This is a genomic window from Aliiroseovarius marinus, assembly GCF_004360145.1.
GTDB classification, from domain to species: domain Bacteria; phylum Pseudomonadota; class Alphaproteobacteria; order Rhodobacterales; family Rhodobacteraceae; genus Aliiroseovarius; species Aliiroseovarius marinus.
The window spans coordinates 111,148-167,235 of sequence record NZ_ML178712.1 but is presented as its reverse complement, the minus strand read 5'-3'; the positions used below and the strand labels follow the sequence as shown (position 1 = coordinate 167,235).

The window sequence follows — 56,088 nt, the reverse complement described above, 5'->3', positions numbered from 1 at the left end:
TGGATCTGGTCGATGGCGCGGACAAGGTCCGCTTTCAGATCCATATAGTCACGCGACACAGTTTTTTCAGCGCGACCGATGAGCACATAGTCCCAGCCGGGCTTGCCCAAACCGGGCAGAACCTCGCGCGCGATGGCGCGCAGGCGGCGTTTGGCGCGGTTGCGGACCACGGCATTGCCGACTTTCTTCGAGCAGGTGAACCCGATGCGGGTTTGGTGGGGTGGGGCTTTCTCGCCCTCACGCCGTTTGCGGGCCTGTAACAAAAACGCAGGCGCGGGTGCGCGGCGCGCGCGGGCGGCGGCCAGAAAGTCGCGCCGCTCGGTCAGGGTGATCAGTTTGGGATCATCCACGCAAACGGAAACCGCCGCAGACCCATCGGCCTCGGCGGTTTTCGTTTTGTCAGCTTTGGGCGCAGACATGCCTGCGGCCCCAGCGCTTATGCGCTCAGCGACTTCCGGCCACGTACGCGGCGGGCGTTCAGGATCTTGCGACCGGCTTTGGTAGCCATGCGCGAGCGAAAGCCGTGGCGGCGTTTGCGAACCAGGTTCGAAGGTTGGTAAGTGCGTTTCATCGCCCGTCTCCGTTTAGGCCCCCAATCCCGGTGGATTCGGAGCGTGTGTCATTCGAAGCCCGGTCTATAGGGGGCAATTGGGGGCAAGTCAAATGCCTGATGAAATATTTTCGCCCCTTTTGTTACATCTCTATGCGATTTCTTCACCCCTGTTCAAGCAAGCGTGAGGTGGGTGGGCAAGTCGGGCGATTGCGCTCATGTTGCAGACAACCACCGCGGCACAGCTGCGACCCTGCTGCATTGACCGGAAAGACCGATGATGATGACCGACCCCGACACGAACATGTCGAAGCCTGAACAGAACGCGCTGCTACGCCGTTTGCCCTTGATTGCGATCCTCGCTGTGGCCGTGATCGGTGCCTTTACCCTGCGCGATTACCTCAGCTTCGAGACCTTGGCGCAGAATCGCGAGGCGCTGTTGGCGTTTCGGGATGCCAATTATCTGCTGACAGTCGGCGTTTTCATTGCCGCCTATGTGGTCATCGTCGGCTTTTCGCTGCCCGGTGCGACCATTGCGACCCTGACCGGGGGCTTTTTGTTCGCGACCTTCCCCGGCGTGCTGTTCAACGTGACGGCGGCCACGATCGGCGCCACGATCATCTTTCTGGCCGCCCGCTGGGGGCTGGGCGAAAAGCTCGCCGCTAAGATGGAAGGCAGCGAGGGCGCGGTGAAGAACATCAAGGACGGGATCGACGAAAACCAATGGTCCGTTCTGTTCCTGATCCGCTTGGTGCCCGCTGTGCCCTTTTTCGTGGCCAACCTGATTCCCGCGCTGGTCGGCGTTCCGCTGCACCGCTTTGTCATCTCGACCTTCCTGGGAATCATTCCCGGCGGGCTGGTCTACACCTCGGTCGGTGCAGGTCTGGGCGAGGTTTTTGCCCGCGGCGAAACCCCGGATCTGGGCATCATCTTTGAACCCCACATCCTGTTGCCCATGCTGGGACTGGCCGCGCTGGCCGCCCTGCCGATGGTGCTGAAACTTTTCAAGAAGGACGCCTGACATGGCAGAACGTATCAAGACGGATGTCTGCATCATCGGTGCAGGCTCGGGTGGGCTGTCGGTGGCGGCAGGGGCTGTGCAGATGGGGGCCTCGGTGGTGCTTCTGGAAGGCCACAAGATGGGCGGGGATTGCCTAAACTATGGTTGTGTTCCCTCAAAGGCTTTACTGCATGCAGGCAAGACCGCAATGGGGTGGGACGACGCGCATGACCACGTACGTCAAACCATCGCCACCATCGAACCCCACGATTCGGTCGAGCGGTTTGAGGGGCTGGGCGTGCGTGTCATCACCGAATACGGCCAATTCATCTCGCCCAAGGAAGTGCAGGCGGGGGAATACATCATCGAGGCACGGCGTTTTGTGATTTCAACCGGCTCCTCGCCCTTCGTGCCCCCCATTCCGGGCATCGAGAACGTGCCTTACGAGACAAACGAGACGATTTTCGAACTGAAAGACAAACCCGACCACCTGCTGATCATCGGCGGCGGCCCCATCGGGCTGGAAATGGCGCAGGCGCATCGCCGTCTGGGCTGCGAGGTCACCGTGATCGAAGGTGCCAAGGCGCTGGGCCGGGATGATCCCGAAATGGCCGCGCATGTATTAGAGGCACTCCGCGCGGAAGGCATTGCCATCGAAGAAGAGGCGCTCGCCGCCGAAATTCGTGGCGAAGCTGGCGCGATTGAGGTCGAGGTCAAGGATGGCCGCGTCTTCAAAGGCACCCATTTGCTGATGGCCGTCGGGCGCAAGCCGAACACTGATAAACTGAACCTAGAGGTCGCCGGGATCGAACCCACCCGCGCGGGCATCAAGGTCGATGCCAGCCTGCGCACCACCAACAAAAAGGTCTATGCGATCGGAGACGTAGCGGGCGGGCTGCAATTTACCCATGTTGCGGGCTACCATGCGGGCGTCATCATCCGCTCAATGCTATTTGGCCTACCTTCGAAACAACGCACCGACCACATTCCGTGGGCGACCTATACTGCGCCGGAACTCGCCCAGATCGGTCTGACCGAAGATGAAGCGCGCAAGACCCACGGCGACAAGCTGGAAGTGGCCCGCTTCGACTTTGCCGGAAATGACCGCGCCATCGCGACCCAGCAGGCCAAGGGGCTGATCAAGGTGATGATCGTGAAAGGCCGCCCGGTCGGCGTGTCCATCGTCGGCCCCGGCGCGGGCGAGATGATCACGCTCTGGGCGCTGGCCATCGCCAACCGTTTGAAAATGGGGCAGATCGCAGGCATGGTTGCCCCCTATCCCACCATGGCGGAAATCAGCAAGCGGGCGGCGGGGGCCTATTTCTCGCCTCGACTTTTTGATAATCCTACGGTCAAACGGGTGGTAGGCTTCGTTCAGAAATTCATCCCGTAACCGAACCGACGAGGGCGCGCAGGTGTTCAATACTCTTTCCGGCCGTTTCCTGATCCTGACGACCCTGTTCGTCATGCTGGCCGAGATTTTGATCTTCGTGCCCTCGGTCGCGCGCTTTCGGGCGGATTATCTGCAAGACCGTCTGGAACGCGCGCAGATCGCGTCGCTTGCGCTGCTTGCCGACGACATGATCGCGCCAGAGCTGGAAGCGGAACTTCTGGAGAATGCCGAGGTCTATAATGTCGTTCTGCGCCGTGACGAAATGCGCGAGCTGATGTTGTCCTCGACCCCGCCCGGTGCGGTCACTCACGACTATGATCTGCGCGACGCGTCAGCGATGACCCTGATCCGTGACGCGATGATGCGTCTGTTCAATCCCGAACCCGAGGTGATCCGCGTCATCGGTGACCCGGTGCGCGAGGGCGGTCTGGTGATCGAGGTCACCATGTGGACCGCCAAGCTGCGCGCCGCGATGATCGATTATGGGGTGAACATCCTTCTGCTGTCCGCCGTTATCTCGGTCATCACTGCGCTTTTGTTGTTCCTAGCGGTGCAGCGCGTGATCGTGCGCCCGATCAAGGGCGTCGTGGGCAACATGAAAGCCTATGCCGCTGATCCCGAAGACGCGCGGCGGATTATCTCGCCCGCCACCAGCGTGACCGAGCTGCGTGAAGCGGAAGTCACCCTGCGCAGTCTGCAAACCGATCTGACCGGCGCCCTGAAGCAGAAAGAGCGACTGGCGCAACTGGGTGGTGCCGTTGCCCGGATCAGCCATGACCTGCGCAACGTGTTGACCACCGCGCAGTTGTTTGCAGACCGGATGGAAAGCAGTGAAGACCCGATGGTGAAGCGCGTTGTGCCAAAGCTGGTGAACTCGATCACCCGCGCGGTCAGCCTGTGCGAAAACACGCTGGCCTTCGGCAAGGCGGAAGAGCCCGCGCCGACCATGAACCGTTTCAATCTGGCCGAGCTAACCGCCGACATCATCGAAAGCGAGCGCCTGTCGGCAGGTGATCACGACCTGTCCTTTGCCGAGGATATTCCCGCCGGTTTGACCCTGCGCGCCGATCCCGAGCAGCTCTATCGCGTGCTCTCAAACCTTGTGCGCAACGCGCGTCAGGCGATCGTGGCGTCGGGCAAACCCGGTGAGATTGCGTTGCAGGCTTCTGAGACCGAAACCGACTGGCAGATCCGCGTGGTGGATACCGGGCCGGGGCTGCCGAAATCCTCGCAAGATCATCTGTTCCAGCCGTTTGCGGGCACCAACCGAAAGGGCGGATCGGGGCTTGGCATGGCGATTTCCGCCGAGCTGGTGCGCGGGCATGGCGGGACCTTGGAACTGGAGCGCACCGACGACACCGGCACCGCCTTCCTGATCACCCTGCCGCGCGACATCGCGCAGTAAGCTGCGCGCAAGGAAAAGGGGCCGCATGACGCGACCCCTTACCTGCCGTGGAGTTTGGGGAAGTTAGCTTTAGCTTTCCGGCGGCAGGATCACAGCGTCGATCACATGGATCACACCATTCGAGGCTTCAATGTCGGCGGCGGTGACGTTCGCGCCCTGTACGGTCACGCCCGACATGGTGCCGATTTTGACCTCAGCACCTTGCACCGTGGCGGCCATCATGCCGTCCGACAGGTCGCCGGACATCACTTTGCCGGGGACCACGTGGTAGGTCAGGATCGACACCAGCTTGTCCTTGTTTTCCGGCATCAGCAGCGTTTCGACCGTGCCTTCGGGCAGGGCGGCAAACGCGTCATCGGTAGGGGCGAAGACGGTGAAGGGACCGTCGCCCTTCAGGGTGTCGACCAGACCCGCGACCTGCACGGCTGCGACCAGAGTGGTGAAACTGCCTGCGCCGACGGCGGTGTCGACGATGTCTTTGGAATGATCATCGGCAAAGGCCGGGGCAGCAAAGGCTGCGGCTGCGGTGACGGCGATGAAAGTACGACGAAGCATGTTGATCTCCTTGTTGTCAGATACAAGGAGTACGGGGGGCTTTTGGGTCCGGATCACCGGTTCAGATGACGTTTCTGTGAGGGGCGCGTGAGGTCACAAATCCAGCGCAATCTCTCCGTCCGCGTCTTTCGCCCGGCTTTGGCACAGGATCATCGCGCCCTCGCGCTGGGCGTTCGAGAGGACGAAGTCGCGGTGTTCAACATCGCCCGACAGCACACCACATTTACACACGCCGCAAATCCCGTCCGAGCATTTGACGTCCACATGGAACCCCGCCGCGTTCAACGCATCCGCCGCAGTCTGATCTTCCGAGACCGCGATCCTGCGACCATCTTTCAGGCGCAGGGTGAAGGGGTGGTTTTCATAATCCGGCTGCTCGGGCACGCTGAAATATTCCAGATGCCGCGCGTCCTCGGGGATGCCTTGGCGCTCCGCCGCCTGCATCACCGCATCCATGTAGCGATCCGCACCACAGGCGTAGATATGGGCACCGTCGGGGGCGTCTGCGAACACCGCATCGAAATCCGCGCGCGAGCCTTCGTCCGAGAAATGCAGATGCACCTTATCCGCCCACGGCATCGCCGCCAGATCGTCTAGATACCCCGCATCCTTCCGGCTGCTGGCCGAGTAGTGCAGTGCGAAATCGGCGCCAAGCGCGTGCAGGCGGTGCGCGAAAGCGATCATCGGGGTGATGCCGATCCCACCGCCCATCAGGAAGGTCTTGGGCGCATCCTCGACCAGTTCGAAATGGTTGATGGGTTTCGAGACGAAGACCTTCCGCCCCTCGGTGAAGATCCGATGCAGCAAGGCCGACCCGCCGCGCCCATCCTCTTCGCGCAGCACACCGATCTGATAGCGGCTGCGGTCTGCGGGATCACCAGACAGCGAATACTGCCGCAGAAAATCGGGCGAGACGAGCACATCCAGATGCGCCCCGGCGGTCCAAGCGGGCAGCTCGGACCCGTCCAGCGTGGATAGCTCGTATTTCGTAACGCCGGGCGTCATCTGCTCGACCTTCGACAGGGTCAGCTGCAGGACCGGGCTGTCATCCGGCACCACATAGCGGTGGACCATCGACAGGTCCCCCCGCGCTTTCCGCTCGCGGTACTCCTTGGCCGAGATCATCGCCTCATATGCCGCAATCCCCGCTTCGCGATCCATCGGGAACGGATAGGGATAGGGTGGCGGGGCCAGCGGCGCGGGGTAGGTCGCAAGCGTCTGATCCTCGGGCTTCAGATCAATCTCGCGCTGAAGGTCGCGGCGGTTCGTGGGCTGCTTGGGGGCGTGGTATCCACCATCCTCGCCAAGCTCCAAATCCCACCACCATTTCTTGACCTCGTTCAGACCGCCATTGCCGACGGCATCGTCGAGCTTCGCCAAGACAGGCGCCGCACCCGGCAGGTTCGAGGCCGCCCAGCGGAACGGCGTCTGGGCAAACAGCCCCTCAAGGTTCCACGGGCATGTCTTCATGCAACGTCCACACATCGCGCCGCCCGGCTGGGTCACGCGGTAGGTGGTGCATTTCTGGCTGTCGGATTTCCAAATCTCATAGCCGTTGAACATCTTCTTCGGCCCGGCGGTGATCGCGCCCGAGGGACACTCCCGCGCGCATTTATTGCAGCTTTCGCAGAAGCGCTGCAGGCCGAAATCAATCGGCCTATCATGGGCCAGCGGCATGTCCGTTGTCACCGCGCCGGATTTCAGACGCGGGCCAAGCAGCGGGTGCAGAATAACCTCGCCAATCCGGCTGATCTCGCCCAACCCGGCCAGCAGCAGAAGCGGCGGTTGCAGCACCGTGCCGTCCATCACCGTGTGCGCCTTGGCCGAGTAGCCGAGGTTGCGGATCTGCTGCGCGATCACCCCGCCGATCAAGGAAAACCGCAGATAGGCGCGCATGGATTGGCTGACCGCGATCCAGTCGTCGCCGGACGCGCCCTCCATCGTTTCAAAGCCCTGATCCACAATCATGGAAATCGCGTTGTGATGGGGCGGCACGATCTCGGCCCCCGTCGCGTCGTGGCTGTACCAGACCCAGTCGGGGCAGCGGCTGGTGCCCGCCGCGTCGATCCCAAGGAAATAGCTTGCGGCACGCAGCGCGGCAGCGTTCTTTTCCGCATCCGTCGGGCGCGTGCCCTCGGTCACAGGGCCGTCTTGCAGTGGTGTGAATACCCCAAGCGCGCGACGTTGGGCATAGCTGGGCGCAGCCTTGCGCACATACATCCCGCCAGAGGAGCTTTCGTGCAGATGCTTGCCCATATCGCCAAACTGCGCGCGGGCGAACATGTCGGATCGTTTCGGCACGCGGGCGACGTTTTCTTCGTCGATATAGGAGGTCGGCTGGTCGACACGCTTTAAGCGCTCGAAGGGCAGCGGGCCTTGGGCATAGTCGCGCCGCGCATAGGGATCGCGGTTCAGGCCGGATTTCGCACTGTCCACGCCCAGCGTCCAGCGTAGCCCGGTCAGGCTTGTCTGTTCTGCTTCGGGGGCAAGGGGGCGGTCGGGGGCAACCTCAAGATCGGTAGTGACAACGGCGAGGCCGAACTGGTCACCTAGCCACGGGGCGCGCGGACCCTTGGGCGTTGCCCATGCCAGCCCGGCCTGCACCGCAAGCCGCGACATCCAGACATCGCTGGCCGCCCCGGTATGGGCCTTCGCGCCATACCCCAGAAGCCGCAGATAATTCGCGATGACGATCGCGGTTTCCGAGGACAGAAGGCAGGCGCGGTGGTCCTGCGCGTCCATGATCCACTCCGCCCCCGGCTCGTCCGCACGGGGCGCGCGGTGGTGTTCATAGAGGAAGACAATCGCGTGGGTGTGGCCTGACACGGGGCGGATGCCAGCAGACAGGCTTTCCTTCAGCTCGGCCATCAACGTGTCGATGCCAGCGGCCAGCGTCCGAACCTCGCGCGTTTCTAACGCGGTGACGAGGTCCTGAATGCCGGGGTTCTCGGCGGGCGTGTCGCGCAGCGCGTCCGCGTCCAGCCGCGTGATGCCAACCATCGAGGCATCTGCGAAATAGCCAAAGGCTTTCAGATGTCGTGCGCGTTCATCCAGATCGTCAGGGATAGACGAGCGCGTCCGGTTGACCTCGCCATCCCGGATCGCGTCCAGGGCTGCCTGATAGGGGGCCATCGCGTTGACGATGCTTTCGGGCCGTTCGGGTCGTTCAAAGGACAGATGTGGATCGGGGGCAAGCTGATCTAACCCAGGTGCCGTATCGCAACGGCGTAGGCGTTCAAGCGGGTAAGGGCCCAGATCCACGGGCCGATTGCGGGTCGAAAACAAGCGCATGTCGGTCGTCCATTCTGCCGGGAAAGGCAGATGCTGCCTTCGGTCCGGTCAGGTCTTTCAGGTGTTAGACTACCCAAAGCATGGATGGAAAACAGACGCTAGGGAAAAATTGGATTCAATATCCGTTCCGGGCGCGAAAACGCCGGATCTCGCTGTCGGTCGGGGTTTGGCCGGTGAACAGCTCGACATAGCGGGGGACGCGGTCGATCCGGCCTGTGGGGTCCTCTTTGATCTCCATCGCGATATAGCCGACCTGCGTATAAAGGATGGTCATGGTCCGGACCTCGGCATCCGCGGGTGTAAAGCCGTAGCGTTCAAACATGGACTTGATGGCGGACTTGCGCTGGGCGTCGGCGGCGTCGACCCGTTGCTTCAGGTCCGCATCATGGTCGGCCCAGTTCCGGATGGCGCGGTCAAGCTGTGCGTCGAACAGATCTTTTTGGAACCAGCAATCCTGAAGATTGAACATCGCCTCGCAGATCGTCTCGGCATAAAGCGCGCATTGGGCGACCAGATTGCCGGTGTTCTTGTCCTCCCACCGCTTGATCATGGCGTCCAGCAACGCCTCGCGGTCGCGGAAGTGGTGGTAGAAGCCGGTGCGTGTCAGGCCCAGCCGTTTGGCCAGCGGCAGGATCTTCACGCCGTCCACTCCAGCCGTGACCAGAAGTTCAAGCGCTGCATCAAGCCACATGGTTTCGGAAGCGCGGGGGCGGGGGATGTCGTTTTTAGCCATAATCCCGGATCATAGGCGACTTGACACGTGTGTCAAATCAGTTGCCACTTATGTCAATTATGCGACTCATGACGAAGGAGGATGTGATGGGCGAGCTAAGCACAGGACGGCGGCGCAGCCGTGGCAAGCGGCAGGCACGTGATGGTGCGCCGGGGCAGAACCCGCATCTGGAGCGGCCCTATATCAAGCGCGGCATCCCCACCTATGACATTCTGGGGGAAGAGGCGCTGAGCCAGATCGAGGCGACCGCCGACCGCATCATGGCCGAGATCGGCATCGAGTTTCGCGATGATCCCGAGACCGTCGAGATGTTCCGTAAGGCAGGTGGCGAGGTCACGCAGCTTGACGATACCCGCTGGAACATCAAGTTCGCGCCGGGCATGATCCGTGAGATCCTGAAGACGGCGCCGGGCGTCTTCACACAGCACGCCCGCAACCCGGCCAACAATGTTCAGATCGGCGGCGACAATGTGGTCTTCGCGCCGTCCTATGGTAGCCCCTTCGTGATGGATCTGGACAAGGGTCGCCGCTATGGCACGCTTGAGGACTTCCAGAACTTCGTGAAGCTGGGACAGGCCAGCCCGTGGCTGCACCATTCCGGCGGCACCGTGTGCGAACCCACGGATGTGCCGGTAAACAAGCGCCATCTGGACATGGTCTACGCCCATATGCGCTATTCCGACCGGCCCTTCCTAGGCTCGATCACAGCACCCGAACGTGCCGCTGACAGTGTCGAGATGTGCCGCGTGTTGTTCGGCGCGGAATTCGTCGATCAAAACTGCGTCATCATGGGCAACTTCAACACCACCAGCCCTTTGGTGCTGGATGGGATCACCACGCAGGGCATTCGCGAATACGCCCGCGCGGGGCAGGGATCGATTCACCTACCGTTCCTACTGGGTGGCGCGGTGTCACCCCTGACGATGGCGGGGTCCATCGCGCAATGTCTGGCGGAAAGCATGGTGTCCTGCGCGGTGGCGCAGCTGGAACGTCCGGGCGCGCCGGTGGTGCTGGCGAGCTTCCTCAGCTCGATGTCGCTGCGCTCGGGCTCGCCCACATTCGGCACGGCAGAACCTGCGGTGGGCAGTCTGGTCTATGGCCAGCTGGCACGCCGCCTGAACCTGCCCCTGCGCTGTGCGGGGAACTTCTCGACCTCGAAACTGCCGGATGCGCAGGCAATGCAGCAGGCGATGATGTCGATGATGTCGGCGGTGCAGTGTGGCGCGAACTTCCTTTTGCACTCGGCCGGGTTCCTCGATGGGCTTCTGTCCATGTCCTACGAGAAATTCATGCTGGATCTGGACCTCTGTGGCGCGCTGCATTCTTATTACGATGGGGTTGTGGTGAACGAGGATACGCTGGGCTTTGATGCCTTGGCCGAACAAGGGCCGGGCGAGCACCTGTTTTCGACCGCACACACGATGCGCCACTATAAGACGGCCTATTACGACAGCGCGCTGGACGACAACCAGCCGTGGGAGACATGGGACGAGCAGGGCGAGATCGACATGGCGACCCGCGCTAACCAGCGTTGGAAAGCGCAGTTGGCGGCTTATGAGGCGCCGGCGATTGATGAAGCCACAGACGAGGCTTTGCAGGACTTTATCGCGCGCAAGAAAGCCTCGATGGAAGACGCTTGGTACTAAGAGGAAGATGATGTCAAACGATCCACTTTTGCAGCCGTATCAACTGGGGCATCTGACCCTGAGAAACCGGATCATGACCACCAGTCACGAGCCCGCCTATCCCGAGGATGGGATGCCAAAGGCGCGCTATGCCGCCTATCATGCCGAGCGCGCCAAGGCGGGTGTGGCGATGACCATGACGGCAGGCTCGGCGGCGGTGTCCAAGGACAGCCCGCCTGTGTTCAACAACATCCTCGCCTACAAGGACGAGGTTGTGCCGTGGATCAGGAACCTGACGGACGCGGTGCACGAACATGGTGCGGCCTGCATGATCCAGCTGACCCATCTGGGGCGGCGCACGGGCTGGAACAAGGGCGATTGGTTGCCGCCAGTGTGCTCGACCCCCCACCGCGAACCTGCCCACCGCGCCTTTCCGAAAATGGCCGAGGATTGGGACATCTCGCGGATCATCTCGGACTTCGCGGACGCGGCCGAGCGGATGAAAGAGGGCGGCATGGACGGGGTCGAGGTGATGACCCACGGGCATTTGCTGGACCAGTTCATTTCGCCTCTGACCAACCGGCTGGACGGCCCCTATGGCGGCGACCTTGCTGGGCGGATGAAACTAACGATGGATATCATTGAAGCCGTGCGCGACCGTGTGGGGCGTGAGTTCATCGTGGGCGTTCGCTTTGCGCCGGACGAAGTTGAAACCGGCGGGATTGATCCTGAAATGGGGCTGGAAATTGCCCGGATGCTGCGCGATTGCGGGCATGTGGATTATCTGAACATCAACCGGGGCCGCATTCATACGGATCCTGCGATGACGGATATGATCCCTATTCAGGGTGCGCCTGCGTCTCCGCATTTGGATTTCGCGGGGCGGGTCCGCAAAGAGGTTGGGATGCCCACCTTCCATGCCGCTCGTATTCCAGATGTCGCGACCGCGCGTCATGCGGTGTCCACTGGGCAGTTGGACATGGTTGGCATGACGCGCGCGCATATGGCCGATCCGCATATCGTGAAGAAAATCATCGAAGGGCGGGAAGAAGATATTCGCCCCTGTGTTGGCGCGACCTACTGTCTCGACCGGATTTATCAGGCGGGGGATGCGCTGTGCGTCCATAACGCCGCCACCGGGCGTGAGTTGACCATGCCGCACGAGATTGCCGCTGCAGAGACCCCGCGCAAGGTTGTGGTCGTGGGCGCTGGGCCTGCGGGGCTTGAAGCGGCCCGTGTGGCTGCCGAGCGTGGCCATGACGTGACCGTCTTTGAAGCACAGCCCGATCCCGGTGGACAGGTGCGCCTGACCGCGCAAACTCCGCGGCGGCGCGAGATGATCGGCATCATCGACTGGCGTATGGCGCAATGTGCGGCGCGGGACGTGACGTTCCATTTCAACACATGGGCCGAGGCCGATGACGTGACCGCTTTGAACCCCGACGTGGTGATCGTTGCCACCGGCGGTCTGCCGAACCTTGAACTGTTCGAAACCAAAGGCGAACAGGATCTGGCCGTCAGTGCCTGGGATGTGATTGCGGGGGATGTGAAATGTGCAGGCGATGTGCTGATCTATGACGAAAGCGGCGACCATCCGGCGTTGCAAGCGGCCGAGATCGCTGCCGAAGCTGGCGCGAATGTCGAGGTGATGACCCCCGATCGCATGTTCGCCCCGGACATCATGGCCATGAACCTAGTGCCCTATATGCGCTCGCTGCAGCCCAAGGGCGTGCGGTTCACCGTAACCGAACGCCTGAAGGATATCGCGCGCGACGGCAATCGCCTGACGGTCACGCTGGGGACGGATTATTCCGAGTTCACCCGCGAAGCCACTTACGATCAGGTGGTGGTGAACTATGGCACCATGCCGATGGATGAGCTGTATTTCGACCTGAAAGAGCTCTCATCCAACCGGGGTGAAATGGACCACAACGCGCTGATCGAGGGCCGTCCGCAAACCATCAACACCAATCCAGACGGGCAATTCCAGTTGTTCCGCATTGGCGACGCGGTGTCGGCACGCAATACGCATGCTGCCATCTATGACGCCCTTCGCTTGGTGAAAGACCTGTAAGATTAAGCCTGCTGCGTGCGTTCGATATACGCGCGCAGCTCTTCCGCCTCGTGGCGGGCATCGCGCAAACCGTCCATCGCGGCGCGCAGCTCGGCCTCAGTCTGATAGAGTTGGTTGGCCATCTCGGCCTCGCGCGATTGCAGATAGGTGATCGCCTCGTCGCGGGTTTCTTCCGCGTCGTGCAAGGCTTGCGCCATCTTATCCAGCTCGCTCATCTCGCTGCCAGGCACTTGCACGAAGCGGTGGATCAGCCAATGGGCAAACCATCCCAGTACGAAGGCCACGAAAAGAATAATGGCGGTGACGATGATAAACTCGGTTCTGTTCATCGGGGCTGTCCTTCCGTGTCAATCAGCGTTCCGGGCGCGGGGCCGGACGTGGGTCGTCTGCATCGGGGGCGAAGACTTCGGGGCCACTATAGGGCGGCGCGGCGGCGTCTTCAGGTGTTACTGTTTCGATCGCGTCCGGTGCGTCGGCTTCGGCCGTTTCGGAAACGGCGGGTGCGGTGTCGTCCGCAGCAGTGTCTTCAGCCGGCGCCTCTGCGGTTTCAGGAGCAGCTTCGGCCTCTGCAGGCGTATCTTCCACGTCCGATACACCTTCCAACAGGCGGAACTCGATCCGGCGGTTGGCTTCGCGGCCTTCCTCGGTTCCGTTGTCAGCGATCGGGTTTTCCTCGCCATAACCGACAGCCGACAGGTTCGAGGTCAGGATCCGGCGCGACAGAAGCGCTGACAGGACGGCCTGCGCACGGTTTTGCGACAGGGCAAGGTTCATTTCCTCGCGGCCTTGGCTATCGGTATAGCCAGCGATCTCCATCCGCACGTCCGAGCAGTCGCGCATGATCTCGGCGATCTTGTCGACGGTCTCGGCAGCTGAGGCTTCGATATTGGCCGAACTGGGCGCGAAGGTGATTTTCTTCTCGGCCAGAACGGCATTGATGTTCGCTGCGCATTCTTCCGGAGTGGGCAGGTTTAGGGTCGGGTTTAGGCTTTCTTCATAGGTAACATTGACCTGAAAGTTTTCCGACGCCCCAAGTTTCTCGCCCAACAGGCGCGAGATTTCCGACGCGACTTCCGGGTCCCCGGTGCGCCCACGAATGTCCACGATGTCGGGCTGTACGACGATCACGCCGCTGTGGACCAGCGACAGGGCCTCAAGCCCGGCCAAAACGCGGGTGGGCCAGTTGCTGGGCAGGTCGGGGTCAAGGCGGGTGGCTGGATAAACGGCGGTCGAGCCGAACTTGGCGCGGGCAAAGCTTTCTGCCGCGCTGCGCAAGGCTTCGTCCGACAGGCGGCCGCGCAGTTGCACCTGTCCTTCGGGGCTAAGGGTCGCGACGAACTCGGGCGTCGCCTCGCCTTCGCCGGTGCCGTCGATCTTGACGGGTTCTGGCAGGACCGAGTGCAGCGAATAGAGGTCCGGCAGGTTGCTTTCCAGCTCGCCCACCACGCGGTCGAAGGTGGCTTGCGGCGTGGTGTCCAGCGCGACCAGAGTGACATCGGCATCCGAGAAGGTAACCGAACCGCCGCCAAGGGCCGCGACCGCGTTGATCCCCATTTCGGCCGCATCGGCCCAATCTGGAGACGGTACGCCCAGCCCGATGATGCAGTTGGTCACCCCTTCAAGGCCTGCCTCGGTCGCGGCCGAGATAATCTTGGCGCGTCCTATGGCGTCATGCGCAGAACAGGCGTCAAACCGCGCGCCTTCGTCGTCGATCAGGAAGCGCAGCGTGAATGGCGTGATCACCGGGCGTGGGGCGGAAATATCAAGCGACAGAAGGATCGAGCGTGGCGCCTTGCGCTTCAGAAGGCGGGCCCAGTCTTGCTGCTCTTCTGCGCTGTCGGCCACGGCGGTGATCGACACTTTGTCCGCATCCATCGAGATTTTCGAGCGCGGCAGCTGTTTCAGCGCATAGAGCGCGAAGTCCAGCGTCGTGTCCCAGTTGGCGGGGATGGGATAGTCGGCGACCTCTAAAAGGTCCGTGACCTCGGCCTTGCCGGCAATGTTGCCCACTTCGTCCACCAGAGCTTCGCGGTCCGATTGCGTGGGGATCAGGCCGATCATCGAGATGCCCGAGTTGTTGCGCAGCACCTCGATCGAGAAACGGGGTGGGGCCACGATCTCGGCTTCCGGAATGGTCATGTTGTCGATCACGCGGGCCGCGTCGACCTCGCCCCCGGCGATGGACAGCGCGCGAAACCGCATGGCTTCGCTGGGCGCATTTCCTGACAGAACGACCTGCAGACCATCGGATTGAACCTGCGCCCATTCATGCCCGCGCAGGGTCAGCGCATCCTGCACGGCTTCTTCTGAAAAGCTTTCGATGGCATTGACCGAAAGGATGGCCGCAAACAGGGCCAGAAAAGCGCCAACAACAAGCGAGGCCGAGGCCATAAGAAATTGCGAGGGGCGCATACGTATTCAGGTCCGTGATTTCTTTGGTTTTTAGTTTATTATGGGGTCAGGGGGCAGGGTGCAATCATACGATTTGGCTTGCGGCAAGAAACAGCACAAGAATAAGCCCCGTATCACGGTTGGATCGGAACAGTTTTAGACAGTTTTCCGGGCTGTCCGTGTCCAGCGAGCGCAGTTGCCATGCCAGATGCCACCCCATGAACCACGCGCCACCCAGCGCGATGACCAGAGACAGCACGTTTGCGCTGGGGGGCAGTGCCAGAATGATCGCAAGGGCGGTCAGCGCGACGGTGGCAATCAGGAACAACCGCAGCCATGCGCGGCTGTTTTCGCCAAATAGGCGTGCGGTGGATTTCACGCCGATCAGCGCGTCGTCTTCCGTGTCCTGATAGGCATAGATCGTGTCATAAAACAGCGTCCACGCGATCCCAGCGGCATAAAGCGCGACAGGCGCGAAGCTGAGCGATCCGGTATGCGCAACCCACCCCACAAATGCGCCCCAGTTGAACGCGATGCCAAGGAAGACCTGCGGCCACCATGTGAAGCGCTTGGCAAATGGATAGATTGCCACGGGCAGCAGGGCCGCGACACCCAGCAGAATTGTGGTCCAGTTGAAGGTCAGAAGGATGGCGAAGGAAATCAGCGCCTGAACGCCCATCCACACCAACGCTTGTTTCACCGTGACCTGACCCGAGGGGATCGGGCGGCTTTTCGTGCGCTCGACCTTGCCGTCGAAATCACGGTCGGTGATGTCATTCCACGTACACCCCGCCCCACGCATCAGGAAAGCTCCGATCGCGCAGCCCAGCATGATCCATGCGTCATACCAGCCAAAGCGGCCGGTGCTTGCGGTGGCCAAAAGCAGGCTCCACCAGCAGGGGATCAGCAGAAGCCACGTGCCAATCGGACGATCCGCGCGGCTAAGGCGCAGATAGGGCCGCGACCACGCGGGCGCACGGTGATCCACCCAATTGCCCGTATAGGCATCAGAAACCTGTCCATTCTGGTCTGGCAAATCGGTGTTCGGGGTCATAGATTTCCCTCATGAAACAGGCAAAAGTCAGGCTCTATGTAGATCACCCCTTGGGTCAGGGGCAAACCGTTTCGCTGGATCGCGATCAGGCACATTACCTTTTTGGGGTGATGCGGCTGGGCGAAGGCGATCTTGTGGCGCTGTTCAACGGGCGAGACGGCGAATACCCCGCCCGCGTGATTGAGGCCGGCAAGCGCAAGGGTGTGCTGGAGTGTCTTGAACAATCCCGCCCGTTGCACATGCCTCCTGACCTGTGGCTGTGCTTTGCGCCGATCAAGAAAGCCCGCACCGATTTCATCGTCGAGAAAGCCGCCGAGATGGGCGCCGCCTTGATCCAGCCCATGTCAACCGAGTTCACCAACTCCGAACGCATCCGCCGCGACCGCTTGCAAGCCCACGCTGTCGAGGCGGCCGAGCAATGCGGCGGCACCTATGTGCCCGAGGTCGTGGACCTGATGCGTATGGACAAGCTTCTGGACGCATGGCCCGACGACCGCCAGATCATGTTCTGTGACGAGGCATTGGTCGGCGCTGCCGAGACACTTTCGGCCGCCAGCGGTCACCGCTGGGCCATCTTCATCGGCCCCGAAGGCGGCTTCTCCGACCGCGAACGCGCCCGCCTCCACGCAATGGAAAATGCCCACCCCGTCAGCCTCGGCCCCCGCATCCTGCGCGCCGACACCGCCGCCGTCGCCGCCATGACCATGTGGCAGCAAGTGCTTGGGGATTGGGGGTGACGACGCCCGCTCCTCCACCACGGGTTCACGCGATCCTCGCACGGGAGGCATCGTTGGCTGTTGTGTTTCGTCGCGGACCTTCGAAACAGGTGCAGATGCTGACTTGGGATCTGGAAACGAACAAGATCACGCAAGGGCAGTGGTTAAAGCATCGCGCCTACACAGAAGGTGCCGATCTGACGCCAGAAGGTCGATACCTGATTTACAACGCGGCGACACATGACCCAAATCTCGGGACAGCCCAATCATACGTTGCGATCTCGAAGCCACCATTTTTCACGGCCCTCGCGCTTTATCCCACGCCCGATCTTGACGAGGGCGGGGCGATGTTTCTGGACAATCACCGTTTCTGGGTTGGGGCGACGCGCGCTGTCCCCGGTGGTGAAGATTTGTTGAAAGAGCATGGGTTAAAACGCATACCAGCCTTTCCGCAGGACATGCAGGGCCTGTCGCCAGTAGATACGCCTTGGATGCGACGCGACGGTTGGGCGTTGGTCGATCAAAGAGAAGAGCAAGAGTTTGGCCGACTGGCCGCGCGTGTTTGGGTTTGGGAAAAGCCAGTGTCTGATGGGTGGTTGTTGCAGCGCACGCTGACCCGCGGGCTTTGCCAGCGTCGTTCAGGGCCAAATGGTAACTGGGTGTGGCTGTCACATGAACTGCACCATCCCGAAAGTGCGATCCCGTTAGAAACTGAATGGGCAGATGCATGGCGGGGTGATGTTATATTCTCTCGTGATGGATGCCTTTTACGCAAAACTCCTGATCATCCCGAACGCGTCGTCGCAGATCTGACAGCAAATAGATTTGAGGCGGTAAATGCCCCCTATGAGGGACTGTCACGTATGGACCGCGTGGCTCCCCAAGAACGCAGCGATACCCAATGGCATCCTTTGGACAGTGAGACCTTATGATCCGGCCAGAGTTGAAATCCCAAATCCACCGCTATCGCGAAGCCTTGATTGGTGCCGCCGTCGTCCTTCTCGGTCTCTGGTGGGCATGGGGCTCGCTGGGACTGATCACATGGATGGGGCTGGCCTTGGCGGCGTTCGGCGCGGTGATCCTGTGGTCCGGCCTGCGCCGTGCGCGTATTCGCTCGGCCCATGGGGGTGTTGGCGTGGTGCAGATTGACGAACGCCAAGTGACATATCTGGCGCCGGTCGGGGGCGGCTTTGCTTCGCTTGACGATGTGGTGCGGATCGAGATTGGGCGCGATTTGGCGGGGCTTCCGGTTTGGCGGTTTCAGCAGTTGGGCGCCGTCCTGACGATCCCCGCCCGCGCCGAAGGGGCCGAGGCGATCTTTGACGCGCTGACCGCGCTGTCTGGCGCCAATATCGACGCCGCGATCCGGGCGGTGAACACGCCCCCCACTACGCCCCCCAATGACACTGTCGTGATATGGACGCGCGGCGTCGCAAAGCTGCATTGACACTGGCCGCCGCTTGCCCCACGACTGGAGCCCCCAAAAGGGCGTATTCAACAGGAGCCGAACATGTCCATTCCTCAGTCCGGTGGTGGTCCGATCACCCATCACGATCAGCTGGCCCAGTTCCTGGAAGACGGCTGTAAACCGCGCGAGACTTGGAAGATCGGCACCGAGCACGAGAAGTTCGGCTATTGCAAGGACACGCTAAAGCCGCTGCCCTATGACGGCGATCGCTCGATCCTGAAAATGCTGGAAGGTCTGCGCGACCGCTATAACTGGACCGAGGTGCGCGAGGCAGGCAACCTGATCGGGTTGAAGCGCGAGGGCGCGAACATCTCGTTGGAACCCGGTGGGCAGTTCGAACTGTCCGGCGCGCCGTTGGACAACATCCACCAGACCTGTGACGAGGTGAACGAACACCTGCGTGAAGTGCACGAGATCGCGGACGAAATCGGTGCGCGTTTCATAGGTCTGGGTGCGGCGCCCGAGTGGACGCACGAGCAAATGCCGGTAATGCCCAAGGGGCGGTATAAGCTGATGACCGACTATATGGACAAGGTCGGCACGCACGGCAAACAGATGATGTACCGGACCTGCACCGTGCAGGTGAATCTCGACTTCGCGGACGAAGCTGACATGGTCCAGAAGTTCCGCGTGGCGCTGGCGCTGCAGCCGGTGGCGACGGCGCTCTTTGCGAACTCGCCCTTCTTTGAAGGCAAACCCAACGGGCACAAGTCGTGGCGTTCGCGCATCTGGCGCGATCTGGATGGCGCGCGCACCGGGATGCTGCCGTTTGTGTTTGAAGACGGTATGGGGTTCGAGCGCTACGTGCAATATGCGCTCGATGTGCCGATGTATTTCGTCTATCGCGATGGCGAATATATCGACGCGCTGGGCCAATCTTTCCGCGACTTCATGCAGGGCAAACTGCCTGCACTGCCGGGCGAGACGCCGACGCTGAGCGACTGGGCCGATCACCTGACCACGATCTTCCCCGAGGCACGGATCAAACAATATATGGAAATGCGCGGCGCCGATGGCGGCCCGTGGCGTCGCCTCTGCGCGCTGCCCGCTCTGTGGGTTGGCCTGATGTACGACCAATCCAGCCTTGATGCGGCATGGGATCTGGCCAAAGGCTGGGACGCAGAAACCCGCGAGGCGCTGCGCGTCGCGGCATCCGTCGAGGGTCTGCAAGCCGAGGTGAATGGCATCCGCATGATCGACCTTGCTCGTGACGTGGTGAAAATCGCCGAAACCGGCCTGAAAGCCCGCGCCCGTGTGGGCAGCGGCGGCATGGTACCCGACGAGACCCACTTCCTGAACGCGCTGCAAGAAAGCGTCGAAGAAGGCCGCTCGCCCGCCTGTGAACTTCTGGGCAAGTATCACGGCGAATGGGATGGGGATCTCAGCCGGATTTATGCGGAGTATAGTTACTGATCACCGGGCTGACAAAGCAAGCAATAGCAAGATGAACAGCCCCAGTATGAACAACGCCGAAGCGGTCATCGACCAATAACTCTTCGCCGCTTTGCGATCGGTTTCGGTTACACGCGTAATCAGGTCGATCGGCATAATTCCCAGATACGCGATCGCAACCGAGATTGTGACGGCAAAGAAGTCATACTGCTTGGACATTTCAGGCCTAAATCCGAGCACCAATACCAAAGCGCCTAACCCTAGGATCCATAGGACAAAGATCGTCTGTCGATTGTGTGCATCGATAGAACCATAGTCGCGTGTGTTTGACCTGTGGACGGTCAGTCGGCTTTCTTCAGTACGGATTAAGCGATCGGTGACAAAGGCTGCAATCAAGCCGAAAAGTCCAAGTATTGTTCCTACCAACCCTGTGTCGGGTTTGGTCATGTGGAAAGGCACCACAAGGACAATGAGCGTAGCGACGCAAAACATCAGCATCGCTCCGCGAAATGCCGTACTCATCGGAACCGGGGCCGTCAGGATGAAGTTTGCGGTAAGAACCAGCATCGCACCATAGAACACCATGCTGTGTGTACCCTCGACAAATCCGAAATAATTCAAAAGCAAGACAGCGATGAAGGGTTCGAAGTACAGCATCAAATTCACATTCGAGCTGTTCACCAAGTTGTTGGTTATGGTGCTAAGTGCCCCTCCGAAACCCATCGCGACGCCGCAAAGCACAACGAAAAGCAAGGGTGAGGCAGACTGATCAGGCGAGAAGCTCGCCACTTCTGACGGACCGAGCGTAAGCCAATACATCCCTACGCCGATCGTAGACATCCCACGCACAAGTATGCTTGCCGTTAACGCACTGATGACACGTTCGCTGGTGCGGTGATGAGAACGACTTGGAAGCCCGTATTCACTTCGGACACGATCAGTCAATTGAGTTTTGATATAGTGGCCGTTGCCGGTGTTGAACCAAGTCGACATAGCCATCAAAAGTGGAGAACAAATTGCTGCGACAAAGATCCACGGGCTCAAGTTGGCAGCGACTTCACCGGTTTGCCGAATGGCTTCGATATGACGCGAAGTTCCCAACAGGATCACACCAGCGGCACCAATCGTGAAGAACAAGACAGTGGTTCTGGAGCTTTGCATCTGGTTGAATTTACGAGGGTCGGTTGGATCTGAGGCTGCAATCCGCGCCCCGAAAACCATCGTCGCGATCAAATAGAAAGTCGCGAACAGTTCATACAAAACCGAAGCTTCGACGGCAGCACCACCTTGAATAGCAAAAAATAGGCAACCGAAAGCGCCTGTGTTTCCGACGGCGTTCAGAACGCCTGTCCGAAACATTTTTCCATTCAGGGTGGTCAGAAGAAGCTTGAAGGTAACGCGATTTGACGTGCCTGCAAACAAACCCAACATGATAACGCTGACAAGCAGCATCGAGGGCACAAGCGTCGCAACTCCAAGCGCAATAGTTAAAAACTGAGCTGTAGAGACAGCACCTTGTGGAATAAATGCGATCAGGGTGGGATAGGCTCCATAGAGCATCACGACGATCGCAAGAAGCAGAATTGCCACGGGGTTCATGCGCTAAATTCACCTTGTCATGAAGTTGTCAATGGAACTATGAGCCAAGGGAAGTGCATGAGGCAACACCTTCCCCGGGTTCATTGCCCTTTCAGATTCGATCAGGTGTTCGGTCCGGTGTCTCACTTCTAACGTTGTTGGAATTATGAGCAACTGACCCGCTCGACAAGCCAATGAGGCGTGACACACACGCGCCGGGATGTTAGCGGTATCTTCCAAACCGACCGGGAGGCCAGCATGACACATATTCTTGCCATTGATCAGGGCACCACATCTTCGCGCGCGATCCTGTTTGATGGGGATATGCGACCAACCACCGTGGCGCAGAAAGAGTTCACCCAGCATTTCCCGGCCTCGGGCTGGGTCGAGCATGACCCGGAAGAAATCTGGGAAAGCGTCTGTGCGACCTGTCTTGAGGCCGCCGAAGGGCAACAGATCACGGCCATTGGCATCACCAACCAACGGGAAACGACGTTGGTCTGGGACCGGGTCTCCGGGGCGCCGATCTATAACGCGATTGTCTGGCAGGATCGCCGGACCGCTGAAACCTGCGCCGATCTGAAAGCCGCCGGGCATGAAGCGCTGGTGACGGACCGGACGGGGCTTTTGCTGGACCCGTATTTCTCGGCCACGAAGCTGGCGTGGATCTTGGACAATGTGGACGGCGCGCGGGCGAAGGCGGAAGCCGGAGAGCTGGCCTTTGGCACTGTGGATACCTTTCTGATCTGGCGGCTGACCGACGGCGCGTCACATGTGACTGACGCTACCAATGCTGCGCGCACGATGCTCTACGACATCAAGCGCGGGGCGTGGGATGCGGATATCTGCGCGCTTTTGAACATCCCGATGGGCATGCTGCCCGAGGTGCGCGATTGTGCGTCCCAGTTTGGCGTAACCGACCTTTTAGGCGCGCCGGTGCCCATTCTGGGCGTCGCAGGCGACCAGCAAGCGGCAACCATCGGGCAGGCCTGTTTTCAGCCGGGGATGCTGAAGTCTACCTATGGCACCGGGTGTTTTGCGCTGCTGAACACCGGCGACGCGCCGGTGGCGTCAACGAACCGACTGCTGACTACGATTGCCTACCAGCTGGACGGCAAACCGACCTACGCGCTTGAGGGCTCGATCTTCATCGCAGGGGCTGCGGTGCAGTGGTTGCGCGATGGGATGGGGATCATCGACAACGCGGCCGAGACGACTGCGCTTGCCGATGCTGCCGATCCCGCGCAAGAGGTCATCCTTGTCCCCGCCTTCACCGGCATGGGTGCGCCCTACTGGGATGCAGAGTGTCGCGGTGCGGTGTTCGGTCTGACCCGTGGGTCTGGCCCCAAGGAATTCGCCCGTGCGGCGCTCGAGGCCGTGGGCTTCCAAACCCGCGACCTGCTTGAGGCGATGCAGGCCGATATGGGCGATGCCGGGGACACGGTGCTGCGCGTTGATGGCGGGATGGCGGCATCGGACTGGGCGATGCAGTTTCTGGCCGACATCAATGAGGCCGCCGTGGATCGCCCGACGGTTCTGGAGACCACCGCGCTGGGCGCGGCGTGGCTTGCGGGCATGAAGGCCGGGATCTATCCCGATCAAGCCGGATTTGCCGAGACTTGGGCGCTGGAGCGCAGCTTTGCGCCGCAGATGGACAACGACACCGCACCCGCCGCTATGCGGGCTGGAAAGATGCGGTGGCACGGACGCTTAGCCGCGCTTGATCTCGGACCGATAAATCCCTTCGGGCAGGTTCAGTGCGGCAGTCAAGTCGCGCAATTGCGCAGGCGACAAGGTGATCTTATGCACCTGATCGGTGCGCGGATCCCATTGCTCTAGCGTCACACATCCAGCAAAGGCATTGATGACCACATCTTCGTTCAAGTGCGGGGCTTCGGTATCCTCGCCCTCATCCACCAGAGTGACGACGGTCGAGTCAAATTCGTGTTCGATGGTAAACATGATCCAAGTCTATCCGCTTGGGCGGCAAAGGCCAGAGTGATCTGGCGAAGCGTTGGCGCCGCGGCTATACATTACCTATGGGCAAGACAGATATGCAGCAATTCAGCGGGTTTCTGACCGACCGAGGATCGAAATACGCGGTCTCGGGCGGGCCGGTGAGCAGCCGCGCGGATGTGAAGGCGTTTTTGAAAACCCTGACCCGCGACAAACGCTATGCCAAGGCCACGCACAACACCTGGGCGGCGATCCTGCCCGACGAGGGTGGTACGAAAGGTGACGATGGCGAGGCGGGCGCGGGCATGGTCATTCTTCGGATGCTGGAGCGCGAGGGCGTCACGGGCCATATCATCGTGGTGACCCGCTGGTTCGGCGGCACCAAGCTGGGCGGAGATCGCTATCGCCGGGTGCAGGACGCGGTGCAACATTATCTAGAGAATGCAACGCTGAAGGGGGACGCATGCTGAAGGCTTTCCTGCGTCGATTCTGGCAAAGATGCATCTGGTCTTGGGCCGGGTGGCGCGCCGCGTGGCGAACCGAGGCGTCGTTGTGGCAGTGGGCTATCGCCTGTGTGATTTCCTGTGCTGCGGCACTGTGGATGGATTTGACCCGCGGGGAAACCGCGCTGCTTCTGGCGCTGAGTGTGCTGGTCGTCGCCTCCGAGCTGATCAACACCGCGATTGAACGCACCGTGGATCTGGTCACCCGCGAACAACACGACCTTGCGCGCGAGGCCAAGGATACGGCCAGCGCCTTTGTCGCGCTGACGGCGATTGCCTGTGGCGTTGCGTGGGCAGTAATCCTGTTCGGATGATCAGGCAGACGTAATTAGGCTTGGCCGTTCCCAGCCTCTTCTTCCAGATGCAGCTTCATGTCGATCAGCACATGCTGAAGCGCCAGCGTCTCGCGCAGAAGGCGCTTGGCTTCGTTGATCGTAATGATGCCGTCTTCGATGGACTGCTGGTATTCAGCCATCAGCATGGCGAACCGCTGTGACAGGGCAATTACGTCGCTATTCACCCCACCTTCGGTCGAGTTCTTGCGCTCGGAATCGTAAGAGATGGTGATCCCCTGAAGCTCGGCCAGTGCGCTGGTGACATGCGGATAACGCGCGGCTTCTTCCAGCGCGGCGACGGCATCGATGGGCATGAAGCGGTCGGCGTGTTCTTCGCTATCGGAATAGTAACGTCCCAAAGTGGCCTTGGATTTACCCGTCGCAGAACAGGCTGCTTCCAGCCCGACGTCCTTCACCAGGGCCTCTGTATGTTTTTTCAGATAGCTTCCAACACCAGCCATACTCATATTCCCTTGTCGTCCCCACATGCGTGTGGGGAATTCCACACCTCTTTTCCCATTATTTTCACTATAATGGAATGGCTTATTTCAAAGGTGTACCGAGTTCTTTTTTGCTGTTTGCGAGTGAGAGAGTTTTCGTGACAAGTGCCCGGCGCGACCTGCGTTGGAAAGAAAGGCCCTGCGGTCAGTGTGCTGTGGGGGTGTGGGCGAGGCCCGCACGAGAAAGCGGGATGCAATTGTTTTCCCAGTGCAACGGTCATTTCCATCCCCGGGCTTTGCCCATCGACCTGATTTGTGTGCGCATCCGCTTTCTCCTTTTCGGCACGCCCGAGACGGGTTGAACCGTCTGTGCAGGCCGCGTAATTCAGGGGTATGGCAAAGCTCTATTTTCACTACTCGACCATGAACGCGGGGAAATCGACCCTGCTTCTACAGGCCAGCTATAACTATCACGAACGCGGGATGCAGACCTATCTGATCACCGCGCAATTCGATAATCGCGCGGGTGAGGCGCGGATCGGCAGCCGGATTGGGATCGGCGCGGACGCGGACACCTTTGGGGTGGGCGAGGATCTGTATGACAAGATCGCGCGGCGTCAGGCAGAGGGTCCGTGTGCATGTGTGTTCATTGACGAAGCGCAGTTCCTCAGCCGCGAGCAAGTCTGGCAACTGGCGCGTGCGGTGGATGATCTGGGCGTACCGGTGATGTGTTATGGGCTGCGGGTGGATTTTCAGGGCAATCTGTTCCCGGGATCTGCGGCACTGTTGGCGTTGGCCGACGAAATGCGAGAGGTGCGCACGATTTGTCACTGCGGAAAGAAGGCCACGATGGTGGTGCGGCAGGATGATCAGGGGCGTGTGTTGACCGACGGCGATCAGGTGCAGATTGGCGGGAACGAGACCTATGTGTCGCTCTGCCGTCGCCACTGGCGCGAGGCGACGGGTGGTTAGGTTTACCAATTGAGCGCCTGCGGCGCGCTTGATGGCCTGTCGCGGCGCGACAGGCGGTGCCTCCGGCGGAGGTATTTTCGGCAAGAGGAAGGGCCCCGTGGATCTTTTTCGCTGAAAACGGGCAGAGCCCCGGGCGAGAGGAAGGTCAGACCGGGGTTGGTAGCGGTGCTCCGTTGGCGAACGCCTCGATATTGTCCATCGCCAGCATGCCCATATCCGTCCGCACCTCGAGCGTGGCAGTACCCAGATGCGGGAGCAGTGTCACATCCTCGCGGTCGGTGAGCGCTTTGGGCACTTTGGGTTCGAACTCGTAGACGTCCAGACCGGCGCCTGCGATCTGGTCTTGTTCCAAGGCGTCGATCAGGGCGGCTTCGCGCACGACTTCTCCGCGCGCGATGTTGATCAGGAGCGCATGGGACGGCATAGCGTCGAACGTGTCTTTGTCGATCAAGTGGTGCGTTTCGGCCCCGCCTGGAACCGCGACGACAAGGATGTCCGCAGCGCGGGCGACGGCGTCGATGCTGGGAAGTTGCTTTGCCGGGAGGTCAGGCGTTTTCGGCGATCGGTTGTAGAACACCACATTCATGCCAAAACCGAAATGGCAGCGTTTGGCGATCGCCTCGCCAATGCGGCCCATGCCGATGATGCCGACCGTTTTGCCCGACACATGCATGCCCAGAAGCTGTGTAGGGTGCCAGCCGTCCCACGCGCCATTGCGCAGCATGCGTTCGCCTTCTCCGGCCCGGCGGGCGGTCATCAGGATCAAGGTCATGGCGGTGTCGGCGGTGGCGTCGGTGACCGCGCCGGGGGTGTTCGTCACCTGAAGGCCGTGCGCCTTGGCCGCAATCACGTCGATATGATTGTACCCCACGCCGAAATTCGCCAGCAGTTTGGCGCGGATGGGGCCTGCGTCTTCGAAAATGTCAGCCGTATAGAGGTCGCCCAGCGTCGGCAGGACGATGTCGTAGTCGCGCAGGCTTGCGATCATCTCGTCCTGCGTCATGGGGGTGGTGATGTCGCGCACGGTGGTGTCAAAGGACGCGTGTGCGCGGGTCAGGACGGCGTCGGGCAGAGGGCGCGAAATGAAAAGGCTTAGCACAAGCGTGCTCCGTCCGGGGTGTCTTTGTCTGGTGTGATCAGGCCGACATTCCCGTCAGCGTCGTAGAGGCCAAGGATCAGCACTTCCGACCGCATTGGCCCAATTTGGCGCGGCGGGAAATTCACCACGCCCAGCACGGATTTGCCCACCAAATCTTCGGGCGCGTAATGCTGCGTGATCTGGGCCGAGCTTTTGCGCTCGCCAATTTCCGGACCGAAATCGACCCACAGTTTGATGGCGGGTTTGCGCGCTTCGGGGAAGGGTTCTGCGCGCAGGACGGTTCCCTTGCGGATGTCGACTTTCATGAAGTCGTCGAAGGTGATTTCCGGGGTCATGTCAGCCATTGGCAAGCTCCTTGGAACGGTCAGCGGCGGCATTTACCGCGCGGGTCAGAAGGTCGGGAAAGCCGGTGTCCTTGTCCATCAGAACGGACAGCGCGGCGGCGGTGGTGCCGCCGGGACTGGTGACGTTCACGCGCAGTTGGGCCGGGTCGTCGTCAGCCTGTTCTGCCAATGCGCCCGCGCCGCCCACGGTGGCTTTGGCCAATTGCATGGCAAGCGCTTCGGACAGGCCCTGTTTGACGCCAGCCGCCGCCAGCGTTTCGATCAAATGGAACACATAGGCGGGGCCAGAGCCGGACACGGCGGTGACGGCGTCCATCTGGTGTTCCCCGTCCAGCCGGACAACCTGTCCGACAGCAGACAAGAGCGCCTGGGCCAGATCCATGTCGCCAGCGCTGGCATGATCATTGCCGCAGATCGCGGTGATCCCGCGCCCGATGGCGGCGGGGGTGTTGGGCATGGCGCGGATGATGGGGGTCTGGTCGCCCAGCATATCCTCATATGTCGAGATTGGCGTGCCCGCAGCGACCGAGAGGAACAGGGTGGTGCCATTGCCCAGCGCTTTCAAAGACGGCAGCGCTTCGGCCATCATTTGCGGCTTCACGGCGATCAGCACAATCGCAGGGTTCTCGGGTAGCGTCGTGTTCAGGTTCAACCCATCCAACGATTGCAGCCACTCCGACGGGTAGGGGTCGTTCACCCAGACCGAGCTGGTCGGAAGCCCATCCGACAGCCAACCTTCCAGCATGGCCGATCCCATCTTGCCGCAGCCCAACAGTACCAGCCCGCGCGATTTTACCTGATCCATCATGATGACGTCCCATCCCGTGTCTATTTGACGTGCGAGATTAGAGCGCAGTGCGAGCGGCGCAAGCTGAAACCGCGCCCGAAGGCGCGGCTGAGATAGTGAGTGGTGGTAAATGGTGGAGTTAAGCGCGCCCGTAGGCCTCGGCGATGGCGACCTGAAGCGCGTCTTCGACGCTGCGGTCGGTCCATGCGACCAGCTGGAACGCGGGGTAGAAACGTTCCGATGCGGACACGGCCGAGGCGATCAAGCGGTCGATCTGCTCGGGGCCAGCGAACTGTCCGCCCGTCAGGGGCAGGCCATAGCGCCAGACCATCAATCGCTGCTCTTCCCAGTAGGTGAAGGCGCCAGTCCAGCACTGGTCGTTGATGCGGTTCAAAGCATCATAGACGCGCGGCAGGCTGTCCTCGGGCGGCTCCATTTCGAAGGTGCAGATCAGGCGCAGGGTTTCGTCATAGGGCGACCAGGCCAAGGTGATCGAGTAGGTGCGCCACTGGCCCTCAACCGCCATGGCAATCTGATCCTCGGCGACGCGGTCGAACTCCCACGCGTGGTGTTCCGCGATGGTTTCGACAATGTCGATTGGGTGAAGATCTTCGCTTTCGATGTACTGCTCGGTTGCGGCCATGATATGCCCCCCATTGGTTTCAACATTTGTGACGGGGTCGTGGCAGCGACCGTTAATGGCCACAAATGCTTGATGCCTGTACAAGGTTCGGCGTTCTTTGCGCCTTGCCTTACTAGATATGGTGTCACTCAGATTTCTCTCTGTAAAGTGAAACTTTGCGCGTTAAGCGAGTTGTCCACAGAAAACTTATGTTTCTCCACAGGTTAACGGATTGTGGGTGGGGCGGCGGTTTCAGGCCGCATTCGGGTCTGGTGCTTGACCTTGCCGCCCAGAACCCCCAGTTTGGCGCAAATATTAATCCGTCAGGAGCCCCAGTTGCCCAAGCGAACAGCCCCGTTTTCCCGTTTCGAATGGCAGATCGCGTGGCGGTATCTGCGCGCGCGTCGTGCCGAGGGTGGCGTCAGCACCATGACGTGGATCAGCCTGATCGGGATCACCTTGGCGGTGGCCGCCCTGATCATCACGCTGGCGGTGCGGACCGGGTTCCGGGATGAATTTGTCGACACAATTCTGGGTGCCAATGCCCATGTCGAGGTTTTCGCCCACAGCCGTGTCACTGCGAATGGCGGCTTGGATCGCACGATCTCGAACTACGAGGAATGGGCAGACCGGATTATGACGGTTCCGGGGGTCGTCCGCGCAGCGCCCTTGGTCAAGGGGCAGGTCATGGCGAACCGGGGGCAATATAATGCGGGGGTCGAGGTCTTTGGGATCGCCTATGAAGACATCCTGACCATCCCGCGCATTGCCAAGCCCGAAAGCTCGGCCGGTGCATTGTCAGATTTCGAGCGCGGCGTGGCCATTGGCTCGGGCGTGGCGGCGGAATTGAATGTCGGGATCGGCGACAAGATCAAGATCATCTCGCCCAATGGCGTGAAGACCGCGTTCGGCACCAGCCCGCGGGTGAATGCCTACGAGGTCACCTATATCTTCACCGCTGGTCGCTGGGACATCGACCGCACCCGCGTTTATCTGCCCATCGCCGAGGCGCAGAGCTTCTTCAACCGCGAAGGGCTGGCGGATGAGATCGAGGTGATGGTCGAGGATCCGGAAGGGATCGACAAGCTGCTGATGCCCATCATGAACGCCGTTGAGGACCCCAGCGGCGTCTGGACATGGCGTGACCGTTCCGGCGCATTCCTGCGGGCCTTGGATATGGAAGACAACGTCATGTTCATCATCCTGTCCGTGCTGGTGCTGATCGCGTCCATGAACATCACCTCCGGCTTGATCATGCTGGTGAAGAACAAAGGGCGCGATATCGGCATTCTGCGCACGATGGGCCTGACCGAAGGGTCTATTTTGCGGGTGTTCTTCCTGTGTGGCTCTTTGACAGGGATCGTCGGCACGATTGCGGGCGTGATCCTCGGCTGTCTCTTCGCGCTCAATATCGACAGCGTGTTTTCGTTGGTGAATTACTTCTCGGGCGGAGGCGTCTGGGATCCGTCGATCCGCGGCATCTATCACCTGCCTGCAAAGTTGGAGTTCTGGGACGTGGCATCTGCGGTCGGCCTGTCTTTAACCCTGTCCTTCGTCGTGACCCTTTTCCCGGCGCGCAAAGCCGCACGGATGAACCCGGTGGAGGCCCTGCGCTATGAGTGACACGGTTCTGAGCCTCTCGGGCATCACCAAGACCTATAACGAGGGCACGCCGGGCGAAATTCGTGTGCTGCGTGGCGCAAACCTGTCGATTGCCAAGGGCGAGGTTGTGGCGCTGGTTGCGCCGTCTGGCTCGGGGAAATCGACGCTGCTGCATATCGCCGGACTGTTGGATGCCGCGGATGCAGGCGAGGTCTCGATCAACGGGCAGAAAATGGGCGCGCAGTCCGACCGTCGCCGCACCGCCACCCGCCGCAACGAGGTGGGCTTTGTCTATCAGTTCCACCACCTGCTTCCGGAATTCACCGCGCTGGAAAACATCGTGCTGCCGCAATTGGCGAACGGCGTGGGCGAGCGTGCCGCGCGCGATCACGCGATGGAGTTGATGGCCCGCGTCGGCGTCGACAGCCGCGCCACGCACCGCCCCGCCGAGCTGTCGGGGGGCGAGCAACAGCGTGTCGCCTTCTGTCGGGCGCTCGCCAACCGTCCCGCGCTTTTGCTGGCGGACGAACCGACGGGGAACTTGGACCCGGATACCTCGGACACCGTATTTGCCGCCCTGATGGAGCTGGTGCGCGACACCGGCCTGTCGGCGCTGATCGCGACGCACAACCTCGACCTTGCTGCGCGCATGGATCGGACCCTGCGGCTTGAGGGTGGCGAGATCCTCTGACCGCTCGCGCCCTCTGACAATCGTGTGAGGCCCGATTGCGCGTCCGCACAGGATCGGCAATCTGGCGGGTGTAACCCTTTGCCGGAGCTTCCGATGCGTATCCTGACCGCGATCCTTGCCCTGACCCTGTCGGCCTCGGTGGCCTTGGCGGGCCCCGTGAACTTCGACGCGTGGCGCACGCATTGGTTCGCCTTCTTCTCGAAAGTCACCTTCGCCCCGTCCGCGGGTGCGATTAGCGTGACGGCGGATGGTTCGGTCTCGATCACCTATGACCGCTTGGCGCCAGAAGATTGGGACGCACGCATGGCCAGTTGGGTCTGGGATGTGGACAGCTCGGTCCCTGCGACGGACCTGCGCCAGAAGGGCGGGGACGACCGCAATCTTGCGCTCTACTTCGCCTTCCTGCCCAAGGCCGAGGCCGAACGTCTGCAAGGCACCCGCAGCCTGCGCAAGCTTTTGAACCACCCGGAGGGGCGCGTGTTGGTCTATGTCTGGGGCGGCGACCACGCGCGCGGGGCGGTGCTGGGATCGCCTTATCTGGGGCCGCGCGGCAAGACCATCGTGCTGCGCCCGTCGGGCACTGGATCACATGCCGAGACCGTCGATCTGGCCGCAGATTACCGCCGCGCGTTCGGATCGACCCCCGAGGCACTGGTCGCGCTGGCCCTGTCGGCAGACAGCGACGATACGGATGTGATCATGCAGGGGCAGGTCAGCAATCTGCGCTTGCAGTGACCTAGGGTTGCATGCAAACACAGGCATGATAGAATCACCCCATAACAAGTCTTTGAAAGACAACAGGGTTTCCAAATGCGCCGCGCAGCACCCCTTCTTTTGATCCTACTGGCCGCCTGTCAGCCGCAGGATATCTTCCGCACTCAGGCCAAACCCAAGGTTCAGGACGTGTCCGACCTGACCGGGGCCGAGATCTATGCGGAAAACTGCGCCGCCTGCCACGGCGATGACGCCAAGGGCGGCGTCTATCCCAGCGCGCCGGGCCTGACCAAATTGACCGCCAAACACGGCGGCACCTTCCCGACCCGCTATGTCATGTCGACCATCGACGGCTATGCCAAAGGCACCCAACGCGGCCCCATGCCCGAGTTCGGCGCGCTTCTGGACAGCGAGATGGAGGTCTGGGTGGACGAAAAAGGTGTGATGACCCCGACGCCTGCTGCGCTGGTGCGTCTGGCGGAGTATTTGGAGTCGGTGCAGGACTGATCTGCGCGCGGCTTAGCCTCAACACGCAACCTTCCGCCCGGTCGATAGACCGGGCAGCGCCCGACCCTCCCCACGGGAGGGCGCTATTGTGACGTTTCAGATGTGCGGATTGGTTTCGGGTGTGGAGAGTGTGTTGCTCCACGAGAACGAAACGAGCGCCCACCCAGGGTCGGGCGCCGCTGCTGCTATTTCTGTTTGGACCTTGCGTGTTGGGTTACAACGCTGAAACTACGAAATGCAATCCTTGCCGTCGTGATCGTAACGCCTTCAGCGCCTTCAAGTACTTCATTGATTTCGCAAGATGTGGCTTGAGACTTTGCACCTATGATTACCTCCCGCAACTTCAGGTGGTCGCTGTAGGGTAGAAAATACTTCCCCTTTTCATCGGGCCCATCAAAGAATCCCAAACTATCCAGCCAACGCACTTCATCTTCGTATTTCCAGTGAGCGAATTTTGTTTTTGGAACCTTCTTTAAGAGTGCGTTGAGTGCGGCTGTTTGATGTTCGGTTGCACTAGGAAGGCTAAGTAACTCCTCAACATAATCTATTTCCATTAGCCGAGTTGGATCGTCACGAATGTCAAAACCCAGTGCGAGTCCGTGATGGTTGTCTGCATAGTGCCCCCAGACTACGGGGTTGTTCCAGTTCTTGCTGAAACTTACAAACCCAGTGGAACTGTCCATAGGTTGGAATATGCCCCGCCAGGTTGCTCGAAGTATTGGGTCAGGAAGGTCAATGCAGTTGAACTCAAATGGATCGTTTACTTCACTAAACCTCGATGCTTTCAACTGCCGTTTTCGTAGGCTTTCCATCGCCCATTTTTTGCTTAGAAATTTATAGACCCGCATTTTCCCTCAAACATCCAACTCCTCCACGAACTTCGCGTTCTCCTGAATATACTGGAAACGAAGTTCGGGTTTTTTGCCCATCAGCTGCTCGACAAGGGACGCGGTTTCGCCGGGTTCGTCCTCGTCAATGGTCACGCGGATGAGCGTCCGGGATGCCGGGTCCATCGTGGTTTCTTTCAGATCCTTTGCGTCCATCTCGCCCAGACCTTTAAAGCGGCTGACGTCGATTTTGCCCTTGCCGCCCAGACCTTTTTCCAGATGCGCGTCGCGCTCGGCCTCGTCCACGCAATAGACGCGGCGGGCGCCTTGGGTCAGGCGGAACAGCGGCGGGCAGGCGAGGTACAGGTGGCCCGCGTCGATCATCGGGCGCATTTGGGTGAAGAAGAACGTCATCAGAAGCGAGGCAATGTGCGCCCCGTCCACGTCCGCATCGGTCATGATGATGATCTTGTCATAGCGCAGATCGTCGACGTTGAACTTGGTGCCAAGGCCTACGCCAAGGGCTTGGGTCAGGTCGTTGATCTCGGCATTCGTGCCGATTTTCGAGCTTGCCGCGCCCAGCACGTTCAGGATCTTGCCGCGCAGGGGCAGAAGGGCTTGCGTCTTGCGGTTGCGGGCCATTTTGGCCGATCCGCCCGCCGAGTCACCCTCGACGATGAACAGCTCGGTGCCTTCGCGGTTGGTGGCGGAGCAATCCACCAGCTTGCCGGGCAGGCGCAGCTTCTTGGTGGCGGTCTTGCGGGCGGTCTCTTTTTCCTGACGACGGCGCAGACGTTCCTCGGCCCGGAGCACAAGGAAATCGAGGATCGCGCCAGCCGATTTCGTATCGGCCGCCAGCCAGTTGTCGAAGTGATCGCGCACCGATTGCTCGACCATCTTGTTGGCGGCTTCCGTCGACAGGCGGTCCTTGGTTTGGCCCACGAAAGCCGGATCCGCGATGAAGCAAGACACCAGCGCACAGCCGCCGGTCAGAAGGTCGTCGCGGGTGATGTTCGTGGCCTTCTTATTGCCGACAAGCTCGCCATAGGCCTTGATGCCTTTCAGGATCGCAGCCCAGAAGCCGGTGACGTGGGTGCCTCCCTCGGGCGTGGGCACGGTGTTACAATAGGACTGGATGTAGCCATCGCGGGACGGGGTCCAGTTGATCGCCCACTCGACATAGCCGGGTTCGCCAAAGCGTTCTTGGAAGGTGACTTTGCCCGCGAAGGGCTGGTCGGCGTAAACGGATGCGCTGCCCAGTGTTTCCTTCAGGTAATCGGCCAGACCGCCGGGGAAGTGGAAGGTGGCTTCGGTCGGGGTTTCGCCGTCCTCAATGTGGGATTTCCAGCGGATTTCCACGCCCGAGAACAGATAGGCTTTCGACCGCACCAGCGTGAACAGCCGCTTGGGCTTGAAGCGGTGCTTGCCAAAGATTTCCTCGTCCGCGTGAAAGGTGACCTCGGTCCCGCGCCGGTTGGGGGCCGCGCCGATTTTCTCGACCGGCCCCAACGGGATGCCGCGCGAGAAACGCTGCTCGAACATCTCTTTATTCTTGGCGACCTTCACCACCATCGAATCCGACAGCGCGTTCACAACCGACGAACCAACCCCATGCAGACCGCCCGAGGTCTGGTATGCCTTGCCCGAGAACTTGCCGCCCGCGTGGAGCGTACACAGGATGACCTCAAGCGCGGATTTGTCGGGGAATTTGGGGTGCGGGTCGATCGGAATGCCACGCCCGTTATCGGTGATCGACACGGAATAGTCTGCGTTCAGCGTGACCTCGATCCGGTTGGCGTGACCGGCAACGGCCTCGTCCATCGAGTTGTCGAGGATTTCCGCCACCATGTGGTGCAGCGCGCGTTCGTCCGTGCCGCCGATATACATGCCGGGACGCTGACGCACGGGCTCCAGCCCTTCCAGCACCTCGATCGAGGAGGCGTCATAATCGTCGGGGCCTTGGCCGGCCAGAAGGTCGTTGCTCATGTATTCGGTCGCCTTGAACGCTGCTCGTTTGTTTTGTTCGGGCATTATGTCAGAGCCGTCGGGAAGGGGGAAGAGCACCTTTCCATTCGGATGGATTTGAGTAGGGTGCGCGCGACGAAAGAAGGACCGCGCCATGACGACACCCCCCTTGGACCCCGGTAATTGGGAAGGTTTGCGAAGCGATCTGCACCGTTTGTTGGATCGCTGCGTGGATCAGATGCGCGATGCAAAGGATCATCCGTGGCAAGCCCCGCCCGCCGATCTGGCAGATCGCTATGCGATTGGGACGGGCGGCGATGTTGTCACGCGCGTGATGGATCAGGTGCTGCCCTATCACGGCGGCAACACGCATCCGAAGTTCTGGGGCTGGGTGCAGGGAAGTGGGCTGCCTTCGGATTTCGTGGCGGGAATTGCGGCGGCAGCCATGAACACCAATGGCGGTGGGCGGAACCACGGCATCAACGAAATGGAGCGTGCGGTCATCGACTGGACCCGTCGCAAGATGGGCTTTGGCGACGGTGCAAGCGGGGTTCTGGTGGCGGGCACGTCTCAGGCGACGGTGATCTCACTGCAGGCGGCGCGGGTGCGGGCGTGTCCGGGTGTACGGGCCGCTGGAGGTGACGTGGGCCTGACGGTCTATGCCGCCGACGGGGTCCATAACGCCACCCGCAAGGCGATCGAGCTGCTCGGGCTGGGGCATGACCAGCTGCGCTTGGTCGAAACGCGAAACGGCGCAATGGATTTGCAGGCGCTTCAGCAGGCGATCACAGCGGACCGGGCGCAGGGGCTGACACCGCTGGCGATTGTCGGCACCGCAGGGTCGGTCGACTTGGGCGGCTATGACGATCTGAACGGGCTGGCCGATCTGGCCGCAGCCGAGGGGATCTGGCTTCATGTCGATGGAGCCTTCGGGGCGTGGACACGGCTAGCAGACAATCCGTGGCACAAATTGACCGACGGGATTGAGCGTGCAGACAGCATCGCCTTGGATTTCCATAAATGGATGTATGTGGGCTATGATTGCGGCCTTGCTCTGATCGCCGATGAAACCGCTCACCGCGCCGCTTTCGCCGCGCGTCCGGCCTATCTGAAAGGTGCCACTGAAGGGGTGGCTGGCGGGGACCCGTGGTTCTGCGACTACGGCATTGATCTGTCCCGCGGCAATCGCGCGCTCAAGGTCTGGTGCGCGCTCGAAATGTTCGGTGAAGAGGCGTTCGCCACCGCGATCACCCGCAACTGCGCACAGGCGGCGTTCATGGCGGATCAGGTGCAGTCCCACGGTATGTCCCTGTCCGCGCCCGTGGTGTCCAACATCTGCGTCTTTACCGCCGCCCCGGACCTGCCCGCCGACCAGCAATCCACTCTGAACGCAAAGATCGCCACGCATCTGCAACTGTACAACGCCACGGTTTTCTCAACCACCGATGTGAACGGCATCACTTGCCTGCGCGCCGCGATCACCAACCACCGCACGCGCGATCATCATATCGCCGATGCCATTGCCGATGTCGCCAAAACGGCTCAGCTGTTGAACGGATCCTTGGGATAGCCGACCCCCGCCAGATACAGCCCCTCGGGCGGACAGACCGGGCCGCAAGCCGATCGGTCGCAGGCCTCCAGCGCGTCGGTCACATCGTCTGGTGTCCATGACCCCGCGCCGACGCGCTCCAACGTGCCCACAAAACTGCGGACCTGATTGTGCAAGAACGACCGCGCACGGACATGGAACCGGTATTCGACCTCATTCTCGCGGCGATGTTCCTCGACCCGCAAATCGTCCAGCGTGCGTACCGGGCTGTCTGCCTGACAAATGGACGACCGGAACGTCGTGAAATCGTGCCGCCCGATCAGCCGGTCCGCCCCCGCCTGCATCGCGTCCACATCCAAATGATGTTTCACATGCCACGCCAAGCCCCGATCATGGGTCAACGGCGCACGGCGGGCGATCAGACGAAACAAATACCGCCGCTCGACCGCCGAAAACCGCGCGTGGAAGTCATCTTCCACCGCCGCGCAATCCACAATCGCCACGCGCTGTTCTTTCAGATGATAGTTCAACGCTTCGGACAGGCGAAACGGATCCCAATCCTTCACCAGATCGCAATGCGCCACCTGCGCCAGCCCATGCACCCCCGCATCGGTGCGCCCGGCGGCGGCAATCGTGTGCTCACCCGGCTCGAGCTTCGCCAACGCAGTCTCGATCGCGCCCTGAACGGACGGGTGTTCTTTCTGGCGCTGCCATCCGGCAAAGCCAGCTCCGTGATAGTCGACTTTCAATGCATATCTGGGCATGCCTCCGCATAGCTTGCCGCGCGCGCGCAGACAAGTTCCCAAAGCCCTCATTTTCTTGTGGCAAATACCTTGGGGTGAGGCCGCAGGCCGAGGGGCAACGCCCCTCTCCACGGGGACAATACCCACAAACCTCCCCTCTGGCGAAACCTGCCCGCCATACATATCTTTACCTCGAGCAGTGAAGGAGACAGCCGTGGGGCTTGGCGATATTGCAGACAGTGTCACCCGCCAGATCGAAGCGATTGGCGACGCCACAAGTGAGGCGCTATTCGAGCCGGTGATCCGGCTGGGCGTGACGGGCCTGTCGCGGGCGGGCAAGACTGTGTTTATTACGTCCCTCGTGGCCAACTTGATGGACCGGGCGCGGATGCCGGGTGTGGTCGCGGCCTCGGAAGGGCGTATTCAAAGCGCGTTCCTACAGCCGCAGCCTGACGACACCGTGCCGCGTTTCGACTATGAAACGCACCTGTCTGCCATGACCGGCCCCGCACCGCACTGGCCCGACAGCACCCGCGCCATTTCTGAACTGCGCTTGTCTTTTCGCGTGCAGCCCTCGGGCTTGCTAGGTGGGTTGCGCTCGGCGCGCACGGTGCATTTGGATATCGTGGACTATCCGGGCGAATGGCTTTTGGATTTGGGGCTGATGGATCTCAGCTATTCCGACTGGGCCGCGCAGGTGCTCGACCGCATCGATGCCCGCGATCAAGCGCAGGATTTCCTGAAGAAAGCCCGCGCCGTGGACCCGACCGAGAAGCTGGACGAGGTGCAGGCCAAAGACCTTGCCGCGTCCTTCGCCGATTATCTGAAAGCCGCGCGCGAGGATGGGTACAGCGACTGCACCCCCGGTCGTTTCCTGCTGCCCGGCGACCTTGAGGGCAGCCCGGCCCTGACCTTCGCGCCCCTTCTCAAGCCCGACACCATCCCCCGCCGCAGCCTGTGGCGCGAGATGGAGCGCCGGTTCGAGGCCTATAAATCCCGCGTGGTGAAACCCTTCTTCCGCGATCACTTCTCGCGTGTCGACCGGCAAGTGGTGCTGGTGGATGTGTTGGGCGCGATCCATTCCGGCCCCGCCGCGCTGGAAGATCTGCGCCGCGCCATGGCCGAGATCCTGAACGCCTTCCGTCCCGGCACGAACGGGTTCCTAAGCTCGCTCTTTCTGGGCCGCCGGATTGAGCGCATCCTGTTCGCCGCAACCAAGGCCGATCACCTGCATCACAGCCAGCATCCTCGCCTGACCGCCATCACCGAAGCGCTTCTGCGCGACGCCCGCGACCGTGCGGACTTTGCCGGGGCGAAGACCGCCGCCATGTCGCTGGCCGCCCTGCGCACCACGACCGAAGAGCGGATGGACCACGATGGCCAAGCCCTCGATTGCGTGCGCGGGCAGCTTCTGGACAGCGGCAAAACAGCGGCCTTCTATCCCGGTGATCTGCCTGAAGATCCTGCGCAGCTGTTGAAGCCCGCGCGGAATGGCGACGAAAAATGGTTGGATGCGGATTATCAAATCATGCGCTTTGCCCCGGCGGCGATTTCGCTGAAACCCGGCGAAGGCCCGCCGCATATCCGGTTGGACAAGGCCGCCGAATTCCTGTTGGGGGACAAGCTGTGACTGATCCCCTCCAGTCCCCCGAACTGAATGGAGGCACGCGTGACACGTGACTACAAGCAAGGCCCTGTCTTGATCGAACTTGACGACAGCCCCGCGACGTCTCCGGCCGAGGCACCGCCTGTGCCGGATGTCACCGGGCCCGAGACCTCTGGCACCGCGATGCAAAGCGTGGTCTCTATCGCCACCCGCAGACCCTCGCGGCTGGCGCGCTGGTTCTGGTCGCTGCTTTTGTCGATCCTTGGCTTCGTTCTGTCCGTTGCGGCCTATGATTTCGTGACCGGGCTGATCACGCGGAATACCTATCTGGGATACGCGGCGCTGGGCCTGACCGGCGCCTTCCTGTTCGTGCTTCTGATCATCGCCCTGCGTGAATGGATCGCCTTTGCGCGGATGCGTCGGGTGGATGCGCTGCATCATGCGGCGGATCAGGCCCTGGCCCATGATGATCTGACCGAGGCGCGGGACGTTATGGCGCGCTTGGCGCGGCTTTATCATGGACGCGATGACATGCGCTGGGCATTGGAGCGCTATCGCGAGCGCGAGGGCGAGGTGTTCGACACCGACACCCTGTTCACCTTGGCCGAGGCCGAGCTTATGGCCCCGCTGGACCAAGCTGCAATCAAAGAGGTCGAGGCCGCCGCCCGCCAAGTCGCCACCGTCACCGCCATCGTCCCCCTTGCGCTGGCCGATGTGGCGACCGCCCTGACCGCCAACATCCGAATGATCCGCCGCGTGGCCGAGATCTATGGCGGACGCTCGGGTGCTTTGGGCAGCTGGCGTTTGACCCGTGCGGTGATGACCCACCTTGTCGCGACCGGCGCGGTGGCCGTGGGCGATGACATGCTGGGATCGCTGGCAGGGGGCGGGATGCTGTCCAAACTCTCGCGCCGTTTTGGTGAAGGCGTTGTGAACGGGGCGCTAACCGCCCGCGTCGGCGTCGCAGCGCTTGAGGTTTGCCGCCCGCTGCCCTTTGGCGAGGGCAAGCGCCCCGGCGTCACAGGGATCGTTAAACGCGCACTGGCGGGGTTGTTCGGAAAATAGGCTTTAGCCCAAGCTGGGCACGGCGCTGGCGGGACGTTGGATATCCTCGACCCCCATGCGCAACCCGCGTCCGATCCGATGCACCAGCGCGATCCACGCGCGGGCGGTGTCGGCGGGTAGGGTGTCGGTCGCGATCTCTTCAAACAGGGCGATCCACGGGTCGAAATGCTCGGGCCGCACGTTGCCGGCCTGCATATGGGCGCGCATCGGATTGCCCTCGTAACCCGGCTCGCGCAGGATCGCGCCGCGCCAGAAGCGGGTGATCAGGGTGATATGTGTGTCCCATTCCGCGTCCGTCGTCCCGACATGCCCGTTGAAGATCGGCCCAAGCTGCGGATGCACCCGGATGCGCGCGTAAAACCGCGCCAGAACCGTGTCGATCTGGTCGGGTGTGATGTCGAAAAGCTGCAGCGGATTGGGGGTGTGGGACATGGGAACCTCTTTCCCGACTGAAATAGTCGGTATCGCGCACGCCGCCAAGCCCCCACGGATGGACAATTCAGCGCAGCCCGCCCGCCCATCATGGCTTTACGCCACGCCCCCACGGGCCTATAACGCGCCCATGATGCACGCCAAAGCGATCATTATTCGAATTATATGCCCGGCGCTCTGATCCAGACGAGCCGCCGGGACAAGGCGCATGGACCTACGCGCCGCCCTTTCTTCGACATTGACGACTTATCCTGAAAAGGACCGGACACATGTGTGCCGACACACCCGAATATAAAGACACGCTGACCCTTCCCGTAACCGATTTCCCGATGCGCGCTGGCCTGCCCAAGCGCGAGCCCGAATGGCTGGCCCGGTGGGAAAAGATCGGCGTCTATGACCGCCTGCGTGAAACCGCTGGCGACCGCGAGCCCTTCATCCTGCACGATGGCCCCCCCTATGCGAACGGCCACCTGCATATCGGCCACGCGCTGAACAAAACCATCAAGGACATGATCGTGCGCTCGCATCAGATGATGGGCCATGATGCACGCTATGTTCCAGGCTGGGACTGCCACGGTCTGCCCATCGAATGGAAGATCGAGGAACAGTACCGCAAGAAGGGCAAGAACAAAGACGACGTGGACGTTGTCGACTTCCGTCAGGAATGCCGCAAGTTCGCCGAGGGCTGGATCGACATCCAGCGCGACGAGTTCAAACGTCTGGGCATCACCGGCAAGTGGGACAACCCCTATCTGACGATGGATTTCCACGCCGAGCGCGTGATCGCCGAGGAGTTTATGAAGTTCCTGATGAACGGCACGCTGTATCAGGGCTCGAAGCCCGTGATGTGGTCGCCGGTCGAAAAGACCGCGCTGGCCGAGGCTGAGATCGAGTACCACGACCACAAGTCGCACACGATTTGGGTGCCGTTCAGTTTTGCGAATGCCGAAGGCGATCTGGCCGAGGCGCGCGTCGTGATCTGGACCACCACCCCGTGGACGATCCCGTCGAACAAGGCCGTCGCGTATAACGACAAGATTTCTTATGGCCTCTACCGTGTTGACGCGACCGAGGAAGAAAGCTGGACCGCAGCGGGTCAGCTTTACATCTTCGCCGATGCGCTGGCCGAGGACGCGCTGGGTAAGTCCCGCGTGACCGAGTTCACGCGCGTACGTGACGTGGCTGCGGATGAGTTGGCCGGGCTGATCTGTAAGCACCCGTTTAATGGTGCCGATGGTGCTGACGGGTTCTGGGACTACGACGTTCCGATGATCGACGGCGATCACGTGACCGACGACGCAGGCACGGGTTTCGTGCACACCGCGCCCAGCCACGGTGCCGACGACTATGAAGCGTTCGTTGCCCGCAACTGGATCGACCGCATGACCCACAATGTGGGCGAGGAATCGGAATTCCTTCCCCACGTGCCGTTCTTCGCGGGCCTTCAGGTCTTTGACCGCAAGGGCAAGGAAGGCAAAGCCAACAACGCCGTGATCGCCAAGCTGGTCGAGGCCGGTGGCATCATTGCGCGTGGTCGCGTGACGCACTCCTATCCTCACTCGTGGCGTTCGAAAGCGCCGATCGTCTTCCGCAACACGCCGCAGTGGTTTGCATCGGTCGATAAAGAAGTTGGCGACGGGCAGGACGAGATGGGCAAGACCATCCGCGAACGTGCGCTCAACTCGATCGACCAACTGGTGCAGTGGTGGCCGCAGACCGGCCGCAACCGCCTGTATTCGATGATCGAGGCTCGCCCGGATTGGGTTCTGTCGCGTCAGCGCGCGTGGGGTGTTCCGCTGACCTGCTTTACCAAGAAAGGTCTGCTGCCGACCGACGAAGGCTTCCTGCTGCGCGATCCCGCCGTCAACGCCCGCATCGCCGAAGCGTTCGAGGCCGAAGGTGCAGATGCATGGTACGCCGACGGCGCGAAAGAGCGGTTCCTTGGCAACGAGCACAACGCTGACGAATGGGAGCAGGTTTTCGACGTGCTCGACGTATGGTTCGACTCTGGCTCGACCCACTCGTTCGTGCTGCGTGACCGTGAAGACGGCACGCCGGACGGCATCGCCGATGTCTACATGGAAGGCACCGACCAGCACCGCGGGTGGTTCCACTCGTCGCTGTTGCAAGCTTGCGGCACCAAGGGCCGTGCGCCTTACAAGAACGTCGTGACCCACGGCTTCACGCTGGACGAAAAGGGCATGAAAATGTCCAAGTCGCTGGGCAACACCATCGTGCCCGAGCAGGTCGTGAAACAGTATGGCGCCGACATTCTGCGCCTTTGGGTGGCCCAGACGGATTACACGGTCGATCAGCGGATCGGGCCGGAAATCCTGAAAGGGGTTGCCGACAGCTATCGCCGTTTGCGCAACACGATGCGCTTCATGCTGGGCAATCTGCATGGGTTTGATGAGGCCGAGCGTGTAGACGTTGCTGACATGCCAGAGCTGGAGCGCTGGGTGCTGCACCGTCTGGCCGAACTGGATCACGTCGTTCGCGACGGCTATCGCAAGTTTGACTTCCAGGGCGTGTTCTCGGCCGTGTTCAACTTCGCGACTGTGGACCTGTCGAGCTTCTATTTCGACATCCGTAAGGACGCGCTGTATTGCGATGGGGCCGACAGCCTGAACCGCCGCGCCGCGCGCACCGTTCTGGACATCCTGTTCCACCGCCTGACCACCTGGCTGGCCCCGGTTCTGGTCTTCACCATGGAAGACGTGTGGTTGGAGCGTTTCCCGGGCGACGACAGCTCGGTCCATTTGGTCGACTTCCCCGACACGCCCGCCGATTGGCTGGACGAGCCGCTGGCGGCGAAATGGGCAGGCATCCGTCAGGTGCGCCGCGTGGTCACCGCCGCGTTGGAAATCCAGCGTCGCGACAAGGTGATTGGGGCGTCTTTGGAAGCCGCGCCGGTTGTGCATGTGCGTGACGAGGACGTGCTGGGATCGCTGAAGTCGGTGAACTTCGCGGATGTGTCGATCACGTCTCAGATTGTTCTGACGAATGACCCGCTGCCCGCCGAAGCCTTCCGCGTGCCGGAAGTTGAAGGCGTGGGCGTGGTGTTCGAGAAAGCCTCGGGCGAGAAATGTCAGCGCTGCTGGAAAATCTTGCCGGATGTGGGCAGCCACGATCACGCGGGTGTTTGCGGCCGCTGCGACGACGCGCTGAGCTAAGGGGGCTCACGGTGTGAGCCTGAGGGGCGCTGCCCCTCGGCCTGCGGCCTCACCCCGAGGTATTTGAAGCAAGAGGAAGAGGGGCGCTTGGGTGCCCCTTTTGTCATGAACCGGATTGCGGGGCGTGTTGGGCGCGGGCAAGATGGCTTTATGAATGTTGCGGTGGTGGATAGCCCGGTTGGGCGTTTGGGGGTTGTGGACGAGGGTGGCAAGATCACGCGTCTCCGCTGGAATGTTGACCCGGAAGGCGAGATGACACCCGTTCTGGCCGAGGCGCAGGCGCAGTTGCGCGCCTATTTCGACGGGACACTGACCGTGTTTGATCTGCCTACCCATGTCGCGGGCAGCGACTTTCAGCGCGCGGTCTGTGATGCCATGTCCGCGATCCCGTTTGGCGAGACGATGACCTATGGCGAGCTTGCCAAGCTGACGGGCAATTCGGCGCAGGCGGTGGGGAATGCTTGCGGCGCGAACCCCATTCCGATCATCATCCCGTGCCATCGTGTGATGGGGGCTGGAAACAAGCTGGTTGGATTTTCCGGCGCGGGCGGGGTTGAGACGAAAGTTCAGCTGTTGCGTCTTGAAGGGGCCGCTGGATTGCTTATCTGAAAAGTTCGTCCCAAAAGGGACGCCAGGACGATGGGCGCGGGGGCCACACAAGGGGACAGCAATGGCGACAGTTTTGAACGTCAAAGGCGTGACCAAGACCTATGAGGGCGGTCACCAGGCGCTGAAAGGCGTGGATCTTGAGATCGAAGAGGGCGAGATTCTGGCGCTGCTTGGGCCGAATGGCGCGGGTAAGACGACTTTGATTTCAATTATTTGCGGGATAGCGACAGCGACCTCGGGCACGATCACCGTGGGCGGCTATGACCATGCGCGTGACTATCGCGCAGCCCGCAACTTGATCGGACTGGTTCCGCAGGAAATTAATCTGGAACCGTTTGAGACCGTGATGAACTCGGTCCGGTTTTCGCGCGGTCTGTTTGGAAAGCCGCGTGACGATGCGCGGATTGAAGAGATCCTGAAGCTGCTCAGCCTGCATGACAAGAAAGACAACCGGATCATGACGCTGTCGGGCGGGATGAAGCGCCGGGTGCTGATTGCCAAGGCGCTGTGCCACGATCCGAAAATCCTGTTCTTGGATGAACCCACAGCGGGCGTCGATGTCGAGCTGCGCAAAGACATGTGGGAGATCGTCGCGCGGCTGAAAGAGACCGGTGTAACCGTGATCCTGACCACTCACTACATTGAAGAAGCCGAGGCGATGGCGGATCGGATCGGGGTGATTTCGAAAGGTGAGATCCTGCTGGTCGAAGAGAAAGATGCGCTGATCAAGCGGCTTGGGCAGAAGGAGCTGTTGATCGAGCTGGACGCACCGATTGACGCGGTGCCCGAGGCGCTGGCGCACTATCCGCTGAGTGTCTCGGACGAGGGCGGGCTGATCTATTCCTATGATGCGCAGGCAGGCCATACCGGGATTACTGGGCTGTTGTCGGATCTGCGCGAGGCGGGGCTGCATCTGGCGGATCTGTCGACGCGCCAAAGCTCTTTGGAAGATATCTTCGTCGATCTGGTGAAGGAGGACGCGGCATGAACTGGAACGCCATCGCGGCCATCTATCGTTTTGAAATGGCACGTACTTTCCGCACGCTGGTGCAGTCGGTCATCTCGCCCGTGCTGTCCACCTCGCTTTATTTCATCGTCTTTGGCGCGGCGATTGGCTCGCGTATCGATCAGGTCGAGGGCGTCAGCTATGGCGCGTTCATCGTGCCCGGTCTGATCATGTTGACGGTACTGACGCAGAGCACGTCGAACGCATCCTTCGGGATCTATTTCCCGAAGTTCATCGGAACGGTGTATGAGCTGCTCTCCGCCCCGATTTCGTTCTACGAAATTGTTATCGGCTATGTCGGTGCGGCGGCAACAAAAGCGTTCATGATCGGCATGATCATTTTCGTGACGGCGCATTTCTTTGTGGATCTGACCATCGCGCATCCGGTCTGGATGGTGTTGTTCCTGCTGCTAACCTGTATCAGTTTCGCCCTTCTGGGTTTCATCATCGGGATCTGGGCGGGCAATTTCGAGCAACTGCAACTGGTGCCCATGCTGGTGATCACGCCGCTGGTGTTCCTTGGCGGCTCGTTCTATTCGATCTCGATGCTGCCACCCGTGTGGCAGACAATTACGCTGTTCAACCCGGTGGTCTATCTGATCTCGGGCTTTCGCTGGGCCTTTTTCGGACAGGCGGATGTGGCGCTTGGTTGGTCGGTCGCAGCGATTGTCGTCTTCATGGCGGCGTGTCTGTTCACCATCGGGTGGATCTTCCGCACCGGATATAAGCTGCGCTCTTGACGTGCGGGTATGCCACATATGGGAAAAAGCGTGATCGGCTCACCCTTGTTAGACGGGGGTGGGCCATCTAAATGTCAGCCATGATCGAACGTCTTCCTTTTGTGAAAAAATCCCCCACGGTGGCCGTTGTGCGCCTGACGGGCATGATTGCCACGGGCACCCGTGGGCAGTTGAATGATGCGGCGATGGCCCCGGCGATTGAGCGCGCCTTTCGCAAAGGGAAGCCCGCGGCGGTGGCCCTTGTGATCAACTCGCCGGGCGGCAGCCCAGTACAATCCAGCCTAATCGCCGCGCGCATTCGCAGGCTGGCGGCTGAAAAAGAGGTCCCCGTTTATGCGTTCGTCGAGGATGTTGCAGCCTCGGGCGGCTATTGGCTGGCGACTGCGGCGGACGAGATCTATGCGGATGAAAGCTCGATCCTTGGGTCGATCGGCGTGATCTCGGCCGGGTTTGGCCTAACCGGGTTGATCGAGAAGATCGGGGTCGAGCGTCGCGTGCATACCGCGGGCAAGTCGAAGTCGATGATGGACCCGTTCCAGCCTGAAAAGCCCGAGGATGTGAAGCGGCTGAAGGCGCTTCAGGAAGACATTCACACCGCGTTCAAGACACAGGTGGAAACCCGACGTGCGGGCAAGCTGGCCGAAGGCGAAGACCTGTTTACCGGAGATATCTGGCTGGGCCGCACCGCCATCGAGAAGGGCTTGGCTGACGGGATTGGCCACCTGGTGCCAACCATGAAAGAGAAATACGGTGATAAGGTGCGCTTTCGCGTCTATGGCCCACGTCGTGGGCTACTCAGCCGTTTCGGGATGCGCATGATCTCGGACACTCTAGTGACCATCGAGGAGCGCGCGGAATACGCCCGTTTTGGTCTGTAAATGGTCATCAAGATTGTTGCCCTCTTTCTGGTTGCGATGGCTGTGCTGGCGATGTTTGGCAAGTTGCGCTATCCCGGCCAACAGCGTATCGAAGCGATGAAATGCCCCCGTTGCGGGCGCTATAAGCTGGGGAAATCCCCCTGTGACTGCAAGGGAAAGGGCTGAGCCTTGGATCTGATTTTTGCCTCGCTTGGCCTAGTGATCCTTTTGCTTGCGGGCGACAGCCTTGTGCGCGGGGCGGTGAATATGTCGCTGCGCCTTGGTGTGCCTGCGATGATCGTGTCTTTGACCATCGTGGCCTTTGGCACCTCTGCGCCTGAACTTTTGATCTCGGTACAGTCGATCGCCGAAGGTGTCCCGGGTCTGGCGATGGGGAACGTGGTCGGATCGAACACCGCCAACATCCTTTTGGTTCTGGGTGTACCGGCACTGATGGCGGGGCTGTCCACCAAGACCTGTGACAGCCGCAAAAGCTATCTGCAGATGATGGGCGCGACGCTGCTGTTCATCGTCTTGGCTTTCGGGGGCGAGTTTGCATGGCCACAGGGCATCGCATTGCTGGCCGCATTGGCCCTGATCCTTGGGTCCGCCTTCAAAGAGGCAATGCGCCATCGCCGTGCTGTCTGCATGGGCGAAGAGGACGAAACCGAAGAAGACGAGGATGTCGAAGGTGCCGATCCCGACATGCCGTGGTGGAAGGTCATCATGTTCCTTCTTCTGGGCCTGATCGGTTTGCCCTTGGGCGCGGACCTTCTGGTGGATTCCTCGACCAACATCGCCCGCCACTATGGCGTCTCGGAAACCGTGATCGGCCTGACGCTGGTCGCGCTGGGCACCTCGCTGCCTGAACTTGCCACCACCGTGATGGCCGCGTTGCGCCGACAAGCCGATGTGGCCTTGGGCAACGTGATCGGTTCAAACATGTTCAACCTCTTGGCCATTATCGGCATCGCGTCGATTGTCGGTCCGATCCCGGTCGAGCCGGGCATCCTTCAGTTTGACCTGTGGGTCATGCTGGGCGCGTCGCTGCTGTTGGCCCCGTTTGTCTTCTGGAGATGGCACATGGGCCGTGTCTGGGGCATTTTGCTGTCGGCGCTCTATATCGTTTATGTGCTGATCGTTCTGGGGAACGCATGATGCAAGTGAAACGCGCATTGGTGACCGGGGCTGGGGCACGGCTTGGACGTGCGATGGCGGTCGAGCTTGCCCGTCATGGCTTTGACGTCGCGGTGCATTACAGCAGCTCGGCGGAGGGTGCGGCAGAGACCGTGGAGGCGGTCGAGGCTTTGGGTCAACGCGCCGTCGCCCTGCAAGCGGATTTCCTGAAGTTGGACGAGGTTCAGGCGTTGGTGCCGCGCGCGGCGGACGCCTTGGGTGGCCCGCTGTCGGTGTTGGTGAACAACGCCTCGATTTTTGAGTATGACCGCATCGGCACCGTCTCGGCGGACAGTTGGGACCGCCACATGGCGTCGAACCTGCGCGCGCCTTTGTTCCTGACACAGGAATTCGCTGCGCAAGCGCCGCAAGCCACGATGGACGACAACGGCGAGCAACTGGCCCAAGCGCTTGTCGTCAATATGCTGGACCAGCGGGTACAGAAGCTGACGCCGGAATTCATGACCTACTCCCTCGCCAAACACGGCCTGTGGACACTGACGCAAACGGCGGCGCAGGCGCTGGCCCCGCAGGTGCGGGTCAATGGGATTGCGCCGGGGTCCACGATGATCGGCGCACGCCAGTCGCAAGACCACTTTGACGCGCAACGGGCTGGATCGATCCTGAAGCGCGGTCCGAACCCGGAAGACATCACGGCGGCGCTGACTTATCTGCTGATGGCCCCCGCGGTGACCGGACAAATGATCGCTGTGGATGGCGGTCAACACCTTGGTTGGCAGACCCCGGACGTCATCGGAAAACCCAGCTAATCCTGACCTTTCGGCGAGGCTTCCTCACCTGCCCTAGCGGAAGTTGTGCACCTGTGAAGTAGTCTCATTTTTTAACGTTTGTTTTTCGCAATGATTTCACGTGTTTACAGAAGGTTCATATTTCTTTCGTTGAAAAACAATGACTTACGGATGCGCCTAAAAATTAGGCACTCCGACGAAAGCGGCTAAAAACAACGGAAAATCCCGCAAGACGACAACATGTCCTCAGACTTATCCACAGAAACTGTGGGAATGTTTTCTCTTGTGTCCGAAACGATAAGATTGCAGCGGGAAAAAGAATCAAGAAAGATGCCCCATGACGCGCGATAAGCAGGACACATCTGAGGTTGAGGCGCCGGTGCAAACCGGCCACGAGGTGATCCAGTCCTACCTGAAAACGCTAGATAACTCGCCCGGTGTGTATCGCATGCTCGATACCAAGGGACGGGTACTGTACGTTGGAAAGGCACGCAGCCTGAAGAAGCGCGTGTCGAACTATGCCAAGCCGACGGGGCATAGCGCACGGATTGCGCGGATGATCAGCCAGACCGCCTCGATGATGTTTCTGACCACGCGCACAGAAACCGAGGCGTTGCTGCTTGAGCAGAACCTGATCAAGCAACTGAAGCCGCATTTCAATGTGCTGCTGCGCGACGACAAAAGCTTTCCGAATATTCTGCTGACGGGGCATGAGTTTCCGCAGATCAAAAAGCATCGCGGCGCGCGGAAAGAGAAGGGCCAGTATTTCGGCCCCTTTGCCAGCGCGGATGCGGTGAACCGGACGTTGAACCAGCTGCAGAAAGTATTCCTGTTGCGCAACTGTACGGATGCCACTTTCGACGCGCGCTCGCGTCCTTGCCTGCAGTATCAGATCAAACGCTGCGCCGGGCCATGTGTGGGCAAGATCGATGCCGAAGGCTATGGCACGCTGGTGCAGGATGCTGTGGACTTTCTGTCGGGGCGCACGACCAAGATGCAGGAAAGCTTGGCGGCCGATATGGAGGCCGCCTCCGCAGCGATGGAGTTCGAAAAGGCCGCCGTGCTGCGTGACCGGATCCGCGCGTTGACGCAGGTGCAGCAGTCGCAGGGGATCAACCCGCGTGGTGTGGCCGAGGCCGATGTGATCGCGCTGCATATGGAGGGTGGTCAGGCCTGTGTGCAGGTCTTCTTCATCCGCGCCAACCAGAACTGGGGCAACCGCGATTTCTATCCGCGCACCGGTGCAGGGGCCGGGCCGGGCGAGGTGCTGCAAGCCTTTGTCGGGCAGTTCTATGACCAGAAGGACCCTCCGCGTTTGATCCTGTTGTCGGACCCGCTGGATGAGCAGGACCTTATGGCCGAAGCCCTAACCGAGAAGCTGGGCCGAAAGGTCGAGCTGTCGGTCCCGCAGCGTGGCGAGAAGTCCGAGCTGGTCGCGGGCGCCCAACGCAACGCCCGCGAAAGCCTTGGCCGTAAGATGGCCGAGACCGCGACACAGGCGAAACTGCTGGATGGTATGGCCGAGGCGTTCGATCTGGACGGCCCGCCCCAACGGATCGAAGTTTACGACAACTCGCATATCCAAGGGGCGCATGCGGTCGGCGCGATGATTGTGGCGGGGCCGGAAGGCTACATGAAAAGCCAGTACCGCAAGTTCAATATCAAGGGCGATGATCTGACGCCGGGCGATGACTTCGGCATGATGAAAGAGGTTCTGACCCGCCGCTTTAAACGTCTGCTCAAGGAAGACCCCGACCGTGAGGGCGAGGGGTGGCCGGGCTTGCTTCTGATCGACGGCGGGGCCGGGCAGGTCAGCGCTGTGCACGAGATCATGGAGGAGTTGGGCGTGACCGACATTCCGATGATCGGCGTGGCCAAGGGTGTGGACCGCGATCACGGCAAGGAAGAATTCCACCGTCGCGGCCAGCGCCCCTTTGCGCTGAAACGCAATGACCCGGTGCTCTACTTCATCCAGCGGCTGCGCGATGAAGCACACCGCTTTGCCATCGGAACCCACCGTGCCAAGCGTGCCAAGGCGCAGGGCGCGACCCCGCTGGACGAGGTGCCGGGCGTTGGCGCCACCCGCAAACGCGCGCTGCTGGCGCATTTCGGATCGGCCAAGGCGGTCAGCCGCGCGGGGCTGGACGACTTGAAGGCGGTGGATGGCATTTCAGAAACACTTGCAGAAACCATCTATGGCTTCTTCCATGACCGGGCCTGACACGGTATTGAAAAGCTTATGAAATGGACCTTGCCTAATATCCTGACATTGTCGCGGCTGATCGCAGCCCCGGCCGTGGCGATCATGTTTTTGTATTTCGCCCGCCCTCTGGCGGATTGGCTGGCGCTGATCTTGTTCCTGTCAGCGGCAGCGACCGACTGGCTGGACGGCTACTTGGCGCGCAAGTGGCAGCAGGAAAGCAAGATGGGCGCGATGCTTGACCCGATTGCCGACAAGGCGATGGTGGTCATCGCGCTGATGGTGATCGTGGGCTATTCTGACGTCTACTGGACCCCGTGGCTGGTGCTGCCCGCCACGGTGATCCTGTTCCGCGAGGTCTTCGTCTCGGGCCTGCGCGAGTTTCTGGGCGATACCGCAGGCACACTGAAAGTGACCAAGCTGGCCAAGTGGAAAACCACCGCACAGATGGTCGCCATCGCGATTCTGTTCTCGCGTGGTATCTTCGAACATCACCTTGTGATGGGCTCGTTCGGTATGGACCAAGCCATGTTCGACCAGATCATGCTGGGCGAGGTCGAGGACGTGAATGGTCTGCGTGGTTACTACAACGGGATGATCTGGTCGGGACGTGTTGGGCTGGTTCTGTTGTGGATTGCAGGTCTGCTGACGGTCATCACCGGCTGGGATTACTTCCGCAAGGCGCTGCCCCATTTGAAAGAGGATGACGCATGATCGACGTGATGTATTTCGCTTGGGTCCGCGAACGGATCGGCGAGCCGCGCGAACGGGTCGAGACCTCGGCCGCGACGGTGGCCGAATTGGTCGACGAATTGCGCGCCCGCGAACCGCGCTATGCGGCTGCTTTTGAAGACCTCTCGGCACTGCGTGTGGCGCTGGATCAGGAACTGTCTGACTTCGATGCCTCGCTTGAGGGCGTGCGTGAGGTGGCGTTCTTCCCCCCGATGACGGGTGGCTAAGATGACGGTTCGCGTTCAAACCGAAAGTTTCGATCAGGGCGCCGAGCTGACCGGCTTTGCCCAAGGGCGCAGCGATCTGGGCGCGGTGGTCAGCTTTACCGGCATCGTTCGCGACGAAGCAGGCACGCTCGACCGGATGGAGATCGAGCACTATCCCGGCATGACCGAGAAGGCGATTTCCTCCATCGTGGACGAAGCCACACGTCGCTGGTCCTTGGCGGATTGTTTGGTGATCCATCGCCACGGCCGGCTTCGGCCCGGGGATCAGATCATGATGGTGGCGACGGCCTCGGCGCATCGCGTGGCGGCCTTTGAAGCAGCAGAGTTCCTGATGGATTATCTGAAGTCCCGCGCGCCGTTCTGGAAGAAAGAGTTTACCAAGGATGGCAGCACCGATTGGGTGGATGCTAAGGTGAATGACGAGGACGCTCTGAAACGATGGAAAGAGTGAAACCTGTTTCGCGCCCGTCAGAGTATTGCTTTGGCGCTTAGGCTTTTTCAGGAATAATCTGTTGCGCGATCCCGGCCCCCAGCAGATAGATCGACGTCACGACCAGCCCCCAATGCGCCCAGCTTTCCGGGTGGAAATCGACCCATGCCGCCCATGCCGCAAATCCGGTCCATGCCAAAGCCATCGGCAGGCTGATCGGGCGCCAGCGCTCGGTGCGGACCGGGTGAATGAACTTCAGGGGCAAGAACATGGCAACCGCGATGGCGGTGACCAGCGCGGTCATGACCCAGAAATTCGGCTCGGTCGCGAAAAGCACCAGAATGACCATGTTCCAGCAGCCGGGGAAGCCGGAAAAGCTGTTATCCTTGGTCTTCATCCGCGTATCCGCGAAGTAGACGACGCTGGTGAAGGTGATCACGATGATCGCAAACCAGCCGGTCCAGCCGGGCATCAGGCCCGATTTGAACAGCGCATAGGCCGGGATGAACACATAAGTCAGATAGTCGATGATCAGGTCCATCAAGACGCCGTCATATTGCGGCGCGTTGACCTTGACCTGATAGCGGCGGGCCAGCGGGCCGTCGATGCCGTCTACGATGAAAGCGACCACCAGCCACAGGAACATCAGCCCCCATTTCTCGTCTACGGCGGCAAGCATCGCCAGCATGGCGAAGACGGCTCCGGTTGCGGTCAGCAGATGGACGAGCAGGGCTTTGGTCTGAATGTTCATCCGCGCTTTGTGCCGGAAAATCGCATTGGTGGAAAGCGAAAACCTGTGGCGCGTCAGGCGCGAGGGTGGGCGGCGTTATAGACCTCGACCAGCTTGGACGTGTCCAGCGCGGTATAGCCCTGCGTGGTGGATAGGCTGGCATGACCCAAAAGCTCTTGAATGGCGCGCAGATCCCCGCCCGAGGCCAGAAGATGCGTAGCAAAGCTGTGGCGCAAAGCGTGCGGCGTGGCCGTGGCGGGCAGGCCCAGTTGCAGGCGTACCTGCTGCATCATTTTCTGCACCTGTCGCGCCCCTAGCGCTCCGCCACGTACACCGCGAAACAGTGGAAGGTCAGTGGCTTCGGGATGGGGGCAGAGGGTGCGATATGCCTCGACCGCGTCGCGGGCGGCGGGCAGGACCGGCACCAACCGTTCCTTGTTGCCTTTGCCGCGAATGCGCAGCACCTCGCCCAGCGGGGCATCGGCGCAGGTCAGGCCAAGGGCTTCCGAGATACGCAGCCCGCAGCCATACAGAAGTGTTACAACCGCCAGATCCCGCGCGCCGACCCAGTCGTGACGCGATTGCAGCGGGGCCATGTCCCGCACGGCCTGCGCCGCATCGGGCGACAGTGGACGCGGGAGTTTTTTGGCGAATTTCGGGCTGCGGGTGGACAGGACGGCGGTCGCGTCAAATCCATCTTGCTCGCTCAGCCAACTGTAAAAGCTTTTCACCGCCGACAACGCCCGCGCTAAGCTGCGTGTGCCAATGCCGCGCGCGCGTTCGGACGCCATCCAGGCCCGCATATCGCTGATCGTCACGCGGGCCAGCGCGCCGCGCCCGGCCTCGCCGCCCAGATGAGTGGCCATGAAGCCCAGAAATCCGCTGATGTCGGCCTGATAGGCTTTGATCGTGTTCTCGGACGCCGCATCCAGCGCGCGTTTGTGGTCCAGAAATAACGAGAGCGCGTCCCGCGTTCCGGGTGGGATTGCAAGAGATCCCTCGCGGCTCATGACAGCCAGCGGCGCATCGCGCGTTCAAAAACGCCCCCGAAGAATTCCAGCAGGTCCGTGCCCTGCCCGGGGCGAAATTGGGACAGGTCCTCGGCGCCCAGAACCAGCATGCCGGGCAGCCGCCCTTCGCCAAGGTCCAGAACGATGCAGGCCTCGGACCGGATCCAGTAGCTGCAATCGCCATAAATGTCGGGGTCTTTTTCGTGCATCTGGCGCAGGAAAACAGTGCGTCGATCCGGGCCAGCGGCTTGTCCCAGATACTCGTCGATAAATCCGGCAGGGAGTGTCGAGATCACGGATCCAAGGCGATCAAGCGCCGCCTCTTTGGTGTCCTGTTCGGTTTCCAGCACAAGACGGATGCAGTCAATTTTCAGGGTCTCGGTGACCTCGCCGTCCAGATCCTTCATGAAAGCGGCAAAATCGGTCGGGTCCAGCATGCGCAGAACGGCGCGATGGATCAGCGCCACGCCCGAGACATTCTCATACGCCGCAGCCACAACGGATCTGTGCGTGTCTTCCAGACGACCCAACCGGTCGCTCAGCCGGTCCATCGCAGCGCCACGCAGATCGACGATATTCGTCCCCATCTGACGTTCATGCGCGTTGACCAAGGCGTTCATGATGTCCTGGTCGTTCAAAATAGTTTCGGGCTGCGCGATCAGATGCGCGCGCAGATCGTCATCCAGTGCCGGGATACTGCTCATGGCTGCCTCGATGTTTTTTGTCGTTTTCGAGATGTTACACCACGCAGGCGGGTGATGTCCAAAAAACGGGCATGGGCCTGAAATAGAAAAGGGGGCCGTGGCCCCCTCGTCACATGCTTTTATGCAAGACCGGCTTACAGGATCTTGATGTCAGCGGCTTTGATGTCGGCCAGGAATGCGTCCAGACCTTTATCGGTCAGAACGTGTTTCGCCATCGCCTGAATGACCGAGGGCGGCGCCGTGGCAACGTCGGCACCAACCAGTGCGGCGTCTTTCATGTGGTTCACATTGCGGATCGAGGCGGCCAGGATCTGCGTGTCGAACATGTAGTTGTCATAGATGGTGCGGATGTCTTCGATCAGCTCCATACCATCCAGGTTGATGTCGTCCAGACGCCCGATGAAGGGCGAGATGAAGGTCGCGCCAGCTTTCGCCGCCAGCAGCGCTTGGTTGGCCGAGAAGCACAGGGTCACGTTGACCATGGTGCCTTCGTCCGACAGGGTCTTACAGGCTTTCAGCCCGTCCCATGTCAGCGGCACTTTTACGGCGATGTTGTCAGCGATCTTGGCCAGCTTGCGGCCTTCGGCGATCATGGTGTCGGCGTCGACAGCGGTGACTTCGGCCGAGACGGGGCCGTCCACGATGTCACAGATCTCTTTCGTGACCTCGATGATGTCGCGGCCCGACTTTTTGATGATCGAGGGGTTGGTGGTCACACCGTCCACCATGCCAAGGTCGTTCAGTTCCTTGATGGCGTCGATGTCGGCGGTATCTGCAAAGAATTTCATGTGCGCGTATCCTGCGGAAGTTTGCGTTTGCGCTCTCTTACCCCATGGGCGCGCGGGCAGAAAGCCCCTATGGTGTGCCTGATGACGGGGAATCTGGCCTTATGAGTGATATCGAGCAGTTTCCGGCAGGCGCAAGGGTCGGCGTTCTGACCGCCCAGCCGCTGGACCGAATCCTGACATATCGCGCGCCCGAAGGGGGCTGCGTGCAAGGCGACTATGTCGAGGTGCCGCTTGGGCCGCGCAAAGTGCTGGGTGTGGTTTGGGGTCCGGGCGAGGGGGGCTTTGACGCCTCGAAACTGCGGGCGGTAATCCGGGTGCTCGACGTGGCGCCGATGCGTTCCGAAATGGCCGAGTTTCTGACCCGCGTGGGCGACTATACACTGACCCCGATGGCGCAGATGCTGCGTCTGGCCACCCGCGCGCCGGGGCTCTCCGATCCGCCTTCGATGCGCAAGGTGTTGAAGGCGTCAGGCCACCGCCCCAACCGCCTGACTGATGCGCGCGCCAAAGTGATGGATGTGCTGATGGACCAGCCGGGTGTTGGGTTCACGCAGAAGGAACTAGCCGATCTGGCAGGAGTCAGTGGATCCGTGGTGAAGGGCCTTGTGAAGCTGGGTGCGATCCGGGAGGAAGACACGCCGCGTGACATGCCCTATCCGCGGCTTGATCCAGCGCTGCCCGGTAAGGAACTGACCGAGGATCAGGCTGTCGCCGCCAAGCAACTCACCGACGGTGTACGCTCTGGCCGCTATGGCACCACGCTTCTGCGCGGCGTCACCGGCGCGGGCAAGACCGAGGTTTATCTGGAAGCCGTCGCTGCCTGCCTGCGCAAGGGCCGTCAGGCGCTGGTGCTCTTGCCCGAAATCGCCCTGACCGCTGAGTTCCTGAAACGGGTCGAGGAACGCTTTGGTGCCCGTCCCGCAGAATGGCATTCTGGCGTGACCATGACCGAACGCCGCCGCTGCTGGCGCAT

Annotated in this window: 55 protein-coding genes and 1 pseudogene (2 of these 56 cut by a window edge); 33 read left to right on the top strand and 23 right to left on the bottom strand. The window is 61.0% G+C overall.

Going from position 1 to position 56,088, the window contains the following annotated elements; genetic code table 11:
* A protein-coding gene (gene rnpA, locus EOL43_RS00835; RefSeq protein ID WP_133484899.1) for a ribonuclease P protein component crosses the window boundary here: on the bottom strand, positions 1 to 419 show its 5' portion. It extends 22 nt beyond the left edge of the window; 419 of the gene's 441 nt are visible here — the first part of the coding sequence; it begins with the start codon at positions 417 to 419; its stop codon lies beyond the left edge, outside the window.
* A 17-nt stretch (positions 420 to 436) separates the two neighbouring features.
* Positions 437 to 571, bottom strand: coding sequence for a 50S ribosomal protein L34 (gene rpmH, locus EOL43_RS00830; RefSeq protein WP_133484898.1), 135 nt, complete (start codon positions 569 to 571; stop codon positions 437 to 439).
* Positions 572 to 833: 262 nt separating this feature from the next.
* Between rpmH and EOL43_RS00825 the strand changes: the two genes are divergently transcribed.
* The 3 genes from EOL43_RS00825 to EOL43_RS00815 are packed head-to-tail and all read left to right on the top strand — an operon-like array spanning position 834 to position 4,348.
* Positions 834 to 1,571 carry a TVP38/TMEM64 family protein gene (locus EOL43_RS00825; RefSeq protein ID WP_240686417.1) on the top strand — a complete coding sequence of 246 codons (738 nt, stop codon included), beginning with the start codon at positions 834 to 836 and terminating at the stop codon, positions 1,569 to 1,571.
* A 1-nt stretch (position 1,572) separates the two neighbouring features.
* The gene (locus EOL43_RS00820; protein ID WP_133484897.1) at positions 1,573 to 2,943 is read left to right on the top strand and encodes a dihydrolipoyl dehydrogenase family protein; all 1,371 of its coding nucleotides are present in this window, start codon (positions 1,573 to 1,575) and stop codon (positions 2,941 to 2,943) included.
* Between the two features lie 22 nt (positions 2,944 to 2,965).
* Entirely contained in the window at positions 2,966 to 4,348 is a 1,383-nt protein-coding gene (locus EOL43_RS00815) for a sensor histidine kinase (RefSeq protein ID WP_133484896.1), read from the top strand.
* Positions 4,349 to 4,417: 69 nt separating this feature from the next.
* Here the strand turns inward: EOL43_RS00815 and EOL43_RS00810 are convergent, their stop codons facing one another.
* From EOL43_RS00810 to EOL43_RS00800, 3 genes are all read right to left on the bottom strand, one after another.
* Positions 4,418 to 4,903 carry a fasciclin domain-containing protein gene (locus EOL43_RS00810; RefSeq protein ID WP_133484895.1) on the bottom strand — a complete coding sequence of 162 codons (486 nt, stop codon included), beginning with the start codon at positions 4,901 to 4,903 and terminating at the stop codon, positions 4,418 to 4,420.
* A gap of 93 nt (positions 4,904 to 4,996) precedes the next feature.
* Positions 4,997 to 8,194: a reductive dehalogenase gene (locus EOL43_RS00805; protein WP_133484894.1), complete on the bottom strand. Its 3,198-nt coding sequence runs from the start codon at positions 8,192 to 8,194 to the stop codon at positions 4,997 to 4,999.
* A 115-nt stretch (positions 8,195 to 8,309) separates the two neighbouring features.
* Positions 8,310 to 8,927 carry a TetR/AcrR family transcriptional regulator gene (locus EOL43_RS00800; protein WP_133484893.1) on the bottom strand — a complete coding sequence of 206 codons (618 nt, stop codon included), beginning with the start codon at positions 8,925 to 8,927 and terminating at the stop codon, positions 8,310 to 8,312.
* A gap of 86 nt (positions 8,928 to 9,013) precedes the next feature.
* On the opposite strand from EOL43_RS00800, the gene EOL43_RS00795 reads away from it, so the two are divergent.
* A complete protein-coding gene (locus EOL43_RS00795; RefSeq protein WP_133485525.1) occupies positions 9,014 to 10,573 on the top strand; it encodes a trimethylamine methyltransferase family protein in 1,560 nt (519 codons plus the stop codon).
* 10 nt (positions 10,574 to 10,583) lie between these two features.
* On the top strand, positions 10,584 to 12,626 hold the full coding sequence (locus EOL43_RS00790) for an NADH:flavin oxidoreductase (RefSeq protein ID WP_133484892.1): 2,043 nt from the start codon (positions 10,584 to 10,586) through the stop codon (positions 12,624 to 12,626).
* A gap of 2 nt (positions 12,627 to 12,628) precedes the next feature.
* Here EOL43_RS00790 and EOL43_RS00785 read toward each other — a convergent pair whose 3' ends face one another.
* The 3 genes from EOL43_RS00785 to ubiA all read right to left on the bottom strand — a co-directional run bounded on the left by EOL43_RS00785 (position 12,629) and on the right by ubiA (position 16,071).
* Complete coding sequence (locus tag EOL43_RS00785; RefSeq protein WP_133484891.1) at positions 12,629 to 12,955, bottom strand: hypothetical protein; 327 nt, start codon at positions 12,953 to 12,955, stop codon at positions 12,629 to 12,631.
* Positions 12,956 to 12,977: 22 nt separating this feature from the next.
* Positions 12,978 to 15,038 (bottom strand): OmpA family protein, encoded by a 2,061-nt coding sequence (locus EOL43_RS00780; protein WP_133484890.1) that lies wholly within the window; start codon positions 15,036 to 15,038, stop codon positions 12,978 to 12,980.
* Between the two features lie 64 nt (positions 15,039 to 15,102).
* Entirely contained in the window at positions 15,103 to 16,071 is a 969-nt protein-coding gene (ubiA, locus tag EOL43_RS00775; protein WP_133484889.1) for a 4-hydroxybenzoate octaprenyltransferase, read from the bottom strand.
* A gap of 11 nt (positions 16,072 to 16,082) precedes the next feature.
* Between ubiA and EOL43_RS00770 the strand changes: the two genes are divergently transcribed.
* From EOL43_RS00770 to EOL43_RS00755, 4 genes are all read left to right on the top strand, one after another.
* Complete coding sequence (locus EOL43_RS00770) at positions 16,083 to 16,808, top strand: 16S rRNA (uracil(1498)-N(3))-methyltransferase (RefSeq protein ID WP_133484888.1); 726 nt, start codon at positions 16,083 to 16,085, stop codon at positions 16,806 to 16,808.
* Positions 16,809 to 16,903: 95 nt separating this feature from the next.
* Positions 16,904 to 17,719: a hypothetical protein gene (locus EOL43_RS00765; protein WP_133484887.1), complete on the top strand. Its 816-nt coding sequence runs from the start codon at positions 16,904 to 16,906 to the stop codon at positions 17,717 to 17,719.
* Positions 17,716 to 18,234 carry a hypothetical protein gene (locus tag EOL43_RS00760; protein ID WP_133484886.1) on the top strand — a complete coding sequence of 173 codons (519 nt, stop codon included), beginning with the start codon at positions 17,716 to 17,718 and terminating at the stop codon, positions 18,232 to 18,234. Before EOL43_RS00765 ends, EOL43_RS00760 begins: the two co-directional genes overlap by 4 nt.
* A gap of 63 nt (positions 18,235 to 18,297) precedes the next feature.
* Positions 18,298 to 19,668 carry a glutamate--cysteine ligase gene (locus EOL43_RS00755; RefSeq protein WP_133484885.1) on the top strand — a complete coding sequence of 457 codons (1,371 nt, stop codon included), beginning with the start codon at positions 18,298 to 18,300 and terminating at the stop codon, positions 19,666 to 19,668.
* Here the strand turns inward: EOL43_RS00755 and EOL43_RS00750 are convergent, their stop codons facing one another.
* Entirely contained in the window at positions 19,669 to 21,246 is a 1,578-nt protein-coding gene (locus EOL43_RS00750; protein ID WP_133484884.1) for a hypothetical protein, read from the bottom strand.
* A gap of 237 nt (positions 21,247 to 21,483) precedes the next feature.
* On the opposite strand from EOL43_RS00750, the pseudogene glpK reads away from it, so the two are divergent.
* A pseudogene (gene glpK / locus EOL43_RS00745) lies at positions 21,484 to 22,949 on the top strand (glycerol kinase GlpK).
* Here the strand turns inward: glpK and EOL43_RS15470 are convergent.
* Positions 22,936 to 23,187: a hypothetical protein gene (locus EOL43_RS15470; protein ID WP_133484883.1), complete on the bottom strand. Its 252-nt coding sequence runs from the start codon at positions 23,185 to 23,187 to the stop codon at positions 22,936 to 22,938. The pseudogene glpK and the gene EOL43_RS15470 overlap by 14 nt on opposite strands.
* A gap of 77 nt (positions 23,188 to 23,264) precedes the next feature.
* Between EOL43_RS15470 and EOL43_RS00735 the strand changes: the two genes are divergently transcribed.
* Together EOL43_RS00735 and EOL43_RS00730 are read left to right on the top strand one after the other, a co-directional pair.
* Entirely contained in the window at positions 23,265 to 23,651 is a 387-nt protein-coding gene (locus EOL43_RS00735) for a YigZ family protein (protein ID WP_420867488.1), read from the top strand.
* Positions 23,645 to 23,998: a diacylglycerol kinase gene (locus EOL43_RS00730; RefSeq protein WP_133484882.1), complete on the top strand. Its 354-nt coding sequence runs from the start codon at positions 23,645 to 23,647 to the stop codon at positions 23,996 to 23,998. The genes EOL43_RS00735 and EOL43_RS00730 overlap by 7 nt, the downstream gene beginning before the upstream one ends.
* Positions 23,999 to 24,012: 14 nt before the next feature.
* Here EOL43_RS00730 and EOL43_RS00725 read toward each other — a convergent pair whose 3' ends face one another.
* On the bottom strand, positions 24,013 to 24,480 hold the full coding sequence (locus tag EOL43_RS00725) for a hypothetical protein (RefSeq protein WP_133484881.1): 468 nt from the start codon (positions 24,478 to 24,480) through the stop codon (positions 24,013 to 24,015).
* A gap of 372 nt (positions 24,481 to 24,852) precedes the next feature.
* Between EOL43_RS00725 and EOL43_RS00720 the strand changes: the two genes are divergently transcribed.
* Positions 24,853 to 25,431, top strand: coding sequence for a thymidine kinase (locus EOL43_RS00720; RefSeq protein ID WP_133484880.1), 579 nt, complete (start codon positions 24,853 to 24,855; stop codon positions 25,429 to 25,431).
* A 145-nt stretch (positions 25,432 to 25,576) separates the two neighbouring features.
* On the opposite strand, the gene EOL43_RS00715 is transcribed toward EOL43_RS00720, so the two are convergent.
* The 4 genes from EOL43_RS00715 to EOL43_RS00700 form a co-directional block, all read right to left on the bottom strand.
* Positions 25,577 to 26,530 (bottom strand): 2-hydroxyacid dehydrogenase, encoded by a 954-nt coding sequence (locus EOL43_RS00715; protein ID WP_240686416.1) that lies wholly within the window; start codon positions 26,528 to 26,530, stop codon positions 25,577 to 25,579.
* On the bottom strand, positions 26,524 to 26,865 hold the full coding sequence (locus EOL43_RS00710) for a tRNA-binding protein (RefSeq protein ID WP_133485519.1): 342 nt from the start codon (positions 26,863 to 26,865) through the stop codon (positions 26,524 to 26,526). The genes EOL43_RS00715 and EOL43_RS00710 overlap by 7 nt, the downstream gene beginning before the upstream one ends.
* Before the next feature lies 1 nt (position 26,866).
* The gene (gene proC / locus EOL43_RS00705) at positions 26,867 to 27,682 is read right to left on the bottom strand and encodes a pyrroline-5-carboxylate reductase (RefSeq protein WP_420867487.1); all 816 of its coding nucleotides are present in this window, start codon (positions 27,680 to 27,682) and stop codon (positions 26,867 to 26,869) included.
* A 118-nt stretch (positions 27,683 to 27,800) separates the two neighbouring features.
* Positions 27,801 to 28,304 (bottom strand): type III secretion system chaperone family protein, encoded by a 504-nt coding sequence (locus EOL43_RS00700; protein ID WP_133484878.1) that lies wholly within the window; start codon positions 28,302 to 28,304, stop codon positions 27,801 to 27,803.
* Positions 28,305 to 28,619: 315 nt separating this feature from the next.
* Between EOL43_RS00700 and EOL43_RS00695 the strand changes: the two genes are divergently transcribed.
* From EOL43_RS00695 to EOL43_RS00680, 4 genes are all read left to right on the top strand, one after another.
* Positions 28,620 to 29,906, top strand: coding sequence for a lipoprotein-releasing ABC transporter permease subunit (locus tag EOL43_RS00695; RefSeq protein ID WP_133484877.1), 1,287 nt, complete (start codon positions 28,620 to 28,622; stop codon positions 29,904 to 29,906).
* Complete coding sequence (locus tag EOL43_RS00690) at positions 29,899 to 30,576, top strand: ABC transporter ATP-binding protein (protein WP_133484876.1); 678 nt, start codon at positions 29,899 to 29,901, stop codon at positions 30,574 to 30,576. The genes EOL43_RS00695 and EOL43_RS00690 overlap by 8 nt, the downstream gene beginning before the upstream one ends.
* A gap of 93 nt (positions 30,577 to 30,669) precedes the next feature.
* On the top strand, positions 30,670 to 31,311 hold the full coding sequence (locus EOL43_RS00685; RefSeq protein ID WP_133484875.1) for a DUF3047 domain-containing protein: 642 nt from the start codon (positions 30,670 to 30,672) through the stop codon (positions 31,309 to 31,311).
* 75 nt (positions 31,312 to 31,386) lie between these two features.
* Positions 31,387 to 31,797: a c-type cytochrome gene (locus tag EOL43_RS00680; protein ID WP_133484874.1), complete on the top strand. Its 411-nt coding sequence runs from the start codon at positions 31,387 to 31,389 to the stop codon at positions 31,795 to 31,797.
* A 185-nt stretch (positions 31,798 to 31,982) separates the two neighbouring features.
* Here EOL43_RS00680 and EOL43_RS00675 read toward each other — a convergent pair whose 3' ends face one another.
* Both EOL43_RS00675 and parE read right to left on the bottom strand, forming a co-directional pair.
* Positions 31,983 to 32,645: a DUF2971 domain-containing protein gene (locus EOL43_RS00675; RefSeq protein ID WP_133484873.1), complete on the bottom strand. Its 663-nt coding sequence runs from the start codon at positions 32,643 to 32,645 to the stop codon at positions 31,983 to 31,985.
* A gap of 6 nt (positions 32,646 to 32,651) precedes the next feature.
* Positions 32,652 to 34,610, bottom strand: a complete 1,959-nt coding sequence (parE, locus tag EOL43_RS00670) for a DNA topoisomerase IV subunit B (protein ID WP_133484872.1) — start codon at positions 34,608 to 34,610, stop codon at positions 32,652 to 32,654.
* A 133-nt stretch (positions 34,611 to 34,743) separates the two neighbouring features.
* On the opposite strand from parE, the gene EOL43_RS00665 reads away from it, so the two are divergent.
* Positions 34,744 to 36,159, top strand: a complete 1,416-nt coding sequence (locus tag EOL43_RS00665) for a pyridoxal phosphate-dependent decarboxylase family protein (RefSeq protein WP_133484871.1) — start codon at positions 34,744 to 34,746, stop codon at positions 36,157 to 36,159.
* Here EOL43_RS00665 and truA read toward each other — a convergent pair.
* Positions 36,132 to 36,902 carry a tRNA pseudouridine(38-40) synthase TruA gene (gene truA / locus EOL43_RS00660; RefSeq protein ID WP_133484870.1) on the bottom strand — a complete coding sequence of 257 codons (771 nt, stop codon included), beginning with the start codon at positions 36,900 to 36,902 and terminating at the stop codon, positions 36,132 to 36,134. The two genes, EOL43_RS00665 and truA, sit on opposite strands and share 28 nt — an antisense overlap.
* A gap of 193 nt (positions 36,903 to 37,095) precedes the next feature.
* On the opposite strand from truA, the gene EOL43_RS00655 reads away from it, so the two are divergent.
* Both EOL43_RS00655 and EOL43_RS00650 read left to right on the top strand, forming a co-directional pair.
* Positions 37,096 to 38,511 (top strand): YcjX family GTP-binding protein, encoded by a 1,416-nt coding sequence (locus EOL43_RS00655; RefSeq protein WP_133484869.1) that lies wholly within the window; start codon positions 37,096 to 37,098, stop codon positions 38,509 to 38,511.
* A gap of 39 nt (positions 38,512 to 38,550) precedes the next feature.
* Positions 38,551 to 39,552 (top strand): YcjF family protein, encoded by a 1,002-nt coding sequence (locus EOL43_RS00650; protein WP_420867486.1) that lies wholly within the window; start codon positions 38,551 to 38,553, stop codon positions 39,550 to 39,552.
* A 3-nt stretch (positions 39,553 to 39,555) separates the two neighbouring features.
* Here the strand turns inward: EOL43_RS00650 and EOL43_RS00645 are convergent, their stop codons facing one another.
* A complete protein-coding gene (locus EOL43_RS00645) occupies positions 39,556 to 39,984 on the bottom strand; it encodes a group III truncated hemoglobin (protein ID WP_133484867.1) in 429 nt (142 codons plus the stop codon).
* 269 nt (positions 39,985 to 40,253) lie between these two features.
* Between EOL43_RS00645 and ileS the strand changes: the two genes are divergently transcribed.
* The 12 genes from ileS to EOL43_RS00590 all read left to right on the top strand — a co-directional run bounded on the left by ileS (position 40,254) and on the right by EOL43_RS00590 (position 51,904).
* A complete protein-coding gene (gene ileS / locus EOL43_RS00640) occupies positions 40,254 to 43,157 on the top strand; it encodes an isoleucine--tRNA ligase (protein ID WP_133484866.1) in 2,904 nt (967 codons plus the stop codon).
* A 150-nt stretch (positions 43,158 to 43,307) separates the two neighbouring features.
* Entirely contained in the window at positions 43,308 to 43,766 is a 459-nt protein-coding gene (locus EOL43_RS00635; protein WP_133485517.1) for a methylated-DNA--[protein]-cysteine S-methyltransferase, read from the top strand.
* Between the two features lie 61 nt (positions 43,767 to 43,827).
* Positions 43,828 to 44,754 carry an ABC transporter ATP-binding protein gene (locus EOL43_RS00630; RefSeq protein WP_133484865.1) on the top strand — a complete coding sequence of 309 codons (927 nt, stop codon included), beginning with the start codon at positions 43,828 to 43,830 and terminating at the stop codon, positions 44,752 to 44,754.
* The gene (locus tag EOL43_RS00625; RefSeq protein ID WP_133484864.1) at positions 44,751 to 45,512 is read left to right on the top strand and encodes an ABC transporter permease; all 762 of its coding nucleotides are present in this window, start codon (positions 44,751 to 44,753) and stop codon (positions 45,510 to 45,512) included. Before EOL43_RS00630 ends, EOL43_RS00625 begins: the two co-directional genes overlap by 4 nt.
* Positions 45,513 to 45,592: 80 nt before the next feature.
* Entirely contained in the window at positions 45,593 to 46,390 is a 798-nt protein-coding gene (locus EOL43_RS00620) for a S49 family peptidase (protein ID WP_133484863.1), read from the top strand.
* Positions 46,391 to 46,555, top strand: coding sequence for a hypothetical protein (locus EOL43_RS15310; RefSeq protein WP_166636176.1), 165 nt, complete (start codon positions 46,391 to 46,393; stop codon positions 46,553 to 46,555).
* A gap of 3 nt (positions 46,556 to 46,558) precedes the next feature.
* On the top strand, positions 46,559 to 47,527 hold the full coding sequence (locus EOL43_RS00615; protein ID WP_133484862.1) for a calcium/sodium antiporter: 969 nt from the start codon (positions 46,559 to 46,561) through the stop codon (positions 47,525 to 47,527).
* Positions 47,524 to 48,315 carry an SDR family oxidoreductase gene (locus EOL43_RS00610; RefSeq protein ID WP_133484861.1) on the top strand — a complete coding sequence of 264 codons (792 nt, stop codon included), beginning with the start codon at positions 47,524 to 47,526 and terminating at the stop codon, positions 48,313 to 48,315. Before EOL43_RS00615 ends, EOL43_RS00610 begins: the two co-directional genes overlap by 4 nt.
* Before the next feature lie 316 nt (positions 48,316 to 48,631).
* Positions 48,632 to 50,515 (top strand): excinuclease ABC subunit UvrC, encoded by a 1,884-nt coding sequence (gene uvrC / locus EOL43_RS00605; protein WP_133484860.1) that lies wholly within the window; start codon positions 48,632 to 48,634, stop codon positions 50,513 to 50,515.
* An 18-nt stretch (positions 50,516 to 50,533) separates the two neighbouring features.
* Positions 50,534 to 51,208: a CDP-diacylglycerol--glycerol-3-phosphate 3-phosphatidyltransferase gene (pgsA, locus tag EOL43_RS00600; protein WP_133484859.1), complete on the top strand. Its 675-nt coding sequence runs from the start codon at positions 50,534 to 50,536 to the stop codon at positions 51,206 to 51,208.
* The gene (gene moaD, locus EOL43_RS00595) at positions 51,205 to 51,453 is read left to right on the top strand and encodes a molybdopterin converting factor subunit 1 (RefSeq protein WP_133484858.1); all 249 of its coding nucleotides are present in this window, start codon (positions 51,205 to 51,207) and stop codon (positions 51,451 to 51,453) included. Before pgsA ends, moaD begins: the two co-directional genes overlap by 4 nt.
* Position 51,454: 1 nt before the next feature.
* A complete protein-coding gene (locus EOL43_RS00590; RefSeq protein ID WP_133484857.1) occupies positions 51,455 to 51,904 on the top strand; it encodes a molybdenum cofactor biosynthesis protein MoaE in 450 nt (149 codons plus the stop codon).
* 37 nt (positions 51,905 to 51,941) lie between these two features.
* Here the strand turns inward: EOL43_RS00590 and EOL43_RS00585 are convergent, their stop codons facing one another.
* The 4 genes from EOL43_RS00585 to fsa form a co-directional block, all read right to left on the bottom strand.
* Positions 51,942 to 52,634, bottom strand: coding sequence for a CDP-alcohol phosphatidyltransferase family protein (locus EOL43_RS00585; protein WP_133484856.1), 693 nt, complete (start codon positions 52,632 to 52,634; stop codon positions 51,942 to 51,944).
* 53 nt (positions 52,635 to 52,687) lie between these two features.
* Positions 52,688 to 53,623 carry a tyrosine recombinase XerC gene (locus tag EOL43_RS00580; protein ID WP_133484855.1) on the bottom strand — a complete coding sequence of 312 codons (936 nt, stop codon included), beginning with the start codon at positions 53,621 to 53,623 and terminating at the stop codon, positions 52,688 to 52,690.
* Positions 53,620 to 54,327, bottom strand: coding sequence for a DUF484 family protein (locus tag EOL43_RS00575; protein ID WP_133484854.1), 708 nt, complete (start codon positions 54,325 to 54,327; stop codon positions 53,620 to 53,622). The genes EOL43_RS00580 and EOL43_RS00575 overlap by 4 nt, the downstream gene beginning before the upstream one ends.
* 134 nt (positions 54,328 to 54,461) lie before the next feature.
* Complete coding sequence (gene fsa, locus EOL43_RS00570) at positions 54,462 to 55,115, bottom strand: fructose-6-phosphate aldolase (protein ID WP_133484853.1); 654 nt, start codon at positions 55,113 to 55,115, stop codon at positions 54,462 to 54,464.
* 101 nt (positions 55,116 to 55,216) lie between these two features.
* Between fsa and EOL43_RS00565 the strand changes: the two genes are divergently transcribed.
* Positions 55,217 to 56,088, top strand: the beginning of a protein-coding gene (locus tag EOL43_RS00565; protein ID WP_133484852.1) for a primosomal protein N'. The gene runs 1,324 nt beyond the window's last position; 872 of the gene's 2,196 nt are visible here — the first part of the coding sequence; its start codon is at positions 55,217 to 55,219; the stop codon falls past the right edge of the window.

Coding starts and splice junctions, on each gene's coding strand:
- rpmH (WP_133484898.1), bottom strand. CDS start 571: ATGAAACGCACTTACCAACCTTCGAACCTGGTTCGCAAACGCCGCCAC.
- EOL43_RS00825 (WP_240686417.1), top strand. CDS start 834: ATGACCGACCCCGACACGAACATGTCGAAGCCTGAACAGAACGCGCTG.
- EOL43_RS00820 (WP_133484897.1), top strand. CDS start 1,573: ATGGCAGAACGTATCAAGACGGATGTCTGCATCATCGGTGCAGGCTCG.
- EOL43_RS00810 (WP_133484895.1), bottom strand. CDS start 4,903: ATGCTTCGTCGTACTTTCATCGCCGTCACCGCAGCCGCAGCCTTTGCT.
- EOL43_RS00805 (WP_133484894.1), bottom strand. CDS start 8,194: ATGCGCTTGTTTTCGACCCGCAATCGGCCCGTGGATCTGGGCCCTTAC.
- EOL43_RS00800 (WP_133484893.1), bottom strand. CDS start 8,927: ATGGCTAAAAACGACATCCCCCGCCCCCGCGCTTCCGAAACCATGTGG.
- EOL43_RS00795 (WP_133485525.1), top strand. CDS start 9,014: ATGGGCGAGCTAAGCACAGGACGGCGGCGCAGCCGTGGCAAGCGGCAG.
- EOL43_RS00790 (WP_133484892.1), top strand. CDS start 10,584: ATGTCAAACGATCCACTTTTGCAGCCGTATCAACTGGGGCATCTGACC.
- EOL43_RS00785 (WP_133484891.1), bottom strand. CDS start 12,955: ATGAACAGAACCGAGTTTATCATCGTCACCGCCATTATTCTTTTCGTG.
- EOL43_RS00780 (WP_133484890.1), bottom strand. CDS start 15,038: ATGCGCCCCTCGCAATTTCTTATGGCCTCGGCCTCGCTTGTTGTTGGC.
- ubiA (WP_133484889.1), bottom strand. CDS start 16,071: ATGACCCCGAACACCGATTTGCCAGACCAGAATGGACAGGTTTCTGAT.
- EOL43_RS00770 (WP_133484888.1), top strand. CDS start 16,083: ATGAAACAGGCAAAAGTCAGGCTCTATGTAGATCACCCCTTGGGTCAG.
- EOL43_RS00765 (WP_133484887.1), top strand. CDS start 16,904: ATGCTGACTTGGGATCTGGAAACGAACAAGATCACGCAAGGGCAGTGG.
- EOL43_RS00760 (WP_133484886.1), top strand. CDS start 17,716: ATGATCCGGCCAGAGTTGAAATCCCAAATCCACCGCTATCGCGAAGCC.
- EOL43_RS00755 (WP_133484885.1), top strand. CDS start 18,298: ATGTCCATTCCTCAGTCCGGTGGTGGTCCGATCACCCATCACGATCAG.
- EOL43_RS00750 (WP_133484884.1), bottom strand. CDS start 21,246: ATGAACCCCGTGGCAATTCTGCTTCTTGCGATCGTCGTGATGCTCTAT.
- EOL43_RS15470 (WP_133484883.1), bottom strand. CDS start 23,187: ATGTTTACCATCGAACACGAATTTGACTCGACCGTCGTCACTCTGGTG.
- EOL43_RS00735 (WP_420867488.1), top strand. CDS start 23,265: ATGGGCAAGACAGATATGCAGCAATTCAGCGGGTTTCTGACCGACCGA.
- EOL43_RS00730 (WP_133484882.1), top strand. CDS start 23,645: ATGCTGAAGGCTTTCCTGCGTCGATTCTGGCAAAGATGCATCTGGTCT.
- EOL43_RS00725 (WP_133484881.1), bottom strand. CDS start 24,480: ATGGCTGGTGTTGGAAGCTATCTGAAAAAACATACAGAGGCCCTGGTG.
- EOL43_RS00720 (WP_133484880.1), top strand. CDS start 24,853: ATGGCAAAGCTCTATTTTCACTACTCGACCATGAACGCGGGGAAATCG.
- EOL43_RS00710 (WP_133485519.1), bottom strand. CDS start 26,865: ATGACCCCGGAAATCACCTTCGACGACTTCATGAAAGTCGACATCCGC.
- proC (WP_420867487.1), bottom strand. CDS start 27,682: ATGATGGATCAGGTAAAATCGCGCGGGCTGGTACTGTTGGGCTGCGGC.
- EOL43_RS00700 (WP_133484878.1), bottom strand. CDS start 28,304: ATGGCCGCAACCGAGCAGTACATCGAAAGCGAAGATCTTCACCCAATC.
- EOL43_RS00690 (WP_133484876.1), top strand. CDS start 29,899: ATGAGTGACACGGTTCTGAGCCTCTCGGGCATCACCAAGACCTATAAC.
- EOL43_RS00685 (WP_133484875.1), top strand. CDS start 30,670: ATGCGTATCCTGACCGCGATCCTTGCCCTGACCCTGTCGGCCTCGGTG.
- EOL43_RS00680 (WP_133484874.1), top strand. CDS start 31,387: ATGCGCCGCGCAGCACCCCTTCTTTTGATCCTACTGGCCGCCTGTCAG.
- EOL43_RS00675 (WP_133484873.1), bottom strand. CDS start 32,645: ATGCGGGTCTATAAATTTCTAAGCAAAAAATGGGCGATGGAAAGCCTA.
- parE (WP_133484872.1), bottom strand. CDS start 34,610: ATGAGCAACGACCTTCTGGCCGGCCAAGGCCCCGACGATTATGACGCC.
- EOL43_RS00665 (WP_133484871.1), top strand. CDS start 34,744: ATGACGACACCCCCCTTGGACCCCGGTAATTGGGAAGGTTTGCGAAGC.
- truA (WP_133484870.1), bottom strand. CDS start 36,902: ATGCCCAGATATGCATTGAAAGTCGACTATCACGGAGCTGGCTTTGCC.
- EOL43_RS00645 (WP_133484867.1), bottom strand. CDS start 39,984: ATGTCCCACACCCCCAATCCGCTGCAGCTTTTCGACATCACACCCGAC.
- ileS (WP_133484866.1), top strand. CDS start 40,254: ATGTGTGCCGACACACCCGAATATAAAGACACGCTGACCCTTCCCGTA.
- EOL43_RS00635 (WP_133485517.1), top strand. CDS start 43,308: ATGAATGTTGCGGTGGTGGATAGCCCGGTTGGGCGTTTGGGGGTTGTG.
- EOL43_RS00630 (WP_133484865.1), top strand. CDS start 43,828: ATGGCGACAGTTTTGAACGTCAAAGGCGTGACCAAGACCTATGAGGGC.
- EOL43_RS00625 (WP_133484864.1), top strand. CDS start 44,751: ATGAACTGGAACGCCATCGCGGCCATCTATCGTTTTGAAATGGCACGT.
- EOL43_RS00620 (WP_133484863.1), top strand. CDS start 45,593: ATGATCGAACGTCTTCCTTTTGTGAAAAAATCCCCCACGGTGGCCGTT.
- EOL43_RS15310 (WP_166636176.1), top strand. CDS start 46,391: ATGGTCATCAAGATTGTTGCCCTCTTTCTGGTTGCGATGGCTGTGCTG.
- EOL43_RS00610 (WP_133484861.1), top strand. CDS start 47,524: ATGATGCAAGTGAAACGCGCATTGGTGACCGGGGCTGGGGCACGGCTT.
- uvrC (WP_133484860.1), top strand. CDS start 48,632: ATGACGCGCGATAAGCAGGACACATCTGAGGTTGAGGCGCCGGTGCAA.
- pgsA (WP_133484859.1), top strand. CDS start 50,534: ATGAAATGGACCTTGCCTAATATCCTGACATTGTCGCGGCTGATCGCA.
- moaD (WP_133484858.1), top strand. CDS start 51,205: ATGATCGACGTGATGTATTTCGCTTGGGTCCGCGAACGGATCGGCGAG.
- EOL43_RS00590 (WP_133484857.1), top strand. CDS start 51,455: ATGACGGTTCGCGTTCAAACCGAAAGTTTCGATCAGGGCGCCGAGCTG.
- EOL43_RS00585 (WP_133484856.1), bottom strand. CDS start 52,634: ATGAACATTCAGACCAAAGCCCTGCTCGTCCATCTGCTGACCGCAACC.
- EOL43_RS00580 (WP_133484855.1), bottom strand. CDS start 53,623: ATGAGCCGCGAGGGATCTCTTGCAATCCCACCCGGAACGCGGGACGCG.
- EOL43_RS00575 (WP_133484854.1), bottom strand. CDS start 54,327: ATGAGCAGTATCCCGGCACTGGATGACGATCTGCGCGCGCATCTGATC.
- fsa (WP_133484853.1), bottom strand. CDS start 55,115: ATGAAATTCTTTGCAGATACCGCCGACATCGACGCCATCAAGGAACTG.